Source organism: Treponema primitia, from assembly GCF_046533075.1.
Taxonomy (GTDB): domain Bacteria; phylum Spirochaetota; class Spirochaetia; order Treponematales; family Breznakiellaceae; genus Termitinema; species Termitinema primitia_B.
The window spans coordinates 57166-111728 of the sequence record NZ_JAJQRB010000045.1 but is presented as its reverse complement, the minus strand read 5'-3'; the positions used below and the strand labels follow the sequence as shown (position 1 = coordinate 111728).

Below are 54563 nucleotides of genomic sequence, written 5' to 3'. Positions count from 1 at the left end.
CAGATTGCCGTTAGTTTACCGAACCTCTTTCCGGTAATATCAATGTTAGTAGCCATTGTTCAACCTCCTAATATCTGAACGAAGTGAAATGGATTATTGCCATATCGCCAGATGGATAATCATGGAACCACGCAAGCATATCGTCAAAATTACTAAACCCATCATTTTTAGCAAAATCGATCTCGGTAGTTTGCTTTTCTAAATCTTCTATGGTGAAATTATAATATGCGCCCATAAAGTTAACGAAATGAAGTTTCTGTATCCCCACCTTCTCCAGCCGGGCGATCTCCCGCTGCTTGCTTCGGTAGGGCTTGCCTTCCCATACGCGGATTGACAGAACGCCTTCGCCACGGTTTATGGCATTTATGCGCTTTTCCCAGAAGGCATAGTTGGCGCGGATGGTGTGGCGTTTGTATACTTCCGGGAGGGGATTACCCGCTTCAATCGCCGACAGGGTTTCTGTGATGGGGATTTCAAAGCGGGGGTTTACCATGGCGACGTAGGTTTTTAGTTTCATTTCAATTCCCCATCCCGGCGGTTCCAGGCTTCGATTGCTGTTTCCCTTGCTCCATACGATTGTGTAGCGGGCTGAATTAAACACTCTGTTTTATTACAAAATAACCACCAGTATGTGTTAAGGCTTGTCCTTTCACTGCCCCACTCAGGTTTATTTCCGCAAAACGGGCAGGGCTTTAGTTTTTCTGCCATTGGTTCCTCCTTATTTCTTTTAGGCATGGATTTCCCATGCGCTTACACTTCATTTTTAATTTCTTTTTATGGTTGTATGTATAAGATGCATATTTGCAATCTAAACACCCCTTATTTCCTGTACCCGGCCCACCTGTTTTCATACAATCACCCCTTCTCTTTGAGCTTTGCTTTTTCGCCCTCTAGGATAATCCGGGCCACCTCTTCGGCGTATGGTTCATCTTGGTTGCAAACGATATATTTCTGATTCAGTTTTTTACCAGTTGATTTTTCATACTCCGTAGAAAAATTGTTTAATGCCTCATAAACCTTTAATACGGCAATGGATGACTGGAAAAATGAGTCTGGCCCTGTTTTTTCCTTTTCGTTTAATTCATCAAACCGCTTTTGATTGATGACAATAAACCTATCATTGTCCAACAATTCAATCATTTCACCCATAAATTACTCCTTTTTCTTTGAGCTTTGCTTCCAGCATATCAATGCTGTCGGCCCATATCCCTACGCTACCCTCGCGGTTTATCATGTCGATGAAGGCGGTTTGCTCCTTCGTCGGTACTTCGCCGGGCCGCTTCACTTCGATTTCCAGGCGGATACCGGGAACAGGTAATGCCCTAACGTATTCCCCTTCGTCATCCTCAAATACAAACTCTTTATAAACACTGCATACCCCCGTGATGTCGCTCATGCCTTTTTTGTTGTATCTTACGGGGCGCGGGGTTCCGTCGGCGTTTTGGTAGAAGGCTACGCCGATGTTTCTGCGCCAGGCTTTGATGTTGCGGGAGGCGAGCCAGTCGAGGCAGGCGGATTGGACGGAGTGTTCTGTCATTGGTTTTGCTCCATGTTACAAATAATTTCTTTATCATCGCATTCTTCGATATATGCAAGGTATAACTTGCGTAGTTTACAAATAGGTTTATCACTAGGCCAACCATGATCATCATTAATCCAGGCATGATACTTACAATCACTGCAATAAAACCAGTCAGGATCTTTCAAAATGGTATCCCATCGTATAAATCACAATGTGCATATCCGTGAATCCCCTTATTCATGCTTTGGATTAAGTCACATTCATATTGAATCATAGGGATAGCTTCATTATTAATTATTTTCATTGAACAATGATTACAATCCTTGCAAAAATTAGGAATCGTGTAATTATTCTTTTCTTGAAACTCAAACCGTTCACGCGCCGCCTCATGTATCGCTTCCTCGTATTCGCTCATCCTGCCGCCTCCATTTTCTGCGCTTTTATTTCGTTGGCTTTATGCCATGCCCAGCCGGGCTTATACCCGCATTGCCGGGCGATTTCATAGATCAGCGGGACATTCACTGTGTACCGGGTTGCCTCCGTAAGGTGCCAGTACACCCACATTGGTTTTCGATTTAATTCTTTGGCGATTGCCAGCAGCTCCCCGATGGGTCCGGGCCTGATTTCTCCGGATTGCAAGCCCTCCTGCGCTTCGTCAGTGGCGCGTCCTATGCGGTCCTGGTACTCCTGCTTTTCTTCGGGGAGCATGGCCGCCAGGGAAATGGGGGCTTTCTTTTCTTCGAGGGGGATGTCCACGATGACCGTTTTCCGGGGATCCTCGGCGCTTTCGGGCTTTTTGGGGCAGCCTACACAGGAGGGCTTCCAGCAGTATTCGTAATCGTTGTAGGGGCATAGCTTTGATGCGGGGGGTGTTGCCTCTTTCTGTTTTTTGTCACGGCCGTAAAATGCCCATGAGACGTGATCGGAGAAAATGAGGGGCATCCCGGCGGACTGATGAAATTGCAGGCAGTTTACATGGTCCACGATAATGCAGTCCTGTTTCCCGGGAGCGATACGCATACCACGGCCGCACATCTGGAAAAATAACGCGCGGGACTGGGTGGGGCGGAGGAAGGCGATATAGGAGAGGCGCGGGATGTCTACTCCGTAGGTGGGGAGGTCAGCGGCGGCGAGGCCCTGAATGGCGCCACGGTCGAGGGCGTCGAGGAGATCCTGGCGCTTTTTGTGGCTCATGTCTCCGGCGATGTACTCAAAATTGTAGCCGTGTTCCCGGAATTGCGCGGCGGTCTGCTCGGCTGATTTCAACGTCCGGCAAAAAATCAGGGCGGGGCGGTTTATGCCGAATCGGCGGTAGTAGTCGATGCAGCGCCCGTACACCTTGCGGGCCGTCAGGAGCTTCTCCAGCTCAGTGGCGTCCGCTTCGCCGCGGATAAACTTGAGGTCATTGATGTTGATGTCAGGCGGCGCAAAGTAGCGTACCGGGGCGAGGAAGCCGGCCTGCGTGAGGTAGGGGATTGACGGGCCGTAGATGATGGACTGGTACACATCGGAGAGGGCTTTGCCGTCGAGGCGTTCGGGGGTGGCGCTACAGCCTATGACTTTGCTGGTTTCAGGGAGGGCCGCGATGATTTCTTTTTGGGTGTCCAGGGACAGGTGCGCTTCGTCGATGAGGAGCAAGCGCGGGAAGTTTTTGATTTTGCCATCTTTTATGCGGCGCTTGACGGTTTGCATGGACACCACGTGTACCTTGTACGCCCGGCTCTCTTTGCTGCTGGCGGTGATCATGCCGTGGGGGACGTGCCACTTGGTGAGGTGGGCGCTCATCTGGGCTACAAGTTCAAGACGCGGAACGACTATCCATGCGGTGTTGTCGCGGGAGTAGGCCGATTCGATGATGGCGGCGTAGATGACGGACTTCCCGCTCCCCGTGGGGTTTTGGAGGAATACCCGGTCATGGGTGGCCAGCTCCCGGCGGGCGTCGTCGACGGAGCGTTGCTGGTAGTCACGGAGCATTACTGCGCCCCCGTGAATAATTCTGTTTGTACGCATTTTGCAATCGTGGATTCAAAAGCATGGCAGAATTCGCGCTTGCATTCAAAGCCGTAGGATTTACGGCCTAGGCATTCAGCGGCTAAAAGGGTCACCCCTGATCCGGCGCAGGGGTCTATTACCACGTCACCGGGATCGGTGAATAGTTCTATGAGGTTTCTGATAACGTGGATGCTTTTCTGGGTGGGGTGTACTTTCGGGGTTTCGGTATCCCGCTTGTATTCAAGGCAATTGAAAACCATGCGCCCGTTGTTGTTAAACTTTGGGAGTTTATCACGGTAAAACAAAACCGCATATTCGGCATTGCCCACTATACGCTGGTTCGCTTTCAAAACTTGCGGGGAGTAGTTTTTGTAAAATACCAGATTCAGATAATGGGGTAATCCATGCTCTTTACCAAACTGTATAAGTTCAAATTGCTGTTCAAATTCGCAAAATACAATCATGCAAGGCGATTTCCCGGTCTCTTTTGGTTCGGGCCTGAGCATACGGGTAGCAAACATAAAAAAGTTATACACGTTGAAGTTTTCGTCTCCACGGAAAAAACTTTTATTGGCAAGTTTCGATTCACCGTTTTCCCGGTCGCCGCCTTCGTACCACTGCGGGCTTGACGCATAGGCATTGTTGCCCACGTTATACGGGATGTCGGCAATGATGAGCTGCGCCTTAGGGATGTTGTACTGCTTCACATTTTCCATGTGATCGTTTATCAACATCACTTCTGTGCCGCCTCGACACCACGGCTGCGGAGGGCTGCGAGCATCCTACTCACCGATTTGTCCACGAAGTCAGGGCGGGTGTCGATGTACGGGCAGGGGCCGCTCTGGCATGAGATGGGGCCTGTGATGTCGAGGCAGTCATGGCAGCGGTCGGGATTTACCGCCATTTTTCCGGGAGTCCCTGGTCCAGGATGTTTACTCTGAGGAGGCTGTGCTTCCGCTCCGGCGGGGGCGCCTTCCGCTTCGCCGGGCGTTTGCCGTTCAGCCATGCTTTCAGGGCCTCCGCTTCGGGCGAGATAGTCTTTTTTGATGGCGTCCCAGTAGGCTTGGCGGTGCTTTTCGTATGACGAGACTTCTTCGGGATTTCGGGCGTCGATATATCGGTAGGTTCCAATACCTGCTTCCTCGGACGTCCCCTCGGCCTTTTCAGCTCCGCCGCTTCGGGCGAGATAGGCTTCGCGGTACGCTTCGCGCCATTCCGCTTCCGTGGCAAGACGGAAGGCTGATTCAGGGGGTTGAATTCCCGTGCTGGGGGGGATTCGGTGATGGTTAGCCCTTTTATACTTTTTTTGCCTTTTAGTACCCGGTGAATTTCCCATACTCCTATGCTCCTGTCAGTGATATAGCTCGCTTTTTCCGCTGCGACGGTCATGTTTTTGCAGTACACGCCGTTGACGTAGCACGCTCGCGCCCGGCGGTTTATCGGTCCCTGTCTGTTCAAGCCCCCTCCCTAATCACGGTCAATCCTCAAGGATGTCAATCATTTTTCGTCCCCGTGCGATATGTTCACCGTACAGTATTTCTGTTGCCATGAGCTTTACTACTTTTCCGGCGGCGTTTGATATTGCATCAGCATCAGCTCGGGCGTCTTGTCCGCCCCCGTTATCAATAGATTCAATGGAACGCATTAAAACGCTGTAAAGGTATTTCTTTTTACCCCGTACATCATCCAAACCTACCGCTTCTTTGCCTTTAATCACCGCGATTTCCTTAGCCATTTATTGCCTCCTTTTTGGCTTTTCTTAATCTCCTTACAAGGAGAATGTGCGCTGTTTTTATTTCAAGTAAATCTTCCGGGGGATTTTTTATCCCCCATTTTCTAAATTCCTTTTTTGCCATCCACCGGGCATAATACTCAGGATTATTTTTAAAATACTCTGCGTTCCGTACTATTACCTTTTCTCGGTTTTTTGCATAACAACGTTTGTAACCCTTACTCTTTGTTTCAAGTTTTTCCTCTTTGGTTTTTTTAAGTTCACATTGACCGTTATAAAGAGAAATTGTTTTATTCAGAGATATTAACCGTTTTCTTAAACGAAGAATTTCCTTTTCCCGTATTTCATCCTTATGTTCTTCAACATATATTCTGTGCTTTTCCCTAGCAGTAGCATTTTTCTTTTCCCTTCTTATATTTCGCTTTTCCGCATAAATATCAGGGTTATCTATGTAATGTTCTTTCATATCTTTTAAAATATTATCTCTATTGATTTCGTAGTATTTTTGATAATATTTACTGGCACACTCCTTACAATGTGAGGTTAAACCATCCTTACTTGCACTTTTTTTGTTGAACTCTGATTCATCTTTCAGTTCACCACATTTACTGCACCGTTTCACAATCTCCCCCTCGAAAAACCGCACTTGGCGGCCTACCCACGGATCGGGATGGCTTTTCTTCAACGGAGCCCAGCCAGTGTCTTTCCCTCTCCGCTCTCGTTGCGCATGGGCCGTAACACCATTGCGCCGTTTTTGGGCCTGCGCTTTATAGGACTGGCTGCCATTGGATTGCCAGTATCGCGTATGCTCACCACCTGCATTTGTTTGTTTTTCGGGAGGCCGCACTTACGCCGCCTTGTACCCCTGGCACTTATTTATGCAGGAACATTCACCTATGGGGATGGCAGGACTCGACCCTGCACGGTTTATTCCGCCCGCCGGGAGGCCTCCCGGTGTGTCTACCATTCCACCACATCCCCATATGCCCGTCTCTCCGGGCTGTCAAGCCTGATTCCCTGCTATTGTTCCTCGGCTTTCTTGCAACGCAATTACTGCAACAGGTTTGCGACCTCGCTTATCCGGATTCGCTTGGCAACCCATAAATACCCGGACGGGAAATATACGGGGCCGCCGAGTTGAACGGCTTATCCTTTGCCCCATACCAAAAAAATTACCTGTCTCCCCGTATAGGCTACCTCCTAATGATATTTCGCCCCGCATACGCTGGGGCGGTAAGGCTATATACCCATTCTTTCTTTAAGGGAGATTACTTTATCACGCTGTTCAGGCGTCAGACTTCTGCTCATCATGCTTGAAAAAATATCCCCTATGGGCCTTATACTTCCGTCTTCGTTATGGGTATCTTCCCATGCCATTACTGTTTTTTCAGACAGAACTAATACCTCTAATGCCTTTGTAGTAGCATCTTCCGCACTGATACTGTTGTCATGAGCGACGATGTTTCCGGCTATGCCGATAATGCAATTAAACGCGTCTACTGCTTTGATGTTCATTAAAACAAATCCTCTTTAGTGGGCTTCCCGAGGGTTACTTCTACGGGCTTCTCTTCCGCGCTCTCAGGCAGCTTGGCGGCGTCGGTGGACAGCGTAGCGGCGAGGTCATCGGCGCTGGTGCCTTTGAGGGGCGGCTCGGTTACGTCGCGGGGCTCGGCTTCCTCCTCTTCGCCTTCGAGATACGGGATGCCGCCCAGTTCATCGGAGAAGCATAGACGGAAGGCTTGTCCTATCGCCACTTTTTTTGTCATGAAGCGGGGCTGTTTTTTCCAGAAGCGATTGGGGGAACCGTCTTTTGTGGTTTGCACTACTTCTGAATACCACACCTCATGCACAAACGGTACTTTCCGATCCTTCCGGTGGATTTCAACGATTGCCTTTAAGCCGCTAGGCCCTTCCCCTTCGGTCCATGCTTTCCATCCGTCGAGGGCTCCGGTACGTTCGGCGCGTTTGATGAAAACTTCGTACCCGGTGATGATGGCGCATTGGCGGCTATCCCCGGAACCGTAAACGGAAATGTAGATTTCCCGCTTGAAGGGGTTCAGGCCGAACTCCCGGGCGATGTTGATAAACATCTTTTTTTCTGTCGGTAACAGGGATTTTGTTGTCCCCGTTGCATCCAGATATTCGATGATTTTTTCTTCGGTGATTTCCTCACCCCTGATGGCGATTGCCCCGCCTTGGCTTCCGTTACTCATATAATGCCTCCTATAATTTCCGGTTGCCCGGTTTAGTCGCTAGATTGCCAAATCCTGATCTTCGATGATCGTTCCCGTGCCATGCCCGGCGGTAAAATAGCCGTTCGCCCCTACGCCGCAAATCTGGTGGGAAATGTAATCGCACAGGTGTATGTGAAAATAGCATTTCTCACAGTTGGGCAATGTGGGCGCGTCTATTTTGTTGGCAGAAAAATAAACGCTGAATTCAAATGTTGCTTTCATTTTTCAAAGCCCTCCTTTCTATCCCGCTTCTGGCGGAGGCGTTCTTTTTTGCTCATGCGCTCTTTTTTGGCGTGGAACCGTACGGGCTGTCCGTAGTTGTGGTGGACGGTTACCATGCGCGATTCCGGTTTATCAAGACTTTTTCCGTATTCCATAATTAGCTCCTGTTAATCAAACAATTCTGGATTATTTTTCCGCGCTTCCTCATGCTTCCATGCAGTGAGGATTGCGTCCACTTCACTTTCAAGCCGCTTTGATTCGGCGAGAAACTTTTCCTTTTCAATGGTGTATGACCTGGACTTAAAATACTTTTTCTGTGTATCCCGCATTTCAGCTACTTTTTCGCGGAATAGTTCATCATCTGTTTTTGGCATTGCTAACTCCTGAAACCTGAATTGCGGCTGTACTGGCCTAGTTTTTTGCCGTCGGCGGAGCGGAAAATTATTTTTTCGCATGACTCTTCGTCAACAACGGCGTCTATCTTTCGCGCTTTGCCGAGGATGTCCATTTTCAGCACCTCTCGGCGCTTTGCCCCCTGTCCGCTTTTACCGATTTCTTTTCCGATGAGGTCGTACTCGGACCACCAGCGGGTAAGCTCTTCGTCGCATACGATGGTGCCGACGGGTTTGACAAAGAGGCGCTGGATGTCGGCGTAGTTTTGCGGTTCGGGGGGGATGCCGGGGATTACGTAGCGGGTCCAGAAATCGCGGTAGCGTTCTACCATTGACTGCTGGACATCGGGCTTGGCGAGGATGCGGTAGGTATGGAAAAAGCCCATCATATAAAGTGTATCTGCCCATAATTGTGGCCTTACATGGATGTCCATATCTTCGTGTACTAAAAAATATGAGCGAGAACCATCTTTGTTTAATGAGTCTAAAATTTCCCACCCCATCTTTTCCCATGCTTCCGGGGTTTCGGGGAAGCAGAGCAAAAATAGTTTTGCTTCCTCTTTCCCGGACAACATGAGGTTATGCTGGAGCTGTACCTGGTAGTATTCAGGGATTCTATCGGTCCCCGGCGTTCCCCATGATTCGCGGAACATAAAACTGCTGGTGGTTTTTGCTTCGTATACCGAGTCATCGGAAAAAATGCCGTCAACGTGGCAGCTTGTTATGGGGCCTAAGCCTTTGATTTCCATTTCAAACAGCTTTTCCCGGTCGCCGATTTTCAATCCCGTTTCCCGTTCTGACAGTTCTACTATCGCGCTTTCAAAGGCCAAGCCGAACCGGGTCGCGGCGGTGTCGGTATGCTCCGGGAGGGTGTAGCCGTGGGCGTCGTTCCAGCCCGGGTGAAGATCTTCCATGATTTGCTGGAAGGTTTGCAGGGGCGTTGCAAAGGGGGAATGCCCCAGTATTGAGGCGGCGCGTGAACCGCTTATGTTGCGGGGGGTGCTACCCATTGGATGCCTCCAGTTCTTCGCGGGCTTGGGCTTGGTGTGCACCCATGGCTATGTTTATGAATTTGATTCGGTCGGCCAATAGGGTTAATGCGTCATTAACAAGCAAAAGCATGCTTTCAAAACCGCCTTCATCGTCGTCCACAAAAATAGCGGGTTTCGCTCCTGCTAAAATCCTGTCGCGGATATGCTCCGCTGTTGACAATTCTCCGTACAATTCGCAGATTTCCTGCGCGGTTTTTTCGGTTATCATACTTCCTCCTCGAAGTGAAAATGCAGGGATCGCAGGTCGTCGGCGGTCCAGTTGCGGTCCAGCAGGAAATTGATGGCTTCGTTTACCGATTCAAACTCGGCTACGGCGCCGTCGTCGCCTATGAGAAACTGGTCGTCTATCCGGGAAACTTTATAGGGCATGGGGAGCCTCCGGGAATTGCGGCAACGGTTGCCAATGGGTAACGGGAAAATTGCCAAATCCATTGGCGTTGCTCCAAAAAACAAGATCTATCTGATTCCATTGAGCACAGTACACAAGAAATTGTTTTCCTAGCGGGCAATCGTATTCATCTTCCTTCACTTCTGGCTGTTTATCCGCGAGGCTTATCCACGCGCTTGCCCTCGCATCCGGGTAATCAACCAGGCGGTAGATGATGCTCTTGCCGTCGGTGCGGTTATTGGCGGCGCAGTTCGCAACAGGGCATTCTTTGTCCAAAAAGTAGCAATCCTCATTGCCTATATGGCATGATCCGCTCAGTGTTTCTATTGCAACAAGCGCTTTGCCGATTGGTAGTTCCATTTACTTCCCCCGCTTCCATTGCCAGTAGTGTTTGTGGTTGTAAATCCACCGGGCGAGTAATCCTGCGGCGCCTACGATGAGGCACACCGCTGAGATGATGCCGAGGGCTTTCATATGCGGCTCCGTATGGCGAGGCCTAAGCGGATCAGGGGGCGGAAGCGGAGGCGCTCGCCGGCTTCGATGATTGCGGTGGCCCTGCGCCAGATAAAGGGGCGGATAAGTTCCACCGGGCGAAGGGAGCGTTCAAAGTGGATAGGCAGGAAGGCCCATTTTCTTTTGCTGCCCCTAAAAAAGAAATAGGGTTCGTCGCTTCCATCGTAAATCACCTTAGAAACAGGGTGATACTTCTGATCAATTCTCCATTCGTCTTTGTGGTTCAGGGGCAATGATTTCGACCGGACCCAGTCGCCTACCCGGAGGATCTTCTCCTGTTCTTTCCGCGTTAATTCATCCATGCTTTTTCTCCTTATATTCCCGGAGCATTTTTTGCAGTTCCTCGATGAACCGCCTGAGCTCCGTTAGTTCCTTTGCAAATATCCGCATCTGTTCCTCGATGCGCCCGGCGTCCGCGTCAGTCATCGTCGCCCTCATCGCCCCGGCAGGCCTGGCATACGCCCTGGTGGTCAAAGCCCCCGCAGTCGGCGCACAGCTCGCGGCCGCACAGCTCGCATTCTCCGGCGCCGTCGTCGTAGGACCCGTCGATGCCTTCGTCCTTTATCTCGCCGTCGGGGCGCTGCCATTCGACATGGACGCCCTCGAAGATCACACAGCCGCAGATGGCGCAATGGCGGATTACCTTTTGGCGGCGGTGGACGGATTGCCTTATCGCGGACACGGAGTACCCCTCGACCGGGGAATTAAATCATTCATGGCAGCTTCTTTTTTGCCGATAAAAAAATATGGACAATAAAACAGAATCTGAAAAATATGCCGAACTGAACGTATTTATTGACTCCGCGCCCGTTAAGCCCGAAAAGAAAGAGCAATTTCGCGCCGCCGTCCTTGAGTTTGTTAAAGTCAACGGCTTCCCGCCTTACTCTGATCCGGCGATGACGATTCGTTTTCAGGGGCTGGCGGCAACTCTCCTGTAAGGGTGTAGAGGGTCCACGCCGCAAGCCAAGTTTTTAAGGTATTCATTCTGCCACTGCCGGGGTCTGGGTTTTTTTGAGGTATTCATCCAGGCCCAGTTCTAGGAGCTTTTCAGACGCCCTTCCCATCGAGGTCTCCATTTCCGCCGCTATCGCCCTTACCCGTTTTTTGGTATTTCGGGGAAGGTGGACCGCCATGTACTCATACTTGGGTTTTTGCTTTGCTTTCATGATTTTATAATATGACAAGTGTCAGATTATGTCAAGTAAAATATAAAGTTTTTAATTTTTTTATTTACAAAAAACCGATACTATAGTATAAAGAGGTGATTATGCCAAAAAGAACCAGAAATCCTTCTAATCCAAGTTCAAGCGCCTATGTACGCCTCGATGATGTTCTAATCGCAAGAATAGAGGCTGCTAGGATACAGGGGACCCATGCCGAAGATTCAGACGGTACTTTTTTAGGATATCTTATCAAAATAGGCATAAATGTATACGAGAAGCAGATTCTTGCTGCCGAGCGTGGGGAATTGCCAATATCTGGATCTGATTTGGCAAAGATCGATGTGGAGGAAGCCAAGACAGACGATATTCGCAAGTCCTCTTAGCCCATGACCAGCCGTCCATCTCGGGCGGATCTCGGGGAATTGGGGAGTGTATGCCGGGGGTAGTGGGTTTTGTGGGGCCGCATAATAGCGGGCGCGAGGTTTACCGGGGAGGGAAGGTTCTGGAGTTTCCGAAATAGGGGGGGGGGATTATGGCGGATTATATTTTTAAAATTGCGGGGTCGGCTAAGGAACCGTATGAGGTGTCCGTCACCCTCTCGCCCCTGGTCGTTACCTGCTCATGCCCTGCGGCGGCGTTTGGGTCGGTCTGTAAACACCGGACCCAGCTGCTGCTGGGGAAAAATCCTGGTATTACCGACGGCGATGTTTCTGTATTGCCCGCTATCGCCCAGGGCGCCGCTGCTGCCGGGTTTCCGCCGCTTTTTAAGCGGTACGAAGCGGTGAAGGCGGATCGGGCGGATAGTACCAAAAAACTGGAAAATTTATTTAAGGGATACAAAGAGGAACGGCTCAGGCGATATCTGGGGGAGCTGAAAACTGAGCGCCAGGTCGAGAAAGCCCGGGATATCCTGGAAAGCGCCATTGACGAAGCGGGGCCGATTGAGGCTGAGTTTCAGGGCGCCCTGGCGGAATTACGAAAAATATTGATATAGGGGAATGGCCATGGTAAATAAAAAGAAGGATAAAACCCTCATGTTTTTAGTGGGGATTACTGTAGCATTAAGTACAATATCTTGTGTTGCCAAAGAGGGCGGAGCAAACCCTGCTCAAACTACTGAGGTTTCCCAGGAAACGCCGTCCCCTAAGCCACGCCCGGAGGATGATCCGGCCTATACCGGGGTATGGAGGGTACGGCAATATGTGGATGAATTCGGCGATAAGACAGACGATAAGTATATTGGCTTACGGGAAAAGATAAGCGGGAAGTTTAGTAATATATTAACAAAAGATGGCGATCTCGGCGTGTCATTTTTGATTGATGATGACAGCGTGGGAATAGAATTTTATCTTAATTATTTTGGAGAGTCGGACGATCCAGAGGACCTCATTTTATTTGATCCTGCCACGATAACGGTACGGGACAAGGACGGAACCGATCATAAATTCAGAGGAAGGGTCCCCAACATGACTGGAACACGGCTGTATGTATCGCCCTATGAGGATTTGATTGACATATTAAAATCGGGTGGAAAGATCCGTTTTTCCGTGAGAACTGAAGTAGTACTGCTTACCAGTTTGATATTGATAACGCCGATTACTTTGACCGGGCCTACTCCCAGCTATGACCCAACCCCCTGAACTAGCCCAGCGTATCAATGCGGCCATGCTTACTGCGGCGCCGCCGGAGCTGCTGCATAGCCCGGTATTTAAGGAGTACTACCGTCGGCTCGTGGATGAGATCCGCGCTATCGTGGAGGCGTACCCAGATGAGCCGGAAAAAATAAAATAAAAAATACTTGACAGAATCAATATTGTTGAGTATATTTACCGTACCAAAAAAATTACCTGTCTCCCCGTATAGGCGGAGACAAAATGCGGAAATTATCTTTTATTGCTCTCATCGCTGCACTCGCGGTGGTGTCGTGTGAATACCCTACTTATATAAGCTACACCTTTCCCAGCAGCATCGAAGAAAATCTAGAAGAAACGGAATCATCGCCGTCCGACAGTGCTCCTAACGAAGCTGCGCCAATCATGGCAGACCGAGATATGGACAATGGCCCCAACTCCGATTCTGAATCTATCCCCGCGCCCTCGCTCGATCAACCGGTGGCGGAGGAACCAGATCTGGAGCCAGAATCCGACCAGTCCCCGATAGAAACCCATCGCCCTCACCGTCACCGCCTGCGAAACCCAGATCCGGCCGCAGTCCCTGAACCCATCCCTGAACCTGTGACCGACCCGCTGCCAGACCCCGATCCGGGCCCCGAGCCCATACCCGAACCTGACCCACCCGGGGAGCTGGTGGCGACCATCGGGGATGTGCGGTACTACCTGGACAGCGGCACCCTGTATGCCGAGCGGGAACTGATTACGCCCCTGGCGGCAGCCGGGCAGGAGTACTACTTCCGCGACGCCGGGAAGCTCTACCGGGTGGCGTCGGCCGCCGTAAACTGGGGCCCGGGCGATGTGCGGTACTACCTCGATTTATCGGAAGTCACCCTCGGCCCGGGGTCCAGCCGGGCGGTGTCGTTTATCGCTGAGGCGGAGCGCGCCGGGGCCAGCTCGCCAGTGTTTACCGTGCGCCCTGATGGGCTTATCAACGCGCCGCCTGCGGTGTACCGGGTATCCCCCGGCGGGTTTGTGGAGGTGGTGGAGTGATACTTGAATTTATTGAACGTCATTATAAATCGCTGTACATCCTCGCCCTGATTTTATCCCTACAGGTTCCTTCGCACCTCATAAATATTGTGAAGGTAAGTAAAAAGGAGAAAAAGCATGATTGACATACCCATAGGCAAGGCGTTGATAGCGGTGGACATAGGGTGCAAGGGTTTTTGTGATGAATGCGACATACTCGAAATTAAAACCGACAGAGGGGATTGCCCTATGCTTTGCGAGTATTGGCGAAGGGATGATGGTAAAAACGTTGTTTTCCGCCTGGTGGACTATCCTACTTCCACAGCCGCGAAAGGAGGGTGACCATATAATGCTCAAAAATATAATCACTCCCAAACCAAGCCCGCACCCGCTCCGCCGTCTCGGCCCGCCAATCGAACCGACGGGGCCGAATAGGCTTGGTGAAATCTTGCAGAATCGCTACGTCAGGCGGATTCCCGTTTTTCTTTTCCTTTACCTGATACAGGCCCCGCCGGAATCCACCGCCGGAAAGAATCACGCGCCCGTCCCCGCCCTGAGAACGGAACACCATATTGATAGCAGCCTGCACCCGCGACCCCTCGGGAAGACCCGTGAGATCTTCGGAATCAACCTTCACGTGCCCAGCCTTCCCGCCCATCCGGGCCTTGGGTTTCGCTTGCGAGGTCATGGAACCGCCCCGGGCATTAAGCCCGATCAGCCGATGCTCCCGGCCCCCGGTATCAATATCAGCCTTCCCTCCCATCTGCTCAATCCACCCCGTAAAGGCCCCGTGAGTGGAATCCCCCTCGATGTACTCAGATCCGGCAATCGATTCTTGATCGCCCGGCTTCTGCGAGGGGTTAGCCTTTTGCACTTTGAACCGCGAAGCGACGAAGGATTTATTGCGGACCGTGAGGTGCTTGTCGATCACCCCCGGCGCGATCTCCTTAAAGGCAAATGCCATGTCATTAAGCAGCCGAGCCGTCATTTTTTGCGTCTCAGCCGGGAACATCCGAAACGCCGTGTCCAGTTTGTCCGTATCAATATCAGCGCGAAACATATCAAGAGGCATGGATGACCTCCGTTTCAGTCCACATAATCGCACGCCTTGGGCAGAGCCGTTCTGCCAGGGCCACCGCACAGGGACTATGGCACGGGACGCACCATATCGTTTTCTTCACCCCATCGGTGTACAAAATATCTTTATATACACGCCACGAACAATCAATACACAACATAGCCCAATCGTACCCCCGCGCCCTGCTAACGTCCAGAGCCGGTAAACCACAAGGAGAAAATCATGGAAGATAAACAGTTTTACACCTACCAGGAATTCGCCGACATCATCGGCGCCCATAAGGCAACGGTCCAGCGGTGGGCATTGACCGGGAAGATAAAGGTCAAGCATTTTGGGGAAAAAATAGTCCGCATCCCCGCCTCGGAATTGGAATGCGTCCAGGAAGCGCCGTCCGTAACGAAACCATAACTTTCGATCTAATATTGACACTTTGCGCATACTGTCGTATACTATCATCAAGTAGCATAAATCATTATTCCACATAGAGATATGCTACTTGATGATAGTATATGTTCCTGTGCGTTTCATGGCAGAATTTGCCTCCGGAGCTGAAGGTGGCACGTTCGAGTCGTGTATCTCTCAAAGCGAAAAGGGCTGTCCACTGGGTGGATGGCCTTTTCTTTGCTCAAAAATGACCCATAGGAATACCGGCGGCTTGATGTATTTCTGGATATGGAGCTTCGTGAGAAAACCCATGACTTGATTGAACGGATTAGAACGATTTCTGGGCAAAGGGGGGCATCATTCTACTCCCAAAGCTTTGTATACCGCATCTTCCGCGCTTTGGTAGAAAATAAGATTAAACCTACCCACTAACTCGGCAGGGACTGTTCCTAAATCCTGAGCTGAGGTTATTGGCAATAACACCTTTTTGGCTCCGCTGTCAATACAAACTTGTAAAGTATTTGCCAGTTCTTCAACCTTTATCAAAGTCCCCCCAATGCTGAGGTCCCCTAAAACAACGGTGCTGGTCAATAATGGCTTACCTAAAGCAACTGAACAAATAGCAATAAGCGAAGGCAGGGTAAGATGGGAACTCATTCCTACACCGTTGAGGTCTTGAATATGAAGCAAATAATCCTTTGTAGTGAGGCTTATACTCTGACTTATATTTTTGGCATTGGCCTTTAGATAACTAAAAGCAGAATCTACGGCTTCTTTTGCTTTGCTATCCGATCCAATGCCGGTTCGTTCAAATTTTCCACTTCCGGTGGTCATCTGCATTTCAATCTTGTATATACCAATCATTCCGGTCTTACAGTGAGAAATAGTATAAAGGTGCCCCGGTTTTCCTATGCCATCAGGTATAAGTTTACCACTGCTTTGTTCCGGTACCGGGACATATTCCTCGGCAAAGGATTCATTGTCTGTATATGAGAAATTAACATCATAGAACTCCATACCGCCGATTTTTTTGAGTTGCTCTTTCACCCGGCGTCTGACCTCAAGGGCGAATCGAAGAATTTTTTCGACATTTTCTTTGGTGAACTTGCCATTTGGATATATAAGCTTGATTAACCCTGACACGGTTTTTTTAACAGCGATAACATCACGCTGGTTTAAATCCCTGCCAAGTTTGAAATATTTATCATAAGCATCCGAGTAAGATGTTTTACGGAGTTCTCTGATGATTTCAGAAAGGTAGTCAGTGATAAAGCCATAATCATTGGTAAAAAACTCAGGATGATATTTAGGTATCTCCCAGCCGGGGAGGTAACAGTGCATACGGTCAAGAAAAGCGCTGTCGTTAGCCATTGCTTCCGGGAAGGGTTCAAAAAGATGGGAAGTTTTAAGGATAACATCCACGCTTTGATTGATATTACCAACAAAAGCAAATGAGGCATTGGCGTTCTTTTCTTCTTTCCCACGGGCAAAAGAACCGGATGCCATATAATCTTTCATTATCTGAACGCCGTCTTTATCCTTAAAGTTAATACCCGCCACTTCATCAAATGCTACGCAGTCCCAAAGTCCCACAAGGCCAACGGCACGGCTGGCCATGTTATAGAAAAGATTTGCCACCGTTGTTTGTCCACCGGAAACAAGGATACTATTCGGACTAATTTCCTTATAAATATGGGATTTACCTGTTCCACGGGGGCCAAGTTCACAAAGGTTATAATTATTTTCTACAAGGGGAATTAGACGGGCTAGATGAAGCCATTTTACCCGGTCATCAAATTGGGAAGGCTCCATGCCGGTGCTGCGGAGTATAAGTTCTATCCATTCTTCATCGGTAAAGTTATCCCTGGCTGCTTTTAATTCATCAATGTCTATATGCGGCATTTGTATTGGAGTAAGTTTTGTGATCTTAAAAGGGATAGATGTTTTATCAGCCTCATCATAATAATATTCCATTTGGATAATACACCAAATACCACCGCAGAGAAGGCGTTCAAAAGCCTTTACATAGTTATCTACCATGGGAACATTCTTTATCCCAAGATTTGAAAATTCCGTTTCATAGGTATCTGTCTTATAGTTCAGCTTGACTGAAATATGATCAATTACCGTAAAACTGCCCAATTCCCTTAAACGTGATATTATCTTCTGGGCTTCGTCAGGCCGAACAAAATTTTCAGATAGTATTTTTTTTACATTCTGAATACCGGCATCTATTTCATCTTCATTTCGGGAAGAACAATACATCCCCAGGAGGTATTCCAGTACATAGACCGGCACATTGGCCCCTTCTTTTATTTTTTTTGTAAGGTCCTTGCGAACAATTTTACCGGAAAATATGGAAAACAGCTTGTCGGTGTAGTCCGCACTATCACTCATCTATTCTCTCCTTAAAAGAAATTAAAACCATCGGCAAAAGGTATGTCGATAGTCAGGGGATGCCTGGACAATTCGTAATCATCTGTTTTGATTAACAAAAAATAATTCTCTTTACTTGAATATTTCGTATTTTTTAGTGTAAAACTGTATCGAAACATACGATTCTTCGGATCATGTTCTTTGGAATCCGCCTTGTGTTCATGTACATCAGATAGAGGATTTCCGTCTTTATCTATAATATAAATTTTAAATGTTTCATTTTTAATTTCATCAGATACCGGTTCAGATTGGATAAACTCAAAGCTGGTAACTAAATTACTGACACGGATAGTAGCCGGTCCTATAACCGTTATCTCCGCTTTACTGGTCTCAACACGGCCTTTTTCGGCTTTTATGGTAATAACCGGAACAATAAGTTCCTGCGGAGAAGAACCACCATGGACATAGTTTTGCCCTCCCTGTGTTTTGAGAACATTTGCGCTAATCGGGAATGCAATATAATCTTTGCTATCATTATTGAGCAGTTTTGCCAGAGGCAAGGATATAATACCTTCATTGGTAATCTCTTTATTAGTTATTAAGAAACGTCTGTCTTTATGCAAAGCATCGGAAGGTATTGCGATTTTGTCACTTTCGGTAATTTTATCACGTTTATAGATAAAACCATGGTCTGCGGTTATAATAAATTTATATATATTAGCGCTGCCGGAAAGACGCTTGACTTCTTTTAATATTTCCTTTACCGCTTCCTCACAGGCGACAAAAACTTCATTTTCTGATGCACTGGCTTCACCGCGAATGTCTATTTGGTTATGATAAATATAGACAATATTCATCCCCTTAAAAACATCCCTTTGGCCATCCCTGCTTTTAGAAGACAAATCATTAAAAGATATTGCTTTTGACTGTGGATTTTCTTTCTGTAAAATAGTCTCCCTTTTTAGGAGGCTATCTGTTGAATTGCCGTCTACAAAGGCAGCTCCGCTTGCATCCAGCGACAATGTTTTATGGGGAAGCAGGGCTGCCATTCCTAAAGCGGTAAAGGACGGTAATTCGCCTAGTCTTGCTTCCATCGTAACAGCTAAATTTTGATCATTATTGAGTTCTTCAAAGAGTTGTTCAGCAACTTCGTAACGCAGGGCATCGGAAATAATAACTGCCACCTTTTCTTTACCGTTTTTAATATGCTGGCTATAGAATTTTCGTATCCTTGGTGCTTCCGTAGTTTGGTAATCCCTCTTGTACACGTCATTCCAAGCAGGAAGGCAGCTTTGTAAATAATCATTGGTATAGATGTTTTCTATACGCTCTTTTAAAGGTTCATATTGGGATTTGTGGATAAGTTCATTATACAATAATATAAATTTTCGGTAATAAAGATCTGTCTTGTAATAGATCTTGGTATAAGCATCAAGAAAAGAACCAATATTAGATGGATAGTTTTTTTCTATAGGAACAGAAAGGAATAATGCCGCGAATTTTAAAAGTTCATAATCCTTTGAATATTCTCCACCATAATCTTTACGCTGTCTTTCTTGGCATATTTTTTCAATAGACTTACCTGCGGCCTCTGCTCCTGTATCTCTATCTATCAAACGGTTTAAAATCCATGATAGAATAGTTTCATCAATTTCTCTAAAAACAGAAGTAGAAACAAGGGCATCTATAGGTATTTTACCAATTACAGATTTAATATTAATCTGTGTTGCCACATCGGAAGCCAGTATAAGATACGATTCTTTTTCACTGCCCTTAAAAAAATCAAAAAATGACACCAAATTGCTGCTTGTTGCATATCTCACTGTAGTTGATTCTGGTATCTTATCGCCTAGATCTTTTTTTAAATATGACAAATAAAGGGATTGAATAAGTTTATCAAGATTTGGAGAAGTTTCCTGCCAATTAAAATAATTTCGGCAAATATTCCAAAAATCATCTATAAGGTTATATTTGATAAATTCATCAATACAGCTTTTATCTCCATTGGCTGCCAGACCAAGAACCTTTGTGATAATCCCTTGAACAGAAACGCTGGTGTATTGACAAATAGCGCACATGATAGCCAATGGAACGGTGTCAGGTTGGTATTGATCATAATGGAGCGCAACAAGCCTTTGCTGGTTCGCAATATCCTGGATATATTCTTTATATTTTTTTAAGGCTTCTTTAGTTTCTTCGTCCTTTATGCTCAATTTGTCGGCAATCATGCTTATTGAATCGGCCTGAAATAGTTTGCTATAAAGCATGGTATCGGTTAGTGGGCAATTTTTAAGATATTCATTGGTATAGTTAGAATAAATCAGAAAACTAGATTGTGTATCTTCATATTCTATTTCATATTTTGTCTTAAATTGGTTATCATCTTGTAAAACGATTAGTTTAGCATTGGCTATGGAAAATGAGTCAATCTGTGAAATCCATTGCTTTTCCGGATCAAGCCAGAAAACTATCTTTCGGCTCTCAGAGTTGAAATATGCGGTTAATCTATCTTGTATTAAAGTGATTGTAACATCCTGCATTATTTTCCTTGCTGCTTATCGTCTTTTGGATTACATTCTTCTGGAATTTTAGAAAGACAAAATTCATAGATTGATTTTGCCTTTTCAATGACAGATTTCGCAGTAGCTTCATCAGTTGCAAGCTCGTTTGGATAACGGGTTGCATTGCTGAATATAGTCAGATCGGCACAGTATGAAATAATATTCTTAAAAGAATTATCGTGTTCAATACACAATTCGCATAATTCACGTAAGTTGTGTATTTTTTCAGGTTCAATACCTGTAAATTGCAAGTAACCTTTCAATGCCGTCTCAACGCATTGTTGACATAGATAACACGAGATATCAATTTGTTTTGGGTATAAATCATCAAATAAATGTTTTGCAGAAACTAAATTATTGTAAGAATGTAAAAACCATTCTCTAATTAATTCATTCACGTTCATATAACAATACTCCCTCTCTAATGATTTTTCTTTCCATTGTTGGAAATTTCCCACGCTCTTCAAACCTTGATTTATAATTAGCCATAATGTCTGTTGGAGTTCGTAGCCTTTTATGGTAAATCAGCTTATGCTCTATTATTCCCATCGCATCAAGGGGTTTTATATTCGAATCATCTTTTAACAAGACATAAAAATCATAGTCACTATCTTTATGTGGCGTCCCATAAGCATAGGAACCGAATAAATATATTTTTTCGCATTCAACAGAGTCCGCAATTATGTCCTTTATCTCCATTATTTCATCGTTTATCATTTCTCCCCCTCTTATGTTTTACGAATAAGTTCAGGAAACATTGATTTTTCCGGTCTGGATAAGACTTGGGTTTTAATATACATCATTGCCACCATACTCTCTTTTCTTCTTCTATAATTGTGGAGGCTATTTGATGAAGAGACTGGTTATCTTCTACGGCGATTGCTTCTACAAGTCTGTTTAATAGTTTTGCCTGCATTTTTCCCTTGCTCCTCTATTATATTTTAGACAAAATAGCCTAATTTTTGCCAATTTGGTCGATATGACCCTTATCATAGTTCACCTTTACCCCATCGTCCAGATCTATTCCCTCTAATCGACCACATCAGATTGCGTCAAGTCTGCGCAGGTTATCCTATAATTATTCGCCAATTCACCCGTATCTACCAAATCAAAGGTGAGTTCAGTAAACTTTCCGAATTGCTCTTTGTTTAGTCCCATTGGAACATGGCCGCTGATTTTCTCCATTAAACGCCCGCGTTCCCTTGGAGCTAATTTGTCCAAATGGATGAATAAAATATATACCACTTTTTTAGTAAATTTCCCACCTAAGGCATATTGCCGGAGCAGACTGTCTTTAATTTTCTCCCCCATTTCCAGAGCGAATATTGCCTTTTTCGCTGTACCCGCTTCAACAAGCATTCTATAATCATCTTCACGGCTTTTTTGAGGTGCATTAGGGTGCTGAAAATTCTTCACTTCAATAAAGTATGTGTAGGTATCCCCTTCTACGATAAAGTCAACGGCCTTCATACCGTGGTTAGTCTCTATATCAAACCGATCAGCCACACCGCAGGATGAAAAGTCAAACCGCAGGCCGCTTTCGTCAAATACATTATTCATCGGGCTGTACTTCCATTACATTGGCTACAACTGCCTTAAAGAGCTTTTCATCTGCCTGATCGAGGATATTTTCGGGCAGGTTAGTATAATCCTGGGCAGATACGCACTTAATTCCACCGCTATCATTTTTGGAAAGGTTGTAGAACATCACATTATCTTTTTGATTTCTATTAACGTCAAAATAACGGGCAAGGTTATAGCTATGGGTTGCTATAAATACCTGCACACCGCCACGCTGAAGTTCGAGGAGTATATCGGCAAGTACAGGCAGAAGTTCGGGATTAATACTTGCTTCTGGTTCATCCCAGAATAACACACTTCCACTTTCAAGAAGTCCATTGCGAAGCAATTTCCACAATAAACCAAATTTCTGAAAACCACTTGCCTCAAGTGAGAAATCGACTCTCAGACCTGAATTTTTGAGAATGTAATACTCGCCTCCTTCATATAAAACTTCTCCATCAATAATCTTTTTGATTTTTCCTATTAATTTTTCAGCATTCTGTGTTATTTTACGAGTTATCGGCAGCCCTGCATTTATCAGAATATCAATTTGCATCTTATCAAACGGCAGTTCGTATTTATAACTTAATTCAAGAAAACCTTTAGAATGAGAAAGCATTTCTGTAACCGGAATATACACCATATCTTTTATTGAACCTTCAATGCTGTAGTATTTTATCTCAGATTTTTCATTGTTTAAGGTGCCATTGCTACTAAAACGATTATTAATAATAGAATTAGCTATTAAAATATCATCGTTAATAACAGTGTCATCCATTATCTCTAATTTTTTTTCAGTATGTTGCATATAAACTGATTTCATCAGCGTTGTTTTTCCTGTACCGTTCCCGCCTATGATAACGTTAATGCCGGGGCAAAAGTCGCACGTAAATTCACCAGTGAACACCAATATGTTTTTTATTTCCACGCGATTAATAGCCATAATGATTTTCTCCTGCATAGAATGTGTGATCTGTATTTTCTATATCATTCTTCATTTTATATCCGCCAAAACCCTTAAATTTTTCCCGTCAGATCCTGTCTGCACCTTATCATAGTTCACCTTTACCCCATCGTCCAGGTCTATAACAGGGCGCATATTGGCAAGTATGGCAATTTTAGCATCATAGGCCTGTACTTCCTTGAATTGCTTTTGCAGTTTTTCAAGCTGTTTCTTGTTTTTGGCGACTTCGCCTGCCGGAGGGTTGGACTCCAGGTAATTTTGTATCCCGTTAATCTCCGCTTCATATTTCTTTTGTAACTCCAGAAGATATTCCATGCGGAGATTTCCTATAGTGTCGGCATTGTAGCGGTGCATATAGACGAGCGCCTTAAAACCATTCTCTTTCCCGGAATCGAATAGCCAATAGATAGGGCGCTTCTGGTAAATCTGGGTATGGTTCTTGAAAAAGTCCTTTATGAAATAATTACGCAATACTTCCCTTGGTGTCCCTCTGCCTCCAAGGGCCTCGGCGATAAATTTAAGGTTTTCTTCCAAACTATCTTTTCCATAAACGGTTTCTGTAAAAAGGATAAATCGCGTTACAATATCATCGGTAAAGTATTCATCATCGGTAATGGGGATTATATTGTCTTTATCCGGGATAAAGCTGGTATATTTTGAATTATCCCAATCACCACCGGCGTAGGCAAGCCCTTCGACATCCAGACTGTAACGACCGAACATACAGCCCACAGCATAGGATATGAGGCTGCGTATGTCACGCCCCAGGTCTGCACGACGTATGGTTACGTCGTTATCTTCGACCTCAGGGGTAAGTTCGTCCTGCAAACCATAGATTTCTATAAAAATGCGGTTAAGCTCTTCCTCGTTAGATTTGAGCTGCTTAAAACGTGTATCAGTTTCGGATTGCCAAGCAGCGAATTTATCAGATAGTAAAATCGACATTTGCATACGCTCCTATTACAAATCAAACTTACTTAGAACATGAATATTTGAATTCATTTGTATCAGGGTACATTTCAATCATTTCAGCATTAGGGATACAGCTTTTAATTTCATCCCAGAACCTATCTGTCTTAACCGGATTTCCGACGAAATAAATTTTATGCGGGATGCAGGAAAACTCGTAATATTTCTTTATCTTAAAATAGCTTCGGTGAGAATGTCCTGATTCATCTCTGTTAATATTGCAATAAAGATAGTTTTTATCTTTTTCTTCCAGATACTCATTTATACATATTGGTTCTGGTATGGTTTTTATGGCTACTCTCCATTCTTGCTCATATTCCCAGTCTTTTGCTTTGGTAAACATTACGTTCAACAATTGTTCTTCATTAATTGGGTCATTTGTAAGTGTGAATCTCGGCTTTGGGAATGCTTTCGTTAACTTAATACCAGATAGCGACAATGTTTCAGAGCAGTATTTAACTTTTTCTGCTTTAAGTAGTTGAGTTCCAACAGCTTCTAAAATATCACTTCTTTTGTAGGCGACACAAATCCCATAATATACTAAAGCATAATGTGACCACATAACAGGATTATCAAAACGATTGGTAAGGCAGGCAACTCGGTACTCTCGATGGCATTGTTCTTTTATCTTTCCTCCTAACTCCCATTTAAGCATTCGGAAATTGTTCTCGCGCTCTTTAGGTTTGTTAGAAAGTTCATAATTATCAGGTAATATCAAATTGCAGTTACACTCAAATGGGTCATTAAAACAACTGATATCACTAAACGTAATTCTATGATTCAACAATTTTTCATATGATATACTTCGCATTTCCAACTGTACCGATGATCCTAAGAGTTTCTTCACAGACTCTTCGTTGGATAACAAACCCGGTACTCTTATATACTTATAAACAAATTCGTCAGTCAAAGTTAAATACTCCTTATTTCCATTGCACTATTCAACCTATACCAACGGATGCCGCTTGAAATCCCAGGAGGTTTCAAAGGAATCCCAGTCGAATTTTGATAGTTTGATATTTTTCTCTGCCAACAAGGAAACATTTTTTTCGTATTTATTAATAAATGGTGCATTCGGAATATGTCCAGTGCTATAGTGCAGTCCTTGACAAATAATGTTTAGAAATGTTTGAAAAACATTTGAATTGAAATAACCCAACATATAATACTCATTATTATAAAAACAAGTGGGGCCTGCTGCATCAAAAATAAAGCCATTATCAATATATCTAGCACAAAAAAGTGATGTGGATACATCATTCCATGTAATGCCTTTGCAATAATAGTATTGTCTACTTGGAAGATGATTACCCGTATTAAGCAGTTTCTCATAATTATTTTTATTAAATTTAATAACATATTCTCTATTTCCATACCACCTTCTAAATGATCCTCCTTTATTATATGGAACATACAAACAACCACTGCCATTCATTTCGTCTTGGTTGTTGGCTATTAAATTAATATTAACCATTTTTACCTCATACCAGAAACGTAGAAACATATCATTATTACCAGTTGCAATTCCCTGTCTAGAATCGCTTATATCACCAACACTTTTAAAGTCTTTAAAAATCAAAAATATTTTATCACTGATCCAATATGCAATAATATTATCAACTATATTGTTAAATTTTTCTTGATTACATATAAATAAACTACTGCTAAAATGTGATATTTTTTCTAATTCCGAAGAATATTGAATAAGCCTTGAATATAACCCATTGTAATTTTTCAAATGCGTTTTTCTTAAAGAAAAAGCCACGGTTTGTACCACTTCTCCATTTATTTCTTCAAAAGCATGCGCTCCAAGATGAACAAGGTTGTCAATTATAATATCTAAAATATCTTTTCGAATAATCTCATATCTCGATAAAAACAACCATGAATGCATTGTGATCATAGAAATAAATCGATTCTTTTTTGTAAAGAATATATTTTGTTCAATAAATGTCGAGAATAAATCATTTTTTCCAGCTTTAAAATTTATCTTTAAATAGTTGTTTAGTTTCGTACTCATATTTGAACTACTCATATAAGGCGGATTAGTAACAACTGCATCATATTTTTGACTTAGTATCTGCCCAGTAGCTACCAGTATTTTAATCTTCCTTTGAACATCCTCCAAAGGTATAAACTCCATGGGCAATAAATCCGGCTGGGGTAAGGTTTCCGGGAAAAGGGTATCCGGCGGAGGTAAAAACCCCTTTTTATCAACCTTTTCGACAAATTCTTTTAAAAGGGACCAGTTATAATCACCTATCTTTAAAATGGAACCATACTCTTTAGCGTCCTTAAAGGTATCCAGCAAATTGTTGATTTGGGCATACGCCGTTTGCCGTTCTTTTACCGCCATTCCGGCGCCAAAATATTGCAGAAGCTTCCGGTCTATATCATTACTTTCTTCTATAGCGTAAAGATGCGGTTCAATGTGTTCATTCAAAACACGCCGGTTATACTGCCGAACCTTCATCATTACCGCAAAATAGGCAAGCTGGTAAGCACGGTCATCAATATCAAGGCCGTAAAGATTATTTTCCAGGATTGATTTAGCGGCATCCCGCTGATTGTACCCCTGGCTTTCATAAATTTGCATAAGTACATCAAATACATACACCAGGATATGACCGCTTCCCATACAGGGGTCGATTACTTTTATATCCGCAGGCGCTAGAATCCTATATTCTTTGCGGATTTCCTCAAGCTGTTTCTGCACATCCGCTTCCTGTTCGGCTTCATCCAGATAATACTTCCATCCGACTTTAAGGGCATCATTTGGATGCCCCTCTATCCACAGACGGCCAAGGCTGTTTTCCACCATGTAACGGACTATCCAGTCCGGGGTAAAAAGCTGGGTTGCGGCAGGGATACGCTCTTTAGTAATTTTAATATTCTTTTTCAGGAGAGCAAATGTTTCATCCTTCAATTCGGTATTATAATACTGATACAACCACCCGATGATCTCAACTGCTTCTTTAAAGTCATCTTCGCTTATATCATGGGTCAGTTTATAAATGATACCCTGAGTATCGGTATAGCTGATATTCAGGAGCAATTCAGAATAGGCGTTTATTTTTTCAAACAGGCCGGGCAGAATACGGTTAAGGTCGTTACATTGCTTGATAAAGAGAAATGCGAAAAGTTCATCGCTTTGATTTTTGTCTTTCCATTCGGCTATACGATTTTTTTCAGGTTGAGAAAAGGTCATGCCGCTGTCGAATGGACGGCTTACCAGTTCCGGTTCCAGTTTGCCGCCGGCAGCGCTTAATACCCGCATACCGGAAGGCAAATAATCATTCACTTCCATAAAGCGAATGGCGATAAGGCGGTTAAACCAGGTATACGCCACTTCTTCTACAATGGATTCAAAGGCGGCTTCATAACCAGACTCGGCTTTTCGCTTATTCAATACGGAAATAAGCATTTCACGCTGTTTTATCTGGTCGGCGTCAATTTTGTAGGTATTCTGGTTCCCAATATCAAATATCTGGAGTCCCTTGACCGATTGGGGCAAAGCCTGGCCTATACCTTTATCGGTAATGCCGATAAGCCGGGCCTTATATATAACATCTTTCCTAAGCTGGTTCCGCGCCCATATTGCAAAGTTTTTAATACTGTTCTTGTCCATTATAGTTCAACCTGTATTATGGTTTCGTCATTAAGTTCTTTCAGTAACAAGAGTTTAATCAGGGCTAAACAAGTATCAATGTCGTCTTCAGTCTCAATACGCCATGTTACTGAAGGACTTAATGACTTTATACCTACATGCTTGGTCTTTTTACCTTTCGGCATTGCCTGTTGTTCACCGGATAGATGAGCAGCAGCCTGTTTCTCAGATTCTTTTGCGGCAATGGCATTTAAGGCGCTTATTTTTATTTTGTCTATCTCTGATTTTAAGCCCTGAAATTCAAAAAGGCTTCGACAAGACTGTATCTTATGTTCTTCCTCGTTAAAACTTGCGATAAATCGCTCATTAAGCTCATCCTTAAAGGATTTGCTTGATAGCGCTTGTATAACCACATTTTTTGATTCTTCCAATACCAGTAATAAGGGCACTTTCTCCTTGTCACAGAGTTTTGCCATTGCTTCGGTAAACCGGTTATTAAGGTCCGGTAATTTGTGGATATTAGCATAAGGGGCTTTACTCTCTATTATAGCCGCTATTTCTGAGGCAATAGCAGGAATTTCATCCCCGGCAATAAAAATTTTATTTTGGTCAAATGATTTTTTAACATTGACCGCCGTAGAGAATATTGCTTTTTGAGAACCTGTTTCGGAAAAGAAATTGGCGATATTCCCATAATCCTCAGCAAAATCAAGTATATCGTCCTTTTTGGCCTTAATTTCTGTAAAGAAATCCAGTGAACCATTGGTATGGGCAAGCTGCCGCATAACGGCAAGACCGTTTTCTACCGCGTCTTTACCGGGATAAGCGGGATTACTATCATATTGACGGTGAATATCTTCCAGTTTTCCGATTAATTCTTTGGTTTTGTCCTTGAATTTTTTGATTAACTCATCCTCATCATCATTCTGGGCGGAATCACTATAGAGGGCTTTGATAATATCCCGCAAAGTTTTTAACTGTGTATCATCCGCCTTCTGGCGAATCTCGGCAAGGAGTGTTTCGGTAAATTTCTTGTTGGTAAAATAATCCACAAATTCCGAAGCGGTTTTATCCTGTATGCTGATTTGTTGTCCGCTTATGTAGATATTTATATCCCCATCTTTAAACAGTTTGGCGCACAGCCATTCAACATCCGCTTCAACAAAGCCATAGGGAGGGGCCATAAACCGGTCCTGCAATTTTTTCATGGAAGTCTTTTGATGATTGTTCGTATTATCACTGATAAAGGACTTCATATCATCCAGGGCATCTTTATTTACACCCGCTGGGTCCGCAATAAGCTGATCCGCATTGGGGCTGAAAAGGTTGCGTATTTTTGCGGTATCCATTACCTGGGTAATATATGGCAGTTTATTATAGGTTTGCCTAATGGCGATTTCCAGGGCAGTGCGCACACGGCTTTTAATGTCCTTCCCTGCGGCGGATGTTTCATTCCCGTTAACAAATATCCGGGCTTCACCGATTGCATTTCTAAGATGTTGGTCAGCATTTTGCCTATTGATATTATTTTCTTCACGCTTTAGGTTCTTTATTTGTTCACCCTTCTGAAAATTCGGTGTTGAGCCGGTTTTTAGATATTTTTCCGTTTTCAAATACCGCTCAATTTCTTCAAGATAGGTTTTATCCGTTTGCCCTAGTATCACTAACGCGCCATTCGTTTGGCTGGATTGCATGTGCAATGACGCATCATCAGCTTGTATACCCGAATAGGGGGTAAGGATCTGTAAAATCACCGGAAACAGATGGCGGCTATGCTGGTAATCATCAATTTTTTGCGCATAATCAAACACATAGCGGCCATTATGTTCCGGCAGCTTGTATTTTGATTCACCAATAATACCATCGAACAGTATTTTTCCCAGTTCTTCCCGTACATCGGATATTTGGACATTCTGACGATCAATTTCCTTATTGATCGCCTGTTCCTCGTTTGTCAGGAATATGTAGATATCACCTTTTTTAGAAACCAGGGCTTGAGAAATCAAACTTTTAAGCGCTTCCTCAATTTTATCCTGTAAGGGCAAGCGCTTTTCATCTATCGAAGCACACATCAAGCTGGTAATATTATCCAGGGTGGAAGCAAAATTGTCCAGGTATTTAATCAGGAATAAGGTCTTTAAGACATTTACGGCGAAACAATCCGCTTCATGTTTAGGGTTTATCCTATCATTTCGTTTTGCTTCATCAATAACATTGGTAATACCGGTATCCAGAAACTTATCCAGGGCATCATAAAAGAAATTAAACGGTACAAGCGGCCCTGTTTCGCATTTATCAATTTTTACTGCAGACTCTTTAAATAATGCCAGCATCGACCGCTCGCCTTGGGCCAGGTGCTTTCCGGACGCTCCATTTTCCCGAACTGCGGTAAGCACATGCCGCAGCAAGTCAAACTGGTAAGGAATAAAGGGATAATCCTGGGTAAAGCTACCCGCATCGGAATACAACTTTTTCTGTGTCGCATCGCTAAAAACAATAAGATTCTTTAATACCGTTTCATTGCCCTGATAGATAAGATCCAGTGTCTTTTTTGCGGTATCAGTTTTTTCAAGGATTCTCTTTCTGATAACTTCCGCAACATCGGAAGATGAAAGCGTAAGCCGTGTATCAAAACGCCCCTGGATTTTTGAAAAATCATTGCTGCGCTGGGCCATGTTCTCGGTAATAGAATCAATGTCTTCCTGACTGGTAACAACCACCCATGCTTTACCCTGGCAAGTTTTGCCAAATTCTTCGGTAATGGTTTGAAGGTCGAGCATAAGGTTTGAATCCTGGCCGATATACTGTCCCATTTCATCGACCATAAAGACCACGTGGCGCTTACCACCGTTCTTGTCGATATACTCCTTTACACGAGCGGCAAATTCTTCTTTAGTAATCGTAAAATCAGTTTTAGTACCTTTGAATAGATTACGGGCAGCTTCTTCGCTCATTACGCCAATCTTGGCCAGGATTGTAACAATCTTATCTTCTAAAAAACCGAATTGATTTTGCCCTGCCGCCCATTCTTTGCCGGTTATTGCTTTAAATTCATTCTTAAAATCTTCCAGTTTATTTTGATCCAGAAGGTTTCGTTCCAATTCCGCTACATGGGGATTTGCGCTGAACCCCTGCATCTCATTAAAGACACGGAGGAAAACCGAAACAATAGGCTCTCGATTAATCTTAGCGGAGTTTTTACTTTTTGAATCAATATTGAAAAGGATAATATCTGAATTACCCGCTTCCTGTGCAACCCTGGTCATATTTGCCAGAATGGTAGTATCGTGTAGCTTGTTACCATCCTTGAAGAAATCTATAGCCTTTTTTCCATCCACGTCTTTATTTTCAAGTATGTAAGAAAGTATTTTCAAAAAATGGGATTTACCTGAACCAAAGAAACCGGAAATCCAGATGCCAACCTTGGTAGTATTTCCGGTAAAGCCCTTCATATAGGCCTCAAAAAAATCACGGAAATGTTTTTCCAGTTCATTGGTAACGACATATTCATCCAATTCCTGGTGAATGTTTTCCGCTTCATTCTGTCCAACAATAATAACGCCCTGAATTTCACGTTCAATGGGTTTGGTGAATAAGTCCTTGATAATCATAATTATTTTCCTGCCTTTTTATGTATTACGCCGAGACCTACTGGTCTCATTCAAGGGGAACGCCCGATAATAGTTCTTGGATTCAATCGGGGCTCCCGGCGCAAATAGGGTAAACTGCTTGCCGTCATAGGCGCCGGGAAAAAAGAGAACTACCTGTGTATTTCCAATAACCGCATCAAGACTATCCAGGATGCTATGGGAACGGATAAAGTCATAAACCTTGCCAACTCCGGTCAAGAAGATGATAGAATTAGGCGGCGTGTTGTTTTTTATATAAGCGATAAGCGGACTGGTAGAAGGATCTTCAATAGTCAGATAGTTGATGATATTTTCTTTCAGCAAGGGAAAGCCTTCTTCCGATTCCTGTTTAAAGCAGTTTTCAAGAATGTCATCCTGCTTGAGCAGTTCTATCATTACATCATATAAATCGAAGAGGGCAATTTTGAACCCCAAGGCTAGTTTATCTATCTTTGTACAGATACTGGTAACCCTTTCTCTGACGATGAGTTCATCCTTGGGATCATAATGGAAAACGTAGTTTCCTATCTCGTTGCTTAAGCCTTTGTTTTTCCGAAAATCAGGATACTGAATCCGTTGTTCAAATTTGTCTAAGTCTTCGTGTATCCCGCTCATAGGGTTTCTCCTGTAAGAGCCGCGATATAGACAGCCATCTCAGCCGCTTTTAAAGCATTGGCTAAGTCTGCGTTTAAGATAGTCCGTTCTATATACCACTCTTTGACCTTGCCCCTGCGGAGCAGTCCGGCATTCAAAAGGATACCCTTATACGCCCTGGCGATACGGTTGAATGTATTGGGAGTCCAAGCTGCAACCCGCTCATCTTGGGCTTGTTTATTCTTAAAAAACTGGCTTATGTCCCCTTCTGTAAGCAATTCAACTCCGGTAATAAGCTTTTCTCGGTAAATTTCATACAAAAAATCAAAAAAAAGGGAATCATGGTTCAATATGGCTATGAAATTTATCAATTTTTGGGTTTGAAAATCAGTTTTTTCAAAGATTTCAAGGAATCCCTTGGGTAATTCTTCAATTCTGGCGGACACCGCATTGAAAATCAAGCGGCTACGATAGGGAGTTTTGGCCTGTAAGAGGTTTTCTTGGGTGTTTTGGTCTTTAATTTGACCTATGGACATGCCTTTATTGAGAAGAAGAACGATGATTTTGAACTCCTGGAACCAAAAAAGGAACTTAGTCATGGCGGCAGAATAGGGTTTACGGTCCATTAAAAGGCAAATCTCCCTTGCCGGGATATTATACTATAATTCCGATTTCCCAGGAATCCCTGAGCGCCATTTGTGGCGGAAAACCTATCACGGTATCCCAAAGATAGTATATGGCCCTTAATCGTTCCCTTTTGCAAATCCACCAGGCCAGGGCAATGGTGGTTGTTCCTATATCAATAGCAATGCCGTGGATTTCACCTTGTCAGGCGATGCGTGAATTTCTGGACCTGCCTTATGGAATATCGGCCGGCTTGCAATGTACCTGCAACCGTGGTACCCTTAATATCATCTTTGGCTGTCGTTTTTACAGTACCTAATTCCTGATTCCTGGGTGGGTATTGGGGAAATGTTCGGAAAACAAGGAGTAGCGTATGGGTAAAATTAAAGTTGGAATTGTCGGGGCCGGTGGCATGGCTTTTTACCATTACGAGGGCTTTATCAAAGCCGGCGCCGAGGTGATCGCCATGGCGGATGCGGATCCGGGCCGCGCTAAGGGTTTTGCGGAAAAGCGGGGAATAAGCAAGGTTTATTCCAGTCTTGCGGAAATGGTTAGTGCCTGTCCTAATCTGGATGCGGTTTCGATAATTACTCCAAATAAATTTCATAAACCCCTGGTAATTGAAGCTCTGGGATTGGGCAAGCATGTGTACTGCGAAAAACCGCCTGCCCTGAACGCCGGAGAAATGGAAGAAATGCTGGCCGCTTCGAAGCAGGCAAAAAAACAACTTATGTTTGATTTTAACAACCGGGCCCGGCCGGAGTCCCAAGCCATCATTAAGTATATCAAAAAGGGGAGGGTGGGGACCATTAATTCCGCCCAGGCTACATGGATTCGGCGCGCGGGCATTCCCGGCTTCGGCGGCTGGTTTACCAACAAGGCCCTCTCGGGGGGCGGTCCGGTTATCGATCTGCCCCACATGCTTGACCTGGCGCTGTACTTTATGGGCTACCCCGAACCGGACTACCTCCTGGGTACTGCCTTTTACGACTTTATGGATAACAAGGCCTTCAAAGGACCCTGGGGTATCCCCGATGCGGCCAAGGGGGTTACGGATGTGGAATCATCCTGCCATGCCATGGTTACCTTCAAAACCGGGCAGAGCCTCCAGATCCGCAATTCCTGGGCGGAGTTTAATGAACGGGAGATAGTGTCCGTTACCTTCCAGGGAACTAAGGCCGGAGGTAAGGTGGAACGGCTTTTTGAAATCGACGGCATTGATGAAACCTGTATAGATAGCTGCCGTCTCTTTACCGAAGAATTCGGCAACCAGGTGGATCTGGACATAAAAACCGAAAAGGATGAATACATGGGCCGGGTGGCCAATGCCGCCAATTTTGTGCAGGCCATTTCCGGCAAAGCCGAGCCATTCAATAAACCGGAAGAAGCCCTGGTGTTGATGAAGATAATTGACGCCATGTATAAATCAGCTTCGTCCAAGAAGCCTGTGCAGATCAAATAAGGAGACATTTGATGGCTAGAATAGTTACGCTTGCGTCGGGACAATTTGGGGATCTTTCCCTGGAAGAATTGTGCGCACTGGCAAAAAAAATGGGATACGACGGTTTGGAATTGGCAACCCATGCGCATTTTGATGTTTCAAAGGCACTAAAGGATGAAGGATATATACCCAAGGTATGGGAGACCTTAAAAAAATATGGTTTGAAATGCCAGGCCATAAGCGCCCACCTGACCGGTCAGTGCGTGGGGGATCTCTGGGACGAGCGGCTGGACAACTTTGCCCCAAGCCGGCTTGCGGGGAAGCCTAAGGAGATCCGGGGCTGGGCCATTGAGGAGATGAAGAACACCGCCCGGGCGGCGAAGAAATTCGGCGTAAAGGTGGTGAACGGTTTTACCGGGTCCCCTATCTGGGCACGGTGGTATTCTTACCCCCAAACATCGGAAGAAATGATCGAAGCGGGGTTTCAGACGATCTACGATCTCTGGACGCCTATCTTTGATGTCTTTGACGAATGTAAGGTAAAGTTTGCCCTGGAGGTGCACCCTTCGGAAATTGCCTTCGATTATTATACTACCAAGCGGCTCCTGGAAAAATTTAAGTACCGGAAAACCCTGGGCCTTAATTTTGATCCCAGCCATTTGGTATGGCAGGGGGTGAGCGAAACAGTATTTGTGCGGAAGTTTGCAAAGCAGATCTACCATGTCCATATGAAGGATGTTAAGCTTTTTAAAAATGAGCTTGGTGGTATCCTTGGTTCCTTCCTGCCCTTTGGGGATACCAAAAGGGCCTGGAACTTTGTTTCCCTGGGGCACGGCAATGTGGACTTTGACGGCATTATCCGCGAGCTAAACGCCGCGGGCTACACCGGCCCCCTTTCGGTGGAATGGGAAGATACGGGCATGAACCGGGAAGCAGGCGCAGCAGAAAGCTGCGAATATGTCCGGCGGATCAACTTTTCCGCCTCCACCGTGGCCTTCGACAGCGCCCTTAAGCGGGATTAAAGCCGGGAAGCTACGGCGTCTATGTATTCCCAGGAGTCCAGGGCTTTAGCGGGGGCCGGAACCGCCAGCCGGGCAAGGTCGGCGGTCATTTCCCCGGCTTCTATGGCTGCCATGGCGGCGTGTTCCAGCTTTTTTGCAAAGTTCCCCAGATCCGGCGTGTTATCAAGCTCCGCCCTTTTTGCCAAAGCGCCGGTCCAGGCGAAAATCAAGGCCACAGGATTGGTGCTGGTTTTTTCGCCCTTCTGCCAACGGTAGTAATGCTGCTGCACTGTCCCGTGGGCCGCTTCGTATTCCACCGGCCCCTTGGGAGAAACCAGGACACTGGTCATCATGGCGAGGCTCCCGGAGGCGCTGGCGACCATGTCGCTCATCACATCGCCATCGTAGTTTTTACAGGCCCAGAGGAAGCCACCTTCACCCTTAACCACCCGGGCTACCGCATCGTCGATGAGGGTGTAGAAGTAGCTGATTCCCGCGGCCGCACATTTATCTTTAAACTCAGTTTCGTATATTTGATCGAACAGTTCCTTAAACCGGCCATCGTAGATTTTCAAAATAGTATCCTTAGCGGAAAACCAGATAGGGAGCTTTTCATTGATAGCATAGAGAAAGCAGGAGCGGGCAAAGCTTTTAATAGATTCATCCAGGTTATGCATCCCCAAGACCACGCCGCTGCCCTTTATATCCGCCACCAGGGTCCGCTTTTCGGAGCCATCGGCGGCGGTATACACCAACTCCACCTTACCGGGGCCGGGGATCGGCATTTCTGCGCTTTTATACAGATCGCCGTAGGCATGGCGGGCAATGACGATGGGCTTCTTCCAGGTAGAAATACTGGGTGTAATACAGGATACCACTATAGGTTTGCGGAACACCGTCCCGTCGAGGATTGTCCGGATAGTGGCGTTAGGGCTGGGGTATAGGGTCTTCAGGTTATACTCGGTTTTACGGGCATTGTTGGCGGTGATGGTGGCGCACTTCACCCCAACCCCCAGGCGGCTGATGGCGTGGGCGGATTCGGTGGTTACGGCATCCCCCGTGGCGTCCCGGTTCGTCAGGCCTACATCGTAATATTCGGTCTTGAGATCCACATAGGGAAGGATCAATTTTTCCTTTACCAGGGCCCAAAGCACCCGGGTCATTTCGTCCCCATCGATCTCGGCGATTGGGTTTTTCATAGCTATCCGCGCTGCCATACTATTCCTCCAGAATATTTATGGGCCTAGTATAGCATTACAGGCTCCAATCTTCAAGCTCCAACCCTGTAATCCGCTCAAATTCCGCAGTATTGTTCGTTATCAATGTCATGTTTAATGATTTTGCATGGGCGCCAATCAGCATATCCAACGGTCCAATTAAACATTTTCGGTCTTTTAGGTTCTTTCGTATAGCCCCGTATTCTTTAGCGGCCCTTTCATCAAAGGGTTTAATATCTATAATGGACAGAAATTCCATAAGCGCTATTTTATTTTTTTCTTTGTACAGGCTGTTTTCATTACCGAATTCCAGTTCCGCTAAGGTTATGGTAGAAATCGCCAAACCATTTTTCCGGTTTTTTTGCAGCTTTTTTAAAATGCCCGGTGACTTCTTCTTAATACTGTATATACAGATATTGGTATCCAACAGGTACATTATACTTCTTCCCGTACCTGTTCTACCCCCTGTTCTCTTCCTCCGGACATGAAATCATCAGAAAAATTATTTAAGCCGTGGAGAAATGTTTCCCAATCCTTATCAACGGGGACCAGGATAATTGCGTCTCCGACTTTTTGTATGTATACATTTTCACCCTTAAATTGATACTCCTTGGGAAGCCTTACGGCTTGGCTTCTGCCGTTGATAAACAAGCGCGCTGTCTGCATAGTGTACTCCTTGAAGCGTTAATACTGTGAGTATATATCATGGTATATACCACGTCAAGAGCTGTAATCTTCAATAATTTTTTCCAGCTTCTCCCTCACCGTCAATGGCAAAGCCAGGGTTTTAAGCCGGGACTTTTCCCCCGCAGTAAGGGTGATGTCTTTCTTTGGGCAGTCCAGGGTCTTTGCCAGGAAGGCGCGGAGTTCCGTGTTGGCCTTGCCGTCTTCGGGGGCAGCGGCGATTTTTATGCGCAGCCGGTTTTCGCTGAGGCCCGCGATTTGTGATTTTGAGGAACCCGGTACGGCCTTTATGTCCAGGAGTATCGATGATTCGGTAATACGCAAACAATTCGGCATATTAGGAACCTTCCCTGGGGGAAGATTTACGGGGGGAGGGGAGCCACCGGGGCTTGCCTATGCGCCAGGTAAAGGAGTAGTCCCCGGCGCCTTTTAAGGGCTTTATGGCCAGGTTGGCCACCATGGCTGCCCTGAAAAAAGCGGGGTTTACGGGCGGTATTTCCCGGATCTGTTCCGGGAGCGGCTCATCGCCGGGGGCAGCCAGGGCAGCGCAGAGGACCAGGCGGGGGAAGGGATACAGTACCCCGGGATAGGGCAGCGGGGGAGGGGGCAGGTCGAGGGCCGGGCCGAAAAAACTGTGGAAACCCGGACAGGAGACCAAAGCCGGCTTACCAAGGCTGAATCTGCTGCCGATGGCTGCGGACCGGAGATCTGCGGCCAGGGATTTGAGTTCTTCCGGGCCAAGGGGCCGTAAAACCCGGGCTAGGGGAGCGGCGTGCGGGAACGACCACGCACCATTTACGCCGGCGGTAAAGAGGAAGCGGCTTTGAGCGCGGAGGAGAGCGCCCATGGAAGGATGGGGAATAAGAATTACAAAATGAATGGAATCATGAGTTTTCATAGTTGCGTTCCCATGCTATACTGATTATACAAGGAAAAACAATGAAATATAAGACTAAGCTCCTGGTAGACCGATTCGTTGAAGTGCTTTCCCGCTGGCCTGGCGTTGAATGTGTTTCCCTTAATGAGGCCGCACAGCCGGATACTCTGGATTCCTATTTTGCCCTTATCCTGGATGTATTTTATTCCGGGGCCATACCAAAGCCGGAAGAACGCTGCGCTTTTTACGGCGATGATGCGGTGGTCTTTGAAACCGCAAACCAGGGTAATAAAGATCGCTTCCTCATTGGGGATATACCGGTACGGATTGAGTATAAGGCCACCGGGAAGATCGATGAGCTTATTGATATTGCGGATACGAAACGGGATCTGCTGTGGCTTATCAAAGATTCCGGTACCTATGGGTATTACCGGCTGAGCTATGGGGAAATTCTCTTTGCAAGGACCGATTGGATAGAGAAGATACGGGAACGGCTTCTCAACCTGGATATTCCTTTCTGGCAAACCATGCGGGATGCCAATCAGTCCAAGATGGAACATTATCTGAGCGATCTCGGCGCCGCCCTGATCCAGGGGGACGACTTTCACTACCTGATCTCCTCCGCAGGTTTTATTAAAGCCGCCTGTTTAACCCTCTTCTGTATTAACCGGCGCTTTGAACCTTCCCACCGGGCCTATTTTAAGCAGATACATGGACTTTCGGTTCTGCCCGAATCGTTTCTTACCCAGTTTGAAACCTTTCTCCGCAACGAGGGGGATCTGACCATGGAAAGAAAGTATTCCCTGGCCCAGCTTATGGCCCGGGGAATTATTGCCCTGTAACGGCTGAGCGGCATGCCCTTTAAAAAACCGGCCGGGATTTTTTTGCGCCTATTCCTGCTTTCCCTGGTTTTCGTATCCTGTACCGCCTATAAGGAGCCTGCCGGCATAGCCCTGTACGGCGCGGGGGACGGGGCGGTACTGTATGCCCTTTCCAAGGATTCCCTTTCCGGGCGTATCCCCCTGGCCAAGCCGCAAAAACTAAGTTATGTACTGGAAGACGCCGGTGCGTGGGGAGAAAATCTGTCCCTGGAATTGGACTACCGTTTTCCAAATGAACTGGCCGTAGAGTATCAAGTTACCGTAGGGATAAACGAAAATACCGCGTGGCTGCTTCCCCTGGACGCCTCTTTCCTGGGGATCGAAACAGTCCCCGGCAGAATCCGTTACGGAATCCCCATCGCTTCCGATCCGATCCGCACTATTACTGTTACTTTAGAGAAAAGGGATGATGCAAAAACGCCTGGCCCTGGCGGGGATCTTGGGTTTGAACTTAATGCGCTGGGAATAATTAACCGTTGGTATGGGTTTGTCCCGGAAGAAACGGCGCTGTCCGCCACCCCTTTTGTATTTTACGATCCCCAGGATGATGCCCTGCGTATCGATCCCCTTGAGCCCTACCGGATTAAGGGCAGGACGGAATTACAAACCGTGCTTGGGGAAGATTCCGGGAAAAATACCGGATACCGTATTGAGGCAGCTGCGGTTTCCTACGAGTGGAATTTTCAGAAAACGGAACGGGTCTTCATCCCCTGGGGAGCTTTTCCCGATGAGCCCTATCCCCTCAGGATAAGCGGCAAGCCCACAGTTTCTCTGCGTCTGGGAATCGCGGCGAACCGGCCTTTCCCGGCGGAACCGGTGACGGCGGACCCGGGGTTTATTCTGGCCTATTCCCGGGCAGCCTGGCGGGACCCGCGCTTTGAGCTTTTCCGGTGGGACCGTTTTCCTTCGATACTCATTTTTGATACCGCGGATTATGCGGTCCAGGATCGGATGCTTAAACGGCTCGCCTTCTTTACGGAAAAAACCGGCTTTCGCGGACGCCTTGCCCCGGATGCGGAGATTGCGGATCTCCACGGTTGGAATGCCCACGATTACCGGGCGGAGGATCTGGCCCGGTTTTTTGAGGCCGCCCGGGCGCAGAATTTTCCTCTGCTGCCGGAGGAACGGGAACTGGAAGCAATTCTATTAAATGCGGGAATCATAGTTTTGAACGATTCAAGATATACAAGCGGGAAGGGGGCTATCATCTCGATCTCCCGGGAATCGCCGGATTATCTCCGCAACCTCTTCATGGCCCACGAAGGATTCCACGGCCTGTTTTTCATTGATGAAGATTTTCGGGACTTTAGCCGCCGCCGCTGGGATACGCTTCCCCGGACCGCGAAACGGTTTATCTTATCTTATTTTGATTTTCAGCATTACGATATGGCCGATTCGTACCTTATGGTGAACGAGTTCATGGCCCACTGTCTCCAACAGCCGGCCTCCTTGGCGCCCAGGTATTTCGGGGAAACCCTGGCGGGACGGATCAATGAAAGTACCTGGCGCTATACGGTACTCCCCCCCCAGGATGAAGCCACCGGTACCTGGCCGGAACTTGCCGCCGCCTTTTCCGCCGAAGCCGCCGCCTTTTCCGCTTACGCAAACCGCCGCTGGGGGTTGGCAGGCGGAAGAACCTGGAACGTTACTACCCGGTGAAGCCATGCGCATACTGGGTTTCCGAAAGCACACAAATGGTAAGGGGGGCCTGTCAGGAAGGAAAAGTATGGGGCCTCCCAGAGGGTCCCTCCATACTTTTCCTTCCCGACACCCCACTCCGTACTATGTGTAGGTGTGCTTTCGAGCCTCGGTGGGCGCATGGCTTCACCGGGCCGGTTCGCCAAATGAAGCTTATATATAGTTAGGCGAAATGTATCCTGACATTTGTTGGGAATTATTAAAATAAATATTATAACAAGGAATATTAATGGCGGTTGAAAATTTTAAAGAAGAAATAAAGAGAATTAACTATGCGGGAATATTTAAGAAAATTGATGATATACCTGATCTAAGAATTGAACTTGAAAATATATTTGACAGTAAAAACCATAAAGAAATGGTAAAATATAGTTTATTATTAGGTCAACATCTTTTACAATTAACTAATACAGAACCTTGCAATGAAATAAAGGAAGGTTTTGATATAATTAAAAAATGGCAAAATGGAGAAACCGGTAAAGGTTTTGCAAAATTTCAGGGGCAAGGAATGTCGCGGATAAACTTCTGAAATTAGCACGTGATGAAAAGGATCCAATAAAGGAAAAAATTTATAGAATCATGGCACAAGTGACGAATACTCCGCATGTAAAGGACCATGCTTTATGGGCATCTGATTATGCAATTAAATTAGTAAATAAAATGTATCCAAATAATTCTGGCGAGGTAAAAAAGGAAAGAGAAATACAAATAGAATTAATGAAAAGTGTTTAGGAAGAATAAAAAACACAACCCGAGACGTTTGAATGGACCCTGCGCCGGTTTATCGATAACGAAGTAGAAGTCTTAAATCGGAATCATGGGATGAAATATGAAAGTAAGACATTGGATTGCCGGGGTAGTCCTTGCTTTGAAAAAATGTATGCAAAGAATTGGAAAGAAAAGACAAATGCCATAGGAATAACAGCCAAATCAGGACATTATGGCGGAACCTATACCCATAAAAATATAACGTTCAGTATTGCCAGATTCCATATTTTTCTTTTAGAATAATTTTGTTATGAGTCATTTTTTTGAATTTTTTGTAAATAATTGTGAAAAAACTATTGACAATTGAACAATTATAGTATGTACTTTGTACTGAAAGGAGTCTTTATGAAAAAGTTTAGTGTTTCACTGTTTTTGTTTGCAATTGCCGTGATTTGTTCTTATTCACAAAACACTAGAACGTATTCCTTGGATGAAGCAATAAATATTTCAGTAGAAAATATGGATAAAATGTTGGGTAGGAATGATTTAGATAGAATAGATATACCCGATATACCTGACACAAATACAGCAATGGATCTTGAAAGCATACGCCAAAGAGCGGAAAAATTTGCAGGGCAGAAACCGGTTGTAGCTGTTCTTAATTTCAACTCTCAATCCAACGAACTTTCTTCATATGTTGTTGAAGAATTAACATTAGCAATGGCTGGAAATAGTCGATTCATTATTGTTGATCGTCAGCGTCTTGCTCTTATCAGGCAAGAAGAAAATTTTCAATTATCCGGTGAAGTAAGCGATGAATCCGCACAGGCAATTGGAAAAAAACTTGGAGCGCAATATGTAATAACTGGTTCACTTTTGGATATGAAAGATTTTTATCGTTTTCGCATTATGGCACTTATAGTAGAAACAGCTGTAATTTCTTCACCTACATCCGTGAATGTTAGTTATAAGGATAGACAAATTGTTTCTCTACTTGCAAAAAAAAATGATGAAGATAGAAGAATCGCTGTATTGCAAGAAACACAACGGAAAGAAGAAGATCGCAGACAAAAAGAACGGGAAAGGCAATTTAAAATGGAAGAACTTAAAGAGAAATGGGAAGATATTAAAGAGAATGCTTATCTTAACATGATTCAATTCGCGGGTATAGCATTTCAATCCGATGAAGACTTTTCATATATTTTTGACGAATTAGGTATCCGATGGTCGTTTCTGCCTTTTACTTCTATTGGATTTGATATTGCTTTTGGTGGTAATATTAAAGAACCAGTATCTTTTAGTACAAGTGAGGGTTATTATCATAGCGGAAATAGTTATAAATATGGAAGATCAGAAGAATTGAAAGCAATGGGTCTAAAGGAAGAAAAGGAACGTCCGATATTTTATGGGTATGCTTCTATAGCTGCTGGTTTTGTATTGCCACTCACCAAAAATGATGCAGCTGTATGTTCTTATCTTTTTGGAAATGGTCTTATGCAATATGGTACTACTGTTTATCCAGGACTACTTGGGGATTCTTTTACCCCTGGTTTTGATATTGGTTTCAATTTTGCCATTCGTAATTTTTATGCTATTGGTATGAATATTAAGTATAAGGGATTATGGTATCAAAATAATAGATACACTAATGGTATTCTGATCGGTTTCACTATTTCACCTTCGATTTATAATAATTAACATTAAGAAGTAAAGCAAAAAAGCAGCACATAACCAAGGTGCACTTTTAATGAGATCTCGCATACAACAGAGAAAAAGATCGACAAACCAAGGAAATGATAATACGATACAAATACTATGGCAAATTATAAGCAAACAGATAAAGAGCAAGGGCTGTTTCTGGCGATAAACCCGAGACGTTTGAACGGACCATGACTCCATTAAGTGAAACAAAGGCCCCTATGGACCCCCCCAGGAAGTGGAGAACGCACAACAGGATCAGTTATCGGGGGTGGTGGTGTAACAAATATCAGGGGGACCCTCTGGGGGTTCCTGATATTTGTTGCGCCGCCAGGACCCCATACTTCGTATTGTGCGTTCTCGAAACCAAGCTAAGGGGTCCATAGGGGCGGCTAATCGCCCCAGGTATCCATGTTAAAGGAAGGGCGTTTGTTTTTGTGCTGTTCGAAGTTCTGTATTCCGGCATTAAAGCGACGCTCTGTTTCCAGCGTAGAAGGCGGGCCATGGCCGGGGAGGACGATATAATTTCCCGGCAGGGGGAATATCTTTGTCCGCAGGGCAGCCATCTGTACTTCGGCGCCGTAGGAGCTGGCGGTGGTTCCCAGCATACCCGCATTAAGGGCATCGCCGGTAAAAAGCAGATGATCTATCTTGAACACCGCGGAATCTGATGAATGGCCGGGTACGGAAATTACATCAATATGAAATGAACCGATATTCAAGGAATCTCCATCCTTTACCATGTTTGTTTTATGTTCCAGGATCAGATGATCCACCGCATATATTTCCACATCATAGATTCGTTTGAGCGTCCTCAGACCGTGAACATGGTTCAGATGATCGTGGGTTATCAGCACCCCCATAAGTTTGTAGTTTTTCTGTTCAATAAAGTCGAGGATCGCCTTGTCTATATTCCCCGGATCGATGATGATCGCCTCACGAGACGCCGCCTCGGTACCCAGGACATAGCAATTACTGAAACCAAAACTGCAATAATGAAAAAAGACTTTCACTTAATCCCCTTCTTCGTACTCAAAGATAGCTTCCGCCGTGTTAGATGACTTAAAGGATATCCCTTCCTGTTTGGTCTTAATAAAATAGGTTTTTTTTAAGTTACAGTTGATAAAATCGGAGCAATCCATTTGGGCATTGATAAAACGGCTGTTATACAGATTCGAATTATTGAAACGGCACTCCGTAATACCGGCGCCGCCAAAGTTAATGTGTACCAGTTCCGAACCTTCAAAGGTACAGTTCAGAATGGAGGACCCGCCGAAACTTAAAAACTGCCAATCGCTTTTTGAAAAATCACAGTCATAGAACCGGCCGAAATCGAAAAAACTCATCCGCATAACACTGTCAACAAAGGAACAGTTGGAAAAGGAAGCGCCGCTGAAGTTACATCCGTAAAACCGGCGGTGGGAAAAATCGATGTTTTCAAAGCTGAGCCCCGAGGCGTTGAGGTCTTTGATAAGTTCCCGTTGGGTAATATATTCCGCGATACGCCGGGCTTCTTTTTTCGGATCCGCCGCATGAACGGCACAAACCGGGGAACCGGTAAGGGCGTTTCGGCCGCAGCCGGCGGCGCAGGGGGTCAATGCATACATGCTGTTAGTATATCATATATTGATGTAAATAAACAGGACTGGTTCCCGGATTTCTCGGCAAAGACGGGGGGAGGGAGGGGCATCCCTGGCGCTCGCACGCAGGTAGAGTCTGCTTACGGAGCCCCGCTGCGCAGGTCTCCTCCAGCAGGGAATTCCCTAATGTGCTCGGCCAGGGATGCCCCTCCCTCCCCCCGCCATTGTCAATTAACCAATGCGCCTATACTAAGCTCGGTAGCCTCCACCCCCGGGAATTGCGCAAAACTTAGTTTGGCGGTTCCGGTATTGGACGATGTGCCAAACTTAGTTAGGCGGCGTTACCGGCTCCTGGGAAATGTGCTAAACTAAGTTAGGCGTCTCCGGCTCGGGAAATGCGTTAAACTTAGTTAGGTACCGCCGGCTTCCGGGAAATGCGTTAAACTAAGTCAGGCGTTTCCGGCTCGGGAAATGCATTAAGCTTAGTTAGGTACCGCCAGCTCCCGGGAAATACGCTCAAACACAGTCTAATCATACAGGCGCCGGTGGGGACGGGGAATCCACGCTGCGGGATATTCTGGAATTCCCTGCCGGAGGAGACCCCGCAGGGGGCTCCGTAGGCAGACTCTACAGGCATCCCGCAGTGGGGATTCCCCGCCCCCACCGGCGTTTTTCGATTTGCCCGGGGCAGTTTATCAAAATTACCCCGAGGACAGAACACCGGTTGCCAGTTTCGCCTCCCGGGATTATGATAGAGATATGTGTTGGTATTGCGGCTCCCCTATTGTAGATGCGGACCCTATTGGGCGGTCTTTACGCTGTGCTGAGTGTGGAAAGGATCTGCGGGTTTGTCGGCATTGCCGGTTTTACCTGGCTGGAGCCCGGGGGGATTGTTCGGAGCCTAATGCCGAGCCTCCCCAGGATAAGGAGCGGGGGAATTTTTGTGACTGGTTTTCCCTTAATGTCCGGTTTCGTTCGGAGACGGTGGGCGAAAATGGGGCCCGGCGGAAGGCAGTTTCCGCCAAATCGGCCTTTGATAGTCTTTTTAGTAATTAATAACCATGGATAATCGACCAATATTTTTTTTGGATTCCGGAATTGGAGGTCTTCCCTATTATCATCATTTTCACAAAGCTAACCCAGAAGAAACCCTGGTGTGTCTTGCGGATCGGGAATACTTTCCCTACGGTTCCAAAGATCGCCCCGAGCTGATCCTGCGCCTGACCGAACTTCTGAACCGGCTGCGTAGGCGCTATGATCCCAAGCTTGGGGTCCTGGCCTGTAATACCGCTTCGATATCCGCCCTGCAGCCCCTGCGGGAAAGCTTTCCCGATCTGCCCCTGGTTGGAACCGTGCCGGCGGTGAAGCTGGCGGTTCTGGCAAGCAAAAAACGGCATATCGGAGTGCTGGGGACCAGCAGGACCATCGGTGATCCCTATATTGCGGAACTGACCGCGGAATTCGGGGCGGACTGTGCGCTTACCGCCATCGCTGCGCCGGATCTGGTGGAATTTGTGGAACACCGATATGCCGAATCGGATGCACAGGAGCGGCTTGCGGCGGTACTTCCCTACATTAACCAATTCCGCAGCGCCGGGGTGGATGCCATCGTTTTGGGCTGTACCCATTTTTTCTTCCTCCAGGATGTGTTTAAGGCCGCGGCTTGGGACATGAGTATCCATGATTCTTTGGATGGAGTCTCCCACCGGGTGGAGGCACTGCTGGATCAGGGGGATCTGCGAGCGGAAGCCGGGGGCCGGGAGAATATACTCTTCATAACCGGAAAGGGAAGTCCGGAACCGGTATGGCAGGAGCGGGCACGGGCGTTTGGACTTACACTCCGTACCGAACAGGATTACTGCTCATGATAGGATTGGTTATCCATGGTTCCCGGAATATCTTTACGGTAAAAACCGAAGTGGATGGTGCATGTGTTGAGTGCAGGATTAAAGGTAAGGTTCTCAAGGGGGTTGAGGGTTTCTACAATCCCCTGGCTCCGGGGGATCGGGTGCGTTTTGAGCCCGATGCCGCCGCCGATGGAACGGGGCTCATCCTGGGCCTTGAGGAACGGCGGAACCTGCTTACCCGGTTTAACCAGAAGGGACAGTCACCCCAGCTTCTTGCGGCCAACGTGGACATGATTCTCTGCGTTACCACCCCGGCCTCGCCTCCCTTCAGGCCCCGTTTTCTGGATCGGGCTTTGGTTCAAGGGGAAATCGCCAATATCACTACCGTTATTGTTTGTAACAAATACGACCTTTCGCAGGATGATCCTGATGTGGAGGAGCGGCTCGAAGATTTCAGCCGCATTGGGTACAAGGTCCTGCGGGTGTCCGCAAAAACCGGCGAGGGGATGGATCATTTCCGTAAGCTGGTTGGGGGCTGTACTTCTGCGCTTCTGGGGCAAAGCGGTGTGGGGAAGTCCAGTCTGATCAACGCCCTTGTCCCGGGGCGGAATATCAGAGTGGGGGCCATCAACGAAAAGTATGACCGGGGAAACCATACCACCACCATGTCCCTCTTGGAGGAAATCCCCGGATTGGGTGATAAGGGTACGTATATTATCGATACCCCGGGGATACGCCGCTTTGTGCCCCATGGTATCGCCGGAGACGAGCTGGCCAGCTACATGCGGGAATTCGCTCCCCTGGCCGGAACCTGTACCTACGGTCTTTCCTGTTCCCATGTAACCGAGCCGGGTTGCAAGATCATGGAAGCCGTTGCCGCCGGGGTGATCCACGAAGACCGCTACGAAAGTTTTCTCCGTATCAGAGATGAATTGCTGGAGCCCTCGGATGAATGAAAAGGTCCTTCAGCTATTAGAATTTTCCTCCGTCCTTTCCCGGGTCGCTGCTTGTTCCTTGAGCGAGGAAGCCGCCGCCCTGATTTCCGAAACCCATCCCCTGACCGATCCCCTGGAAGCAGCGGGTCTCAAGACCCAGGTGCAGGCCGCGCTGGATCGTCTCAATTCCGGTGATGCGGAACCACGGGGCTCTATTCCCAGCATAGGCGGCATTCTCCCCAAGCTTAAGGTAGAGGGCGCCGCTATTGAGCTGGAAGAAGCCTATGCCCTGGGCCTCTTTGTCGAGCGGGGCGAAGGCTTAAAGAGCTGGCTGACAAATGGGGGAGGCAAGGGTGGTGAGGATAAAAAAAAGCTCGGAAACACTTTAAGTAGTATGAAATATAATACAAAGCAAGGTCCAAATAATACATCCGATACGAATAAATCGAATGAATTTACTTTGCCTAGTATAAATAATCATACAATTTCCTTATCGGACCTAATAGCGGCTATTCCCGATTGTTCCGCCATTTCACTGGAGGTATTCCGGGTATTGGATCGGGACGGGAAGCTCCGGGATTTACCGGAGTTTCGGGATATTAAACGGCGTATCAATTCCCTTACCCGGGACCTGGAAAATGCCGGTTCCCGGTATACGGGGAATGAGGAAACCCGGCGTATGCTTCAATCCGGCCTGCCTTCCCAACGGGATGGCCGTATGGTTCTGGCGGTAAAGGCAAATTACCGGGGACGTATACGGGGTATAGTGCACGAGGTTTCCGCCACCGGCCAGACCGTCTTTGTGGAGCCCGAGGATGTGGTGGAAAAGAACAACGAACTCCTCATTGAAAAGCGCCGCCTGGATGCGGAGATACGCCGGGTCCTTCGGGAGATGACCGCCAGAATTGCTGCGAACCGTGATGCCCTGGATATGTTTTATCCGGCCATACTGGAACTGGAAACTATACGCGCCAGGGCCCGGTACGCCAAGGAAACCCGGGGGGTATTCGCCCAGGAGCTAAGCGGCGAATTGGCCCTGAAACAAGCGCGGCATCCCCTCTTGGGTTCCGCTGCGGTACCCATAGACTTCGCCATGGACGGAAGTATCCGCACCGTAATTATCACCGGGCCGAACACCGGGGGCAAAACAGTAACGTTAAAAACCGTTGGCCTCTTCGTTTTGATGAACCAGTGCGGTCTCGCCCTGCCCGCCGCTGAAGGAACCGCCTTGCCGGTCTTTGACGGCGTGTTTGCCGATATCGGCGATGAGCAGTCCCTGAGCCAGTCCTTGTCCACCTTCTCCGCCCACATGACCAACATCGCCGCCATAAGCGGAGCCGTCGGCGAGCGTTCACTGGTACTGCTGGATGAACTCGGCTCCGGCACCGACCCGGAGGAGGGGAGCGCCATCGCCATGGCTATCCTGGATTACCTTATCGAAAAGAAGGTCCGGCTCCTGGCTACTACCCATCACGGTATTTTGAAAAACTACGGCTACACCAGGGAAGCGGTGGAGAACGCCTCGGTGGACTTCGACAGCCGGACCCTGTCCCCCACCTACCGCATCGTCATGGGCGTCCCCGGTGAAAGCCGGGCGGTGGACATAGCCGCCCGGAACGGCCTGCCGGCGCCCATGGTGGAAGGCGCCCGGAGCTACCTGGCGGAGGAACGCGCGGATGTTTCCGCCCTTATTGCGGGGCTTAAGGAAAAGCACCGTGAACTGGCCGCCGCCGACGCAGGGCGCCGGGAGGAGGAGTCCCGGCTCCGGGAGGCGCGCCGGGCGGCGGATCTGAAGGAACTCCGGCTGCGTCAGAAGGAACTGGAAATGAAGTCCGGGGGCATGGGAAAATTCCGGGAGCTTTTAAGCGAAAGCCGGAAGACCCTGGAAAATCTGGTTCGGGAAGTGAAGGAGGGTGAACTATCCCGGGAAAAAACACTGAAGGTGAAGGACTTCCTCCGCACCCTGGAGGAGACGGTGAACGCCGAAGACGCTGCCCTTGAAGCGGAAGAGGCGGCCATTACCGACGAACGCCGCCGTCTTGAGACCCTCTACGGGAACGATACCTCAAGCGGTACTGCGGGAAGCGGCGGGCGGAAAGCCCGCAAAGCCCGGAACATGCCGCCGGGTCTGAACCTTGAGTTTCCCCCCGGGAACATTCCGCCGGCCGGCAGTATTACTATTATGCCGGGAACTGATGTATTGGCCGGGGAACAGCGCCGCCGGGGAACTGTGCTCCGGTCCGCGAAAAAGGGAGCCTGGATAGTGGAGATCGGCTCCCTGAAAATGACCTTCAGCGAGGCCGACCTTATCCCGCTTCCCCCCTCCGCTCTGCCGAGGAAGCCCTCCATAGCCCCGGTTGATTATGCCGAGGCGCCCCAGGCCAAGTTAGAGCTGTCCCTCCTGGGTATGCGTTTGGAGGAAGCCCTGTCCGCCCTGGAACGGCAGCTGGACGCAGCGGTGTTGGGGGGCCTCCGTGAATTTTCGGTGGTCCACGGTAAGGGGGACGGCATATTACAGCGGGGTGTCCACGATTTCCTTAAACGGCAGCCATCGGTGGGGGATTACTATTTCTCCCGCCCGGAGCTGGGGGGCTTCGGCAGGACAGAAGTTATATTGAGGGAGTAAATGAAAACACAAAAGATCCTTTCGATACTGTTCATTATTGGCCTTTCCCGCGTATACGCTCAGGGGACGGATATTGAATTGCCCGGTCCGGGGATATTAAAAAATATATTCAACAAGCCCGGCATCATTAAAACCGAAGTATCCCAGGAAAGGGGGGACGATAAGATCCGGTGGGTAGAAATGTATATCGATGTTCACATCGTTACGGATATTCCCATGGAAAAGCTGCGAAGGGCGATTCTGGATTTTGATAATTACCCCCGGATATTCAGGAGAAATAAAGGCATCTCGGTGATACGTGAAAATGATACTGCGTATCTTGATATGGCAGTGGGGGCGGAGTTTCTCGGTATTTCCTTTATCACCAATTATCGGGTATTGGTAAGCGAATTGCTCAATACCGCCGATGAATTTGTCCTTGATTTCAGCCATGTTTCCGATGACGGCAATGTAAAGGATGTTTATGGGCGGTGGTATTTAAAAAAGATTCCCCGGTCCGGAAATGGGGAAGATCGATTCTATGTTCGTTATTATGCTTCCAGTAAGGTGATGCGTAAATATCCGCTTTTACGGATGATTATGGCTATGTTCATTGATGGGGAGAGCAGGGATTTGATGAAGCAGTTTTTGAAGGCCGCAGAAAATAACTAAAAATCTTCTAACGGCGAATCGTCATCCATCATCTCCGGGATAGTATAAACAAGTGTCCCCGTCCTGCGAACCCGCAGCTCCGCAAAGCCCTTGCTTACCAGGGTGTCCAGAACCTTCTTTGCCTGATCCATGGGGATGTTCGCTTCCAGTGCAAGATCGCTGGCAGTAAGGATACCCTTGTTTTGTTTTGCTATCCGCAGGATGGTCCGCTCCACCGTCTCTTTTTCCCGGACTATCCGGGCTTCGCCGTCATTAATATTACGCCAGGTTGGTCCGTTGTCTAACGGCTTGCCGGAACCGCTCCTAAAAAGGGCGTTGCGGATATTTGCCTCCCTTACCTGGCCGGGTAGGGTAAAAAAGTCGTAGATCGAGCCTACCATGCCGAGCCCGCCGGTACACATCCAGAGGAAACCCGTGGGAACCTTCCCCAGATAAAAACGGTGGAAGCCCAGGGCGCCGCAACCGGAAACAAGCCAGAGCAAATAGGCTATTCCAACACTGTACATAGTACCCCCAGCCATCAGGATAACAATAAATTGAAATTTTTCCAATACATCAGAGGGGTTCGCTGATTACTTTTCCCCCGGGCTTGTCCAGCCTGATCCTGACGTGCTTCAAGGGTTCCGCCACAAAGAGGGCAATTTCACAAATTTCAATAAGGGTTCCCGGGGCGATTTCCCCGATTACTTCCACCGTAGCGTTTTCATCGGTATTGATACGTCCTATGAGATCCCCTATCGCTGCGGTGGTTTTTTTCTGCTCTTCCTCAAACAGGCGCAGGGCTTCTTCCAGCTTGGCCTGTTTTTCCAAGTCCGGGTTTGGGACCGCCATGAGCTCCCGGAGTTTCGCCAGCTTTTCCGCCAGTATCCTCAGGGTATTGTTGTGCTTTTCCTTGTCCTTCTGGAGGGTAAAATCAACCCCGCAGTGAATGTGGGTAGCCCTTCCCGCATCTTTCCCGATTCCTCCGGCCTTGATCCCGTGGATAGCGTAAACTTCCCCTCCCAGTATCTTTCCCTTTTCCCCCATATCCAGGGTTTCCATGGTAAAGACACTGGAATTGGAGATCTCCGTATCTACGCTTATTATTTTTCTGCAGGCCGCATTACAATTTTGGATAAATTTAGTCCGGAGAAAGCCCCCGACCTTCAGAAAGGCGCGGCCCCGGCCTACGATGCCGCCGGCTACGTTCAGATCCCCCTTGGTGATCACCTCGGTTACATCAAAGGTCTGCTTTATGGTGACCGATCCTCCGGAATATATCTTGAATCCGTCGGAAACGGCGCCGTTTATGAGCACATCCCCGGGAAAAATAATATTCCCCGTGGAATAACCCACGGAGCCCTTTATCACCAGGTCTTTCTGGACGCTTAGGACCTTATCCGCCTCTACCAGCTGCCCGTTGACCTCCGAAAGAATGTATTTTTCCGTAACCCTGGTATTGGCGCCCCCGGTAACCCCTTCGAGATAGTTCATCCCAAAGGGCATTACCACACCGTGGACGTTTTTCCCTTCCCGCCCTAGTATCCGGGGCATCTTCACCGCCAAAACCTGATCCTTGTTTACAATAATAAAGGGGGAATGGGTACGGTAATCGATCTGATCATTCCGGTTCTTGTCGGGAACCGGTTTTTTTTGCTCGGTTAAGTGGGGGTTTTTTTTAAAATATTCGGTAACTTCCTTTACCGGCGGGTTTCCCATGGCGATGAGTATATCCGTTAGGGGTTTCCTCTCCAGATTGCACTGGAGGGCGGTCTCCTTGAGGGTGTCCCAGTGGAGTCCGTAGGTAATATTGAACTTAGCAAGCAGCTTGAGGAGGTAATCGTTACTTATCGGGAGGCCGTTGCCTTTAGGGGGTATAAAATCTGCCCAGGCTTCAATATCATCCTCGGAGAATCGGATGATCACCTTTCCGTCATTTGGGCCGCTAGTTACATCGGTTAGACTATCCATGTATCCCTTTCTTTATATATCGGTACGTTATTTAAGTTCTTGATACGGAGTTTTTTTAAGCCGGTTTTTCTCCGAAATTGCTTGCAAATTCCGTTTCATCATTGTATGTTTATGCAAGGATTGGGTATAATTATTCTTGCTGGAGATATGAGTGAAAGAGCGGTTGTCCCGGTTAAAAGCAGTCCGCAAACTGATAAAAACATACCGGATTGAATCCCAGGAGACCCTGCTGGGATATTTACAAAAAGAAGGATTTATCGTTACCCAGGCGACCTTGTCCCGGGATTTAAAGCTCCTCAAGGTAGGGAAAATATCCGATGGCCATAACGGCTATGTGTATTCCCTGCCCGGTGATGACGAGCGGCAGGAAACCGAGCGGACCTATGTACACGACTTCCTGCGGGGCTATATTTCTATTGAATGGTCCGGTAATATAGTGGTAATCAAAACCTATTCGGGACATTCCGATGCGGTTGCCCTGGCGGTGGATAACCTTGGCCTGGACGATGTGCTGGGAACCATTTCCGGCCGTGACAATACGGTTTTTGTCTGCCTCCGTGAAGGGATAAGCGGCGAAGATTTTATGAACCGCATGAAGGAAAGTATCCCCGAACTGGAAGATTGAATGAAGAAAGAATGAATGGGAAACCGCAAAGGCACAGAAGGCGAATAAGTATTAAGAAGATAGAAAGAAGGGTGGATAGGCTTGCTAAGCAGTATTTTCTAACCCTCTTTCTTTATTCGCCTTCTGTGCCTTTGCGGTAAAACTATCTTTCATTTTGATAAGGAGAAAAGCATGAAGTACGTTGATTTTGATAAGACTGAGGCGTTTAAGAAATTATCGGCCCTGCCTAAAAAAGGGAAGGATTTTAATGCCCTGCTGAGCGCGGAGCGGGTTAAGACAAGCAAGGTTGCTGCGGGGGGCGGGCTTACCTATTCCTGGGCAGCCAAGGGGGTGGAGAAGGCCGAACTGGATGCCCTCCAGGCCCTGGCGGATGAACAGGATCTTATAGGCAAGTACAAGGCGCTCCTGGACGGGGAGATCATCAATACCGGGGAGAAACGGAAGGTGCTGCACCATCTCCTCCGGGGTCAGGGCGGTCTTGCCGTTACGGGCAAGGCGGTTATCGCCGATGGCAAGGACCTGGGTAAATTCTACGCCCAGGAACTGGAACGGTTTTCTACCTTTGCCGAGCTGGTTCAGGCAGGCAAAATTAAGGGCGCCACGGGAAAGAACTTTAGCTCCGTGGTTCAGATTGGCATAGGGGGTTCCGATTTAGGGCCCCGGGCTTTGTACCTTGCCCTGGAAAACTGGGCTATTAAAGAAGGGAAGAGCTTCCTCAAGGCGCGGTTTATTTCCAACGTGGACCCCGATGACGCTTCCCAGATCGCCTCTCTGGCGCCCCTGGATGAAACAATTTTTGTGCTGGTTTCCAAAAGCGGAACCACCCAGGAAACCCTGTCGAACGAGCTTTTTATTAAGGATAAGCTGCAAAAGGCGGGGCTCGATCCCAGCAAGCACATCGTAGCGGTAACCAGCGAAACCAGCCCCCTGGCGCGGAATCCTGCCTATCTGGATTCTTTCTATATTGATGATTTTATCGGCGGCCGTTACTCCGCCACATCCGGGGTAGGCGGGGTGATCCTCTCCCTGGCCTTTGGTCCCGCGGTTTTTAAGGAACTGCTCGCCGGGGCCCACGAGGCGGATACCCTCGCCCTGGAGCCGAATGTTTTAAAAAACGCCGCCCTGCTGGATGCCCTTATCGGTGTTTGGGAGCGGAACTTCCTGGGTTATCCCTACACAGCGATTCTGCCCTATAGTCAGGCCCTGTCCCGTTTCCCCGCCCATCTTCAGCAGCTGGACATGGAATCCAACGGCAAGCGGGTTAACCGGGACGGTTCCCCGGTACACTATTCCACGGGCCCCGTGGTCTTCGGCGAACCCGGAACCAACGGTCAGCACTCATTTTTCCAGCTCCTCCACCAAGGTACGGATATTGTTCCCCTCCAGTTTGTAGGCTTTAACGACAGCCAGCGGAATGACGACGTAACTGTGGACGGCTCGGTCAGCCAGACCAAGCTCAAGGCAAACCTGGCGGCCCAGATCGTGGCCTTTGCCAAGGGTAAGACCGACAGTAATGGTAACAAGGAATTCCCCGGCGGCCGTCCCTCAAGCCTCATCTACGGGAAGCGGCTGAATCCGAAAGCCTTGGGCGCCCTCCTGGCTCACTTTGAAAACAAGGTTATGTTCCAGGGTTTTGTATGGAACATCAACAGTTTTGATCAGGAAGGGGTTCAGCTCGGGAAGATACTTACCAAGAAGGTTCTATCGGGCAATTCCGGGGATGCCGCCCTGGACGCGTACAGCGAAATATTGGGAGTAAAATAGTGAAGCAAAGGGATGTTATTCCTGCGGATAGCAATTGGGTAGGAAAAAACATACGGGACTTAGCCGGGTCACCGGCTGCACGGATAGGGGATGGATGGACCCTTATCACCGCCGGAAATGTGGATACCGACAAGGGTAACTGGAACACCATGACCGCCTCCTGGGGCGGCTTGGGAGTG

The 54563-nt window shown here is 46.9% G+C and carries 69 protein-coding genes and 1 tRNA gene (2 of these 70 only partly in view); 23 read left to right on the top strand and 47 right to left on the bottom strand.

From position 1 onward, the window contains the following. The 24 genes from LQZ19_RS08625 to LQZ19_RS08510 form a co-directional block, all read right to left on the bottom strand. Positions 1 to 56 carry the 5' portion of a hypothetical protein gene (locus tag LQZ19_RS08625; RefSeq protein ID WP_411047265.1) on the bottom strand. Its footprint begins 568 nt before the window's first position, so 56 of the gene's 624 nt are visible here — the first part of the coding sequence; the start codon lies at positions 54 to 56; its stop codon lies off the left edge, out of view. An 11-nt stretch (positions 57 to 67) separates the two neighbouring features. Beyond that, a complete protein-coding gene (locus LQZ19_RS08620; RefSeq protein WP_411047264.1) occupies positions 68 to 517 on the bottom strand; it encodes a hypothetical protein in 450 nt (149 codons plus the stop codon). Further along, positions 514 to 708, bottom strand: coding sequence for a Lar family restriction alleviation protein (locus LQZ19_RS08615; RefSeq protein ID WP_411047263.1), 195 nt, complete (start codon positions 706 to 708; stop codon positions 514 to 516). The genes LQZ19_RS08620 and LQZ19_RS08615 overlap by 4 nt, the downstream gene beginning before the upstream one ends. A 147-nt stretch (positions 709 to 855) precedes the next feature. Next, positions 856 to 1149 (bottom strand): hypothetical protein, encoded by a 294-nt coding sequence (locus tag LQZ19_RS08610; protein WP_411047262.1) that lies wholly within the window; start codon positions 1147 to 1149, stop codon positions 856 to 858. Next, on the bottom strand, positions 1142 to 1537 hold the full coding sequence (locus LQZ19_RS08605; RefSeq protein ID WP_411047261.1) for a hypothetical protein: 396 nt from the start codon (positions 1535 to 1537) through the stop codon (positions 1142 to 1144). Before LQZ19_RS08605 ends, LQZ19_RS08610 begins: the two co-directional genes overlap by 8 nt. A 166-nt stretch (positions 1538 to 1703) precedes the next feature. Continuing rightward, on the bottom strand, positions 1704 to 1937 hold the full coding sequence (locus tag LQZ19_RS08600; RefSeq protein WP_411047260.1) for a hypothetical protein: 234 nt from the start codon (positions 1935 to 1937) through the stop codon (positions 1704 to 1706). Then, the gene (locus LQZ19_RS08595; RefSeq protein ID WP_411047259.1) at positions 1934 to 3532 is read right to left on the bottom strand and encodes a DEAD/DEAH box helicase; all 1599 of its coding nucleotides are present in this window, start codon (positions 3530 to 3532) and stop codon (positions 1934 to 1936) included. Before LQZ19_RS08595 ends, LQZ19_RS08600 begins: the two co-directional genes overlap by 4 nt. Then, the gene (locus tag LQZ19_RS08590) at positions 3496 to 4248 is read right to left on the bottom strand and encodes a DNA-methyltransferase (protein WP_411047347.1); all 753 of its coding nucleotides are present in this window, start codon (positions 4246 to 4248) and stop codon (positions 3496 to 3498) included. Before LQZ19_RS08590 ends, LQZ19_RS08595 begins: the two co-directional genes overlap by 37 nt. Then, positions 4248 to 4850: a hypothetical protein gene (locus tag LQZ19_RS08585; RefSeq protein WP_411047258.1), complete on the bottom strand. Its 603-nt coding sequence runs from the start codon at positions 4848 to 4850 to the stop codon at positions 4248 to 4250. Before LQZ19_RS08585 ends, LQZ19_RS08590 begins: the two co-directional genes overlap by 1 nt. A gap of 141 nt (positions 4851 to 4991) precedes the next feature. Beyond that, on the bottom strand, positions 4992 to 5249 hold the full coding sequence (locus LQZ19_RS08580; protein WP_411047257.1) for a hypothetical protein: 258 nt from the start codon (positions 5247 to 5249) through the stop codon (positions 4992 to 4994). Beyond that, a complete protein-coding gene (locus LQZ19_RS08575; RefSeq protein ID WP_411047256.1) occupies positions 5242 to 6093 on the bottom strand; it encodes a hypothetical protein in 852 nt (283 codons plus the stop codon). The genes LQZ19_RS08580 and LQZ19_RS08575 overlap by 8 nt, the downstream gene beginning before the upstream one ends. 50 nt (positions 6094 to 6143) lie before the next feature. Further along, positions 6144 to 6227: transfer RNA gene (locus LQZ19_RS08570), tRNA-Arg, on the bottom strand. 258 nt (positions 6228 to 6485) lie between these two features. After that, entirely contained in the window at positions 6486 to 6761 is a 276-nt protein-coding gene (locus LQZ19_RS08565; protein ID WP_411047255.1) for a hypothetical protein, read from the bottom strand. Then, on the bottom strand, positions 6761 to 7459 hold the full coding sequence (locus LQZ19_RS08560; protein WP_411047254.1) for a RecT family recombinase: 699 nt from the start codon (positions 7457 to 7459) through the stop codon (positions 6761 to 6763). Before LQZ19_RS08560 ends, LQZ19_RS08565 begins: the two co-directional genes overlap by 1 nt. 39 nt (positions 7460 to 7498) lie before the next feature. After that, on the bottom strand, positions 7499 to 7702 hold the full coding sequence (locus tag LQZ19_RS08555; RefSeq protein WP_411047253.1) for a hypothetical protein: 204 nt from the start codon (positions 7700 to 7702) through the stop codon (positions 7499 to 7501). After that, positions 7699 to 7857 carry a hypothetical protein gene (locus tag LQZ19_RS08550; RefSeq protein WP_411047252.1) on the bottom strand — a complete coding sequence of 53 codons (159 nt, stop codon included), beginning with the start codon at positions 7855 to 7857 and terminating at the stop codon, positions 7699 to 7701. Before LQZ19_RS08550 ends, LQZ19_RS08555 begins: the two co-directional genes overlap by 4 nt. A 12-nt stretch (positions 7858 to 7869) precedes the next feature. Then, positions 7870 to 8076, bottom strand: a complete 207-nt coding sequence (locus tag LQZ19_RS08545; RefSeq protein WP_411047251.1) for a hypothetical protein — start codon at positions 8074 to 8076, stop codon at positions 7870 to 7872. Between the two features lie 2 nt (positions 8077 to 8078). Beyond that, positions 8079 to 9104 carry a YqaJ viral recombinase family protein gene (locus LQZ19_RS08540; protein WP_411047250.1) on the bottom strand — a complete coding sequence of 342 codons (1026 nt, stop codon included), beginning with the start codon at positions 9102 to 9104 and terminating at the stop codon, positions 8079 to 8081. Then, on the bottom strand, positions 9097 to 9354 hold the full coding sequence (locus LQZ19_RS08535; protein ID WP_411047249.1) for a hypothetical protein: 258 nt from the start codon (positions 9352 to 9354) through the stop codon (positions 9097 to 9099). The genes LQZ19_RS08540 and LQZ19_RS08535 overlap by 8 nt, the downstream gene beginning before the upstream one ends. Then, positions 9351 to 9515 (bottom strand): hypothetical protein, encoded by a 165-nt coding sequence (locus tag LQZ19_RS08530; protein WP_411047248.1) that lies wholly within the window; start codon positions 9513 to 9515, stop codon positions 9351 to 9353. The genes LQZ19_RS08535 and LQZ19_RS08530 overlap by 4 nt, the downstream gene beginning before the upstream one ends. Then, complete coding sequence (locus LQZ19_RS08525; RefSeq protein WP_411047247.1) at positions 9505 to 9894, bottom strand: DUF551 domain-containing protein; 390 nt, start codon at positions 9892 to 9894, stop codon at positions 9505 to 9507. The genes LQZ19_RS08530 and LQZ19_RS08525 overlap by 11 nt, the downstream gene beginning before the upstream one ends. Before the next feature lie 110 nt (positions 9895 to 10004). Continuing rightward, complete coding sequence (locus LQZ19_RS08520) at positions 10005 to 10349, bottom strand: hypothetical protein (RefSeq protein WP_411047246.1); 345 nt, start codon at positions 10347 to 10349, stop codon at positions 10005 to 10007. Next, complete coding sequence (locus LQZ19_RS08515; RefSeq protein WP_411047245.1) at positions 10342 to 10473, bottom strand: hypothetical protein; 132 nt, start codon at positions 10471 to 10473, stop codon at positions 10342 to 10344. Before LQZ19_RS08515 ends, LQZ19_RS08520 begins: the two co-directional genes overlap by 8 nt. Continuing rightward, positions 10466 to 10729: a hypothetical protein gene (locus LQZ19_RS08510; RefSeq protein ID WP_411047244.1), complete on the bottom strand. Its 264-nt coding sequence runs from the start codon at positions 10727 to 10729 to the stop codon at positions 10466 to 10468. The genes LQZ19_RS08515 and LQZ19_RS08510 overlap by 8 nt, the downstream gene beginning before the upstream one ends. Before the next feature lie 64 nt (positions 10730 to 10793). Between LQZ19_RS08510 and LQZ19_RS08505 the strand changes: the two genes are divergently transcribed. Beyond that, positions 10794 to 10985: a hypothetical protein gene (locus LQZ19_RS08505; RefSeq protein WP_411047243.1), complete on the top strand. Its 192-nt coding sequence runs from the start codon at positions 10794 to 10796 to the stop codon at positions 10983 to 10985. Positions 10986 to 11027: 42 nt separating this feature from the next. Here the strand turns inward: LQZ19_RS08505 and LQZ19_RS08500 are convergent, their stop codons facing one another. Further along, positions 11028 to 11213 (bottom strand): hypothetical protein, encoded by a 186-nt coding sequence (locus LQZ19_RS08500; RefSeq protein ID WP_411047242.1) that lies wholly within the window; start codon positions 11211 to 11213, stop codon positions 11028 to 11030. 101 nt (positions 11214 to 11314) lie between these two features. Between LQZ19_RS08500 and LQZ19_RS08495 the strand changes: the two genes are divergently transcribed. The 6 genes from LQZ19_RS08495 to LQZ19_RS08470 all read left to right on the top strand — a co-directional run bounded on the left by LQZ19_RS08495 (position 11315) and on the right by LQZ19_RS08470 (position 14194). Next, positions 11315 to 11593, top strand: coding sequence for a hypothetical protein (locus tag LQZ19_RS08495; RefSeq protein WP_411047241.1), 279 nt, complete (start codon positions 11315 to 11317; stop codon positions 11591 to 11593). Between the two features lie 149 nt (positions 11594 to 11742). Further along, positions 11743 to 12204 carry a hypothetical protein gene (locus LQZ19_RS08490; protein WP_411047240.1) on the top strand — a complete coding sequence of 154 codons (462 nt, stop codon included), beginning with the start codon at positions 11743 to 11745 and terminating at the stop codon, positions 12202 to 12204. A 10-nt stretch (positions 12205 to 12214) separates the two neighbouring features. Further along, a complete protein-coding gene (locus LQZ19_RS08485; protein WP_411047239.1) occupies positions 12215 to 12850 on the top strand; it encodes a hypothetical protein in 636 nt (211 codons plus the stop codon). Then, positions 12834 to 13001, top strand: coding sequence for a hypothetical protein (locus tag LQZ19_RS08480; protein ID WP_411047238.1), 168 nt, complete (start codon positions 12834 to 12836; stop codon positions 12999 to 13001). The genes LQZ19_RS08485 and LQZ19_RS08480 overlap by 17 nt, the downstream gene beginning before the upstream one ends. Before the next feature lie 515 nt (positions 13002 to 13516). After that, on the top strand, positions 13517 to 13873 hold the full coding sequence (locus tag LQZ19_RS08475) for a hypothetical protein (RefSeq protein ID WP_411047237.1): 357 nt from the start codon (positions 13517 to 13519) through the stop codon (positions 13871 to 13873). A 117-nt stretch (positions 13874 to 13990) separates the two neighbouring features. Next, a complete protein-coding gene (locus tag LQZ19_RS08470; protein ID WP_411047236.1) occupies positions 13991 to 14194 on the top strand; it encodes a hypothetical protein in 204 nt (67 codons plus the stop codon). Here LQZ19_RS08470 and LQZ19_RS08465 read toward each other — a convergent pair. Continuing rightward, entirely contained in the window at positions 14166 to 14924 is a 759-nt protein-coding gene (locus tag LQZ19_RS08465) for a hypothetical protein (RefSeq protein WP_411047235.1), read from the bottom strand. The two genes, LQZ19_RS08470 and LQZ19_RS08465, sit on opposite strands and share 29 nt — an antisense overlap. Positions 14925 to 15152: 228 nt before the next feature. On the opposite strand from LQZ19_RS08465, the gene LQZ19_RS08460 reads away from it, so the two are divergent. Then, positions 15153 to 15338, top strand: a complete 186-nt coding sequence (locus LQZ19_RS08460) for a helix-turn-helix domain-containing protein (protein ID WP_411047234.1) — start codon at positions 15153 to 15155, stop codon at positions 15336 to 15338. Positions 15339 to 15671: 333 nt separating this feature from the next. Here LQZ19_RS08460 and brxL read toward each other — a convergent pair whose 3' ends face one another. From brxL to LQZ19_RS08400, 12 genes are all read right to left on the bottom strand, one after another. Continuing rightward, entirely contained in the window at positions 15672 to 17711 is a 2040-nt protein-coding gene (brxL, locus tag LQZ19_RS08455; RefSeq protein WP_411047233.1) for a protease Lon-related BREX system protein BrxL, read from the bottom strand. 11 nt (positions 17712 to 17722) lie between these two features. Beyond that, complete coding sequence (pglZ, locus tag LQZ19_RS08450) at positions 17723 to 20230, bottom strand: BREX-1 system phosphatase PglZ type A (RefSeq protein WP_411047232.1); 2508 nt, start codon at positions 20228 to 20230, stop codon at positions 17723 to 17725. Next, positions 20230 to 20655 (bottom strand): HEPN domain-containing protein, encoded by a 426-nt coding sequence (locus LQZ19_RS08445; protein WP_411047231.1) that lies wholly within the window; start codon positions 20653 to 20655, stop codon positions 20230 to 20232. Before LQZ19_RS08445 ends, pglZ begins: the two co-directional genes overlap by 1 nt. Next, positions 20642 to 20968 carry a nucleotidyltransferase domain-containing protein gene (locus LQZ19_RS08440; protein WP_411047230.1) on the bottom strand — a complete coding sequence of 109 codons (327 nt, stop codon included), beginning with the start codon at positions 20966 to 20968 and terminating at the stop codon, positions 20642 to 20644. Before LQZ19_RS08440 ends, LQZ19_RS08445 begins: the two co-directional genes overlap by 14 nt. Before the next feature lie 312 nt (positions 20969 to 21280). After that, the gene (locus tag LQZ19_RS08435; protein ID WP_411047229.1) at positions 21281 to 21811 is read right to left on the bottom strand and encodes a hypothetical protein; all 531 of its coding nucleotides are present in this window, start codon (positions 21809 to 21811) and stop codon (positions 21281 to 21283) included. Further along, positions 21804 to 22757: an AAA family ATPase gene (locus LQZ19_RS08430; protein ID WP_411047228.1), complete on the bottom strand. Its 954-nt coding sequence runs from the start codon at positions 22755 to 22757 to the stop codon at positions 21804 to 21806. Before LQZ19_RS08430 ends, LQZ19_RS08435 begins: the two co-directional genes overlap by 8 nt. Before the next feature lie 51 nt (positions 22758 to 22808). After that, positions 22809 to 23723, bottom strand: a complete 915-nt coding sequence (locus LQZ19_RS08425; RefSeq protein WP_411047227.1) for a BREX-1 system adenine-specific DNA-methyltransferase PglX — start codon at positions 23721 to 23723, stop codon at positions 22809 to 22811. A gap of 28 nt (positions 23724 to 23751) precedes the next feature. Beyond that, positions 23752 to 24657, bottom strand: a complete 906-nt coding sequence (locus LQZ19_RS08420; protein WP_411047226.1) for a DUF2971 domain-containing protein — start codon at positions 24655 to 24657, stop codon at positions 23752 to 23754. Between the two features lie 36 nt (positions 24658 to 24693). Then, on the bottom strand, positions 24694 to 27375 hold the full coding sequence (gene pglX, locus LQZ19_RS08415; RefSeq protein WP_411047225.1) for a BREX-1 system adenine-specific DNA-methyltransferase PglX: 2682 nt from the start codon (positions 27373 to 27375) through the stop codon (positions 24694 to 24696). Then, the gene (gene brxC / locus LQZ19_RS08410) at positions 27375 to 30965 is read right to left on the bottom strand and encodes a BREX system P-loop protein BrxC (protein ID WP_411047224.1); all 3591 of its coding nucleotides are present in this window, start codon (positions 30963 to 30965) and stop codon (positions 27375 to 27377) included. Before brxC ends, pglX begins: the two co-directional genes overlap by 1 nt. A gap of 18 nt (positions 30966 to 30983) precedes the next feature. Then, the gene (locus LQZ19_RS08405) at positions 30984 to 31598 is read right to left on the bottom strand and encodes a DUF1788 domain-containing protein (RefSeq protein WP_411047223.1); all 615 of its coding nucleotides are present in this window, start codon (positions 31596 to 31598) and stop codon (positions 30984 to 30986) included. Then, entirely contained in the window at positions 31595 to 32203 is a 609-nt protein-coding gene (locus tag LQZ19_RS08400) for a DUF1819 family protein (protein ID WP_411047222.1), read from the bottom strand. Before LQZ19_RS08400 ends, LQZ19_RS08405 begins: the two co-directional genes overlap by 4 nt. 371 nt (positions 32204 to 32574) lie before the next feature. On the opposite strand from LQZ19_RS08400, the gene LQZ19_RS08395 reads away from it, so the two are divergent. Beyond that, positions 32575 to 33663, top strand: a complete 1089-nt coding sequence (locus tag LQZ19_RS08395) for a Gfo/Idh/MocA family protein (RefSeq protein WP_411047221.1) — start codon at positions 32575 to 32577, stop codon at positions 33661 to 33663. A gap of 11 nt (positions 33664 to 33674) precedes the next feature. Next, positions 33675 to 34664, top strand: coding sequence for a sugar phosphate isomerase/epimerase family protein (locus LQZ19_RS08390; protein WP_411047220.1), 990 nt, complete (start codon positions 33675 to 33677; stop codon positions 34662 to 34664). Here the strand turns inward: LQZ19_RS08390 and LQZ19_RS08385 are convergent. From LQZ19_RS08385 to LQZ19_RS08365, 5 genes are read right to left on the bottom strand one after another with little or no spacing between them, the layout of a single operon-like run. Next, on the bottom strand, positions 34661 to 35860 hold the full coding sequence (locus LQZ19_RS08385) for an NADP-dependent isocitrate dehydrogenase (protein ID WP_411047218.1): 1200 nt from the start codon (positions 35858 to 35860) through the stop codon (positions 34661 to 34663). The two genes, LQZ19_RS08390 and LQZ19_RS08385, sit on opposite strands and share 4 nt — an antisense overlap. A 37-nt stretch (positions 35861 to 35897) precedes the next feature. Then, positions 35898 to 36296, bottom strand: coding sequence for a type II toxin-antitoxin system tRNA(fMet)-specific endonuclease VapC (gene vapC, locus LQZ19_RS08380; RefSeq protein WP_411047217.1), 399 nt, complete (start codon positions 36294 to 36296; stop codon positions 35898 to 35900). After that, on the bottom strand, positions 36296 to 36526 hold the full coding sequence (gene vapB / locus LQZ19_RS08375) for a type II toxin-antitoxin system antitoxin VapB (RefSeq protein ID WP_411047216.1): 231 nt from the start codon (positions 36524 to 36526) through the stop codon (positions 36296 to 36298). The genes vapC and vapB overlap by 1 nt, the downstream gene beginning before the upstream one ends. A 54-nt stretch (positions 36527 to 36580) precedes the next feature. Continuing rightward, the gene (locus tag LQZ19_RS08370; protein WP_411047215.1) at positions 36581 to 36880 is read right to left on the bottom strand and encodes a DUF167 domain-containing protein; all 300 of its coding nucleotides are present in this window, start codon (positions 36878 to 36880) and stop codon (positions 36581 to 36583) included. Between the two features lies 1 nt (position 36881). Then, positions 36882 to 37442: a hypothetical protein gene (locus LQZ19_RS08365; protein ID WP_411047214.1), complete on the bottom strand. Its 561-nt coding sequence runs from the start codon at positions 37440 to 37442 to the stop codon at positions 36882 to 36884. A 41-nt stretch (positions 37443 to 37483) separates the two neighbouring features. Here LQZ19_RS08365 and LQZ19_RS08360 point away from each other — a divergent pair, with 41 nt between their 5' ends. The 5 genes from LQZ19_RS08360 to LQZ19_RS08340 all read left to right on the top strand — a co-directional run bounded on the left by LQZ19_RS08360 (position 37484) and on the right by LQZ19_RS08340 (position 42406). Continuing rightward, on the top strand, positions 37484 to 38263 hold the full coding sequence (locus LQZ19_RS08360; protein ID WP_411047213.1) for a DUF4037 domain-containing protein: 780 nt from the start codon (positions 37484 to 37486) through the stop codon (positions 38261 to 38263). A 12-nt stretch (positions 38264 to 38275) separates the two neighbouring features. Beyond that, positions 38276 to 39961, top strand: coding sequence for a hypothetical protein (locus LQZ19_RS08355; protein WP_411047212.1), 1686 nt, complete (start codon positions 38276 to 38278; stop codon positions 39959 to 39961). Between the two features lie 268 nt (positions 39962 to 40229). Next, a complete protein-coding gene (locus LQZ19_RS08350; protein ID WP_411047211.1) occupies positions 40230 to 40529 on the top strand; it encodes a hypothetical protein in 300 nt (99 codons plus the stop codon). Further along, complete coding sequence (locus LQZ19_RS08345; RefSeq protein WP_411047346.1) at positions 40493 to 40732, top strand: putative immunity protein; 240 nt, start codon at positions 40493 to 40495, stop codon at positions 40730 to 40732. Before LQZ19_RS08350 ends, LQZ19_RS08345 begins: the two co-directional genes overlap by 37 nt. A 381-nt stretch (positions 40733 to 41113) precedes the next feature. Beyond that, a complete protein-coding gene (locus tag LQZ19_RS08340) occupies positions 41114 to 42406 on the top strand; it encodes a CsgG/HfaB family protein (protein WP_411047210.1) in 1293 nt (430 codons plus the stop codon). 392 nt (positions 42407 to 42798) lie between these two features. On the opposite strand, the gene LQZ19_RS08335 is transcribed toward LQZ19_RS08340, so the two are convergent. Continuing rightward, a complete protein-coding gene (locus tag LQZ19_RS08335) occupies positions 42799 to 43419 on the bottom strand; it encodes an MBL fold metallo-hydrolase (protein WP_411047209.1) in 621 nt (206 codons plus the stop codon). After that, positions 43420 to 44013, bottom strand: a complete 594-nt coding sequence (locus LQZ19_RS08330) for a pentapeptide repeat-containing protein (RefSeq protein ID WP_411047208.1) — start codon at positions 44011 to 44013, stop codon at positions 43420 to 43422. Positions 44014 to 44745: 732 nt separating this feature from the next. Between LQZ19_RS08330 and LQZ19_RS08325 the strand changes: the two genes are divergently transcribed. The 5 genes from LQZ19_RS08325 to LQZ19_RS08305 are packed head-to-tail and all read left to right on the top strand — an operon-like array spanning position 44746 to position 50045. Next, the gene (locus LQZ19_RS08325; protein WP_411047207.1) at positions 44746 to 45042 is read left to right on the top strand and encodes a hypothetical protein; all 297 of its coding nucleotides are present in this window, start codon (positions 44746 to 44748) and stop codon (positions 45040 to 45042) included. Between the two features lie 29 nt (positions 45043 to 45071). After that, positions 45072 to 45854: a glutamate racemase gene (gene murI / locus LQZ19_RS08320; RefSeq protein WP_411047206.1), complete on the top strand. Its 783-nt coding sequence runs from the start codon at positions 45072 to 45074 to the stop codon at positions 45852 to 45854. Beyond that, positions 45851 to 46789 (top strand): ribosome small subunit-dependent GTPase A, encoded by a 939-nt coding sequence (rsgA, locus tag LQZ19_RS08315; RefSeq protein WP_411047205.1) that lies wholly within the window; start codon positions 45851 to 45853, stop codon positions 46787 to 46789. Before murI ends, rsgA begins: the two co-directional genes overlap by 4 nt. Next, on the top strand, positions 46782 to 49394 hold the full coding sequence (locus tag LQZ19_RS08310; protein WP_411047204.1) for an endonuclease MutS2: 2613 nt from the start codon (positions 46782 to 46784) through the stop codon (positions 49392 to 49394). Before rsgA ends, LQZ19_RS08310 begins: the two co-directional genes overlap by 8 nt. Beyond that, positions 49395 to 50045 carry an SRPBCC family protein gene (locus LQZ19_RS08305; protein WP_411047203.1) on the top strand — a complete coding sequence of 217 codons (651 nt, stop codon included), beginning with the start codon at positions 49395 to 49397 and terminating at the stop codon, positions 50043 to 50045. On the opposite strand, the gene LQZ19_RS08300 is transcribed toward LQZ19_RS08305, so the two are convergent. Together LQZ19_RS08300 and LQZ19_RS08295 are read right to left on the bottom strand one after the other, a co-directional pair. Continuing rightward, positions 50042 to 50551, bottom strand: coding sequence for an NINE protein (locus LQZ19_RS08300; RefSeq protein ID WP_411047202.1), 510 nt, complete (start codon positions 50549 to 50551; stop codon positions 50042 to 50044). The genes LQZ19_RS08305 and LQZ19_RS08300 overlap by 4 nt on opposite strands. Positions 50552 to 50600: 49 nt before the next feature. Beyond that, positions 50601 to 51995 (bottom strand): flagellar assembly protein A, encoded by a 1395-nt coding sequence (locus LQZ19_RS08295; RefSeq protein WP_411047201.1) that lies wholly within the window; start codon positions 51993 to 51995, stop codon positions 50601 to 50603. 151 nt (positions 51996 to 52146) lie between these two features. Here LQZ19_RS08295 and LQZ19_RS08290 point away from each other — a divergent pair, with 151 nt between their 5' ends. From LQZ19_RS08290 to LQZ19_RS08280, 3 genes are all read left to right on the top strand, one after another. Continuing rightward, on the top strand, positions 52147 to 52620 hold the full coding sequence (locus tag LQZ19_RS08290) for an arginine repressor (protein WP_411047200.1): 474 nt from the start codon (positions 52147 to 52149) through the stop codon (positions 52618 to 52620). A gap of 171 nt (positions 52621 to 52791) precedes the next feature. After that, positions 52792 to 54384: a glucose-6-phosphate isomerase gene (locus LQZ19_RS08285; protein ID WP_411047199.1), complete on the top strand. Its 1593-nt coding sequence runs from the start codon at positions 52792 to 52794 to the stop codon at positions 54382 to 54384. After that, positions 54384 to 54563, top strand: the 5' portion of a protein-coding gene (locus LQZ19_RS08280) for a flavin reductase (protein ID WP_411047198.1). It continues 372 nt past the right edge of the window; 180 of the gene's 552 nt are visible here — the first part of the coding sequence; the start codon lies at positions 54384 to 54386; its stop codon lies off the right edge, out of view. Before LQZ19_RS08285 ends, LQZ19_RS08280 begins: the two co-directional genes overlap by 1 nt.

Excerpts from the sequence above, each read along its gene's own strand:
- LQZ19_RS08620 (WP_411047264.1), bottom strand. The coding sequence starts at position 517 with ATGAAACTAAAAACCTACGTCGCCATGGTAAACCCCCGCTTTGAAATC.
- LQZ19_RS08615 (WP_411047263.1), bottom strand. The coding sequence starts at position 708 with ATGGCAGAAAAACTAAAGCCCTGCCCGTTTTGCGGAAATAAACCTGAG.
- LQZ19_RS08610 (WP_411047262.1), bottom strand. The coding sequence starts at position 1,149 with ATGGGTGAAATGATTGAATTGTTGGACAATGATAGGTTTATTGTCATC.
- LQZ19_RS08605 (WP_411047261.1), bottom strand. The coding sequence starts at position 1,537 with ATGACAGAACACTCCGTCCAATCCGCCTGCCTCGACTGGCTCGCCTCC.
- LQZ19_RS08600 (WP_411047260.1), bottom strand. The coding sequence starts at position 1,937 with ATGAGCGAATACGAGGAAGCGATACATGAGGCGGCGCGTGAACGGTTT.
- LQZ19_RS08595 (WP_411047259.1), bottom strand. The coding sequence starts at position 3,532 with ATGCGTACAAACAGAATTATTCACGGGGGCGCAGTAATGCTCCGTGAC.
- LQZ19_RS08590 (WP_411047347.1), bottom strand. The coding sequence starts at position 4,248 with ATGTTGATAAACGATCACATGGAAAATGTGAAGCAGTACAACATCCCT.
- LQZ19_RS08585 (WP_411047258.1), bottom strand. The coding sequence starts at position 4,850 with ATGGGAAATTCACCGGGTACTAAAAGGCAAAAAAAGTATAAAAGGGCT.
- LQZ19_RS08580 (WP_411047257.1), bottom strand. The coding sequence starts at position 5,249 with ATGGCTAAGGAAATCGCGGTGATTAAAGGCAAAGAAGCGGTAGGTTTG.
- LQZ19_RS08565 (WP_411047255.1), bottom strand. The coding sequence starts at position 6,761 with ATGAACATCAAAGCAGTAGACGCGTTTAATTGCATTATCGGCATAGCC.
- LQZ19_RS08560 (WP_411047254.1), bottom strand. The coding sequence starts at position 7,459 with ATGAGTAACGGAAGCCAAGGCGGGGCAATCGCCATCAGGGGTGAGGAA.
- LQZ19_RS08555 (WP_411047253.1), bottom strand. The coding sequence starts at position 7,702 with ATGAAAGCAACATTTGAATTCAGCGTTTATTTTTCTGCCAACAAAATA.
- LQZ19_RS08550 (WP_411047252.1), bottom strand. The coding sequence starts at position 7,857 with ATGGAATACGGAAAAAGTCTTGATAAACCGGAATCGCGCATGGTAACC.
- LQZ19_RS08545 (WP_411047251.1), bottom strand. The coding sequence starts at position 8,076 with ATGCCAAAAACAGATGATGAACTATTCCGCGAAAAAGTAGCTGAAATG.
- LQZ19_RS08540 (WP_411047250.1), bottom strand. The coding sequence starts at position 9,104 with ATGGGTAGCACCCCCCGCAACATAAGCGGTTCACGCGCCGCCTCAATA.
- LQZ19_RS08535 (WP_411047249.1), bottom strand. The coding sequence starts at position 9,354 with ATGATAACCGAAAAAACCGCGCAGGAAATCTGCGAATTGTACGGAGAA.
- LQZ19_RS08530 (WP_411047248.1), bottom strand. The coding sequence starts at position 9,515 with ATGCCCTATAAAGTTTCCCGGATAGACGACCAGTTTCTCATAGGCGAC.
- LQZ19_RS08525 (WP_411047247.1), bottom strand. The coding sequence starts at position 9,894 with ATGGAACTACCAATCGGCAAAGCGCTTGTTGCAATAGAAACACTGAGC.
- LQZ19_RS08520 (WP_411047246.1), bottom strand. The coding sequence starts at position 10,349 with ATGGATGAATTAACGCGGAAAGAACAGGAGAAGATCCTCCGGGTAGGC.
- LQZ19_RS08515 (WP_411047245.1), bottom strand. The coding sequence starts at position 10,473 with ATGACTGACGCGGACGCCGGGCGCATCGAGGAACAGATGCGGATATTT.
- LQZ19_RS08505 (WP_411047243.1), top strand. The coding sequence starts at position 10,794 with ATGGACAATAAAACAGAATCTGAAAAATATGCCGAACTGAACGTATTT.
- LQZ19_RS08500 (WP_411047242.1), bottom strand. The coding sequence starts at position 11,213 with ATGAAAGCAAAGCAAAAACCCAAGTATGAGTACATGGCGGTCCACCTT.
- LQZ19_RS08495 (WP_411047241.1), top strand. The coding sequence starts at position 11,315 with ATGCCAAAAAGAACCAGAAATCCTTCTAATCCAAGTTCAAGCGCCTAT.
- LQZ19_RS08490 (WP_411047240.1), top strand. The coding sequence starts at position 11,743 with ATGGCGGATTATATTTTTAAAATTGCGGGGTCGGCTAAGGAACCGTAT.
- LQZ19_RS08485 (WP_411047239.1), top strand. The coding sequence starts at position 12,215 with ATGGTAAATAAAAAGAAGGATAAAACCCTCATGTTTTTAGTGGGGATT.
- LQZ19_RS08480 (WP_411047238.1), top strand. The coding sequence starts at position 12,834 with ATGACCCAACCCCCTGAACTAGCCCAGCGTATCAATGCGGCCATGCTT.
- LQZ19_RS08470 (WP_411047236.1), top strand. The coding sequence starts at position 13,991 with ATGATTGACATACCCATAGGCAAGGCGTTGATAGCGGTGGACATAGGG.
- LQZ19_RS08465 (WP_411047235.1), bottom strand. The coding sequence starts at position 14,924 with ATGCCTCTTGATATGTTTCGCGCTGATATTGATACGGACAAACTGGAC.
- LQZ19_RS08460 (WP_411047234.1), top strand. The coding sequence starts at position 15,153 with ATGGAAGATAAACAGTTTTACACCTACCAGGAATTCGCCGACATCATC.
- brxL (WP_411047233.1), bottom strand. The coding sequence starts at position 17,711 with ATGAGTGATAGTGCGGACTACACCGACAAGCTGTTTTCCATATTTTCC.
- pglZ (WP_411047232.1), bottom strand. The coding sequence starts at position 20,230 with ATGCAGGATGTTACAATCACTTTAATACAAGATAGATTAACCGCATAT.
- LQZ19_RS08445 (WP_411047231.1), bottom strand. The coding sequence starts at position 20,655 with ATGAACGTGAATGAATTAATTAGAGAATGGTTTTTACATTCTTACAAT.
- LQZ19_RS08440 (WP_411047230.1), bottom strand. The coding sequence starts at position 20,968 with ATGATAAACGATGAAATAATGGAGATAAAGGACATAATTGCGGACTCT.
- LQZ19_RS08435 (WP_411047229.1), bottom strand. The coding sequence starts at position 21,811 with ATGAATAATGTATTTGACGAAAGCGGCCTGCGGTTTGACTTTTCATCC.
- LQZ19_RS08430 (WP_411047228.1), bottom strand. The coding sequence starts at position 22,757 with ATGGCTATTAATCGCGTGGAAATAAAAAACATATTGGTGTTCACTGGT.
- LQZ19_RS08425 (WP_411047227.1), bottom strand. The coding sequence starts at position 23,723 with ATGTCGATTTTACTATCTGATAAATTCGCTGCTTGGCAATCCGAAACT.
- pglX (WP_411047225.1), bottom strand. The coding sequence starts at position 27,375 with ATGGACAAGAACAGTATTAAAAACTTTGCAATATGGGCGCGGAACCAG.
- brxC (WP_411047224.1), bottom strand. The coding sequence starts at position 30,965 with ATGATTATCAAGGACTTATTCACCAAACCCATTGAACGTGAAATTCAG.
- LQZ19_RS08405 (WP_411047223.1), bottom strand. The coding sequence starts at position 31,598 with ATGAGCGGGATACACGAAGACTTAGACAAATTTGAACAACGGATTCAG.
- LQZ19_RS08400 (WP_411047222.1), bottom strand. The coding sequence starts at position 32,203 with ATGGACCGTAAACCCTATTCTGCCGCCATGACTAAGTTCCTTTTTTGG.
- LQZ19_RS08395 (WP_411047221.1), top strand. The coding sequence starts at position 32,575 with ATGGGTAAAATTAAAGTTGGAATTGTCGGGGCCGGTGGCATGGCTTTT.
- LQZ19_RS08390 (WP_411047220.1), top strand. The coding sequence starts at position 33,675 with ATGGCTAGAATAGTTACGCTTGCGTCGGGACAATTTGGGGATCTTTCC.
- LQZ19_RS08385 (WP_411047218.1), bottom strand. The coding sequence starts at position 35,860 with ATGGCAGCGCGGATAGCTATGAAAAACCCAATCGCCGAGATCGATGGG.
- vapC (WP_411047217.1), bottom strand. The coding sequence starts at position 36,296 with ATGTACCTGTTGGATACCAATATCTGTATATACAGTATTAAGAAGAAG.
- vapB (WP_411047216.1), bottom strand. The coding sequence starts at position 36,526 with ATGCAGACAGCGCGCTTGTTTATCAACGGCAGAAGCCAAGCCGTAAGG.
- LQZ19_RS08370 (WP_411047215.1), bottom strand. The coding sequence starts at position 36,880 with ATGCCGAATTGTTTGCGTATTACCGAATCATCGATACTCCTGGACATA.
- LQZ19_RS08365 (WP_411047214.1), bottom strand. The coding sequence starts at position 37,442 with ATGAAAACTCATGATTCCATTCATTTTGTAATTCTTATTCCCCATCCT.
- LQZ19_RS08360 (WP_411047213.1), top strand. The coding sequence starts at position 37,484 with ATGAAATATAAGACTAAGCTCCTGGTAGACCGATTCGTTGAAGTGCTT.
- LQZ19_RS08355 (WP_411047212.1), top strand. The coding sequence starts at position 38,276 with ATGCCCTTTAAAAAACCGGCCGGGATTTTTTTGCGCCTATTCCTGCTT.
- LQZ19_RS08350 (WP_411047211.1), top strand. The coding sequence starts at position 40,230 with ATGGCGGTTGAAAATTTTAAAGAAGAAATAAAGAGAATTAACTATGCG.
- LQZ19_RS08340 (WP_411047210.1), top strand. The coding sequence starts at position 41,114 with ATGAAAAAGTTTAGTGTTTCACTGTTTTTGTTTGCAATTGCCGTGATT.
- LQZ19_RS08330 (WP_411047208.1), bottom strand. The coding sequence starts at position 44,013 with ATGTATGCATTGACCCCCTGCGCCGCCGGCTGCGGCCGAAACGCCCTT.
- LQZ19_RS08325 (WP_411047207.1), top strand. The coding sequence starts at position 44,746 with ATGTGTTGGTATTGCGGCTCCCCTATTGTAGATGCGGACCCTATTGGG.
- rsgA (WP_411047205.1), top strand. The coding sequence starts at position 45,851 with ATGATAGGATTGGTTATCCATGGTTCCCGGAATATCTTTACGGTAAAA.
- LQZ19_RS08310 (WP_411047204.1), top strand. The coding sequence starts at position 46,782 with ATGAATGAAAAGGTCCTTCAGCTATTAGAATTTTCCTCCGTCCTTTCC.
- LQZ19_RS08305 (WP_411047203.1), top strand. The coding sequence starts at position 49,395 with ATGAAAACACAAAAGATCCTTTCGATACTGTTCATTATTGGCCTTTCC.
- LQZ19_RS08300 (WP_411047202.1), bottom strand. The coding sequence starts at position 50,551 with ATGTACAGTGTTGGAATAGCCTATTTGCTCTGGCTTGTTTCCGGTTGC.
- LQZ19_RS08295 (WP_411047201.1), bottom strand. The coding sequence starts at position 51,995 with ATGGATAGTCTAACCGATGTAACTAGCGGCCCAAATGACGGAAAGGTG.
- LQZ19_RS08285 (WP_411047199.1), top strand. The coding sequence starts at position 52,792 with ATGAAGTACGTTGATTTTGATAAGACTGAGGCGTTTAAGAAATTATCG.